Origin of the sequence: Nocardioides imazamoxiresistens, from assembly GCF_032378595.1 — a bacterium.
GTDB classification, from domain to species: Bacteria; Actinomycetota; Actinomycetes; order Propionibacteriales; family Nocardioidaceae; genus Nocardioides; species Nocardioides imazamoxiresistens.
In genome coordinates, this window is sequence record NZ_JAVYII010000007.1 from 1 (window position 1) to 57671 (window position 57671).

Genomic DNA, 57671 nt, shown 5'->3' on the forward strand with positions numbered 1-57671 from the left:
TCCAGCTCACCGGACACGGGCACGGTTCCGCCGACCTGGCCGTGCACGCCGAGGGCTTCGCGGGCACGGAAGTCGATGGAGAAGAACCGCCCCGCGTCCGCATCCGCCCGGTCCGCCTCGGTGGTCTCGGGGTCGAACCGCGCCGACGCCTCCGCGACGAGTCGGTCGATCCCCGCCCCCGAGATCGAGTGAGCCACGCGGGCGAGGTTGCGGTCCACGAACCCCGCACCCTCGAACGTGAGGGTCCGAGTGGCGCGGGCGATCCGACGGGCCCGCCACACCTGCACCCCACCCGCAGCGACTCGGCCGGCAATCAGGGGAAGCCGGTGTCGGACCTCGATGGCATCGCCCACGAGCGCGCGACCGGCGTCCTGCGACAGACCCATCGCAGTCACCAGTTCCAGGACCGCGAACTCCGACACCAGCGGCGCGCCGGGACCTCCGTACGCCAGCCACCGGTCCCCACCCGGCGCCGCAGCCAGGGACTCCTCGTCGTCGACCCACATGCCCAACGGGCCGATCGGGTCACCCACCACCGCGTTGCTGGGCGAGCCGCCGCGCAGCACGTCGAGGTGGGCATCGGCGTAGTCGGCAGCCGCGAAGAACGCGGCCGCCTCGGCAGCGCGTTGGGCCCGCATCGCCTCGCCGGCGGCGTCCAGCAGCGCAGCCCGCGACGGGCTGTTGGTGTGCTGCTGGGGCCCCCGATCCATACTCCGAATTCTACTCGAACGTGCGTTCGATAACCAGGGTCGCTGGCCGATCTGTGGAGAGCGTTTCCGCAGGTCAACCCACCTGTCAGTCTTCCCGTGCGTACCCCCACCCGCACCGCCGGCAGAACTTGCAACTCGACGCCCCGAACCGCGGCACAACACGCAACTCGACGCCTCGATCCGTGCCAGATCCGGCACCTCGGGGCACCGGGCGTACCGCCGCCCGTGCCGGAGCCCGCGAGCCCGCCGCGGCCGCGACGTCGGGGGTCGTGCCGCTCGTGCCAGCTCGGCGCAACGGCTCGCCGCATCCGCGGCAGACTCCGCAACTCGACGCCCCGAACCGCGGCACACCCCGCAACTCGACGCCGCCCCGACGCCGCGCCGCGACGCCGCGCCCCGACGCCGGGGCTAGAGCGCGGCGAGCTCGTCCGTCAGGTCGTCGAGGCCGAGGGCGCCGAGGCTCAGCGCAGCCATGTGCCAGGCCTTGAGGTCGAAGGCCTCGCCGTGACGGGCGCGGGCGCGCTCGCGGCCCTCGAGCCAGGCGCGCTCGCCGAGCTTGTAGCTGATCGCCTGGCCCGGCCAGCCGAGGTAGCGCACGACCTCGGAGGTGACGAAGTCCGCCGGCGAGCCCGTGTGGGCGCCGAGGAAGCGCTCCGCCAGCTCGCGGGTCCACACCTCGCCCGGGGCGATCGGCGAGTCGTCGGGCACGCGCAGGCCCAGGTGCATGCCGATGTCGACCACGACCCGCACCGCCCGCAGCAGCTGCGCGTCGAGGTAGCCGATGCGCGCCTCGTCGTCGAGGTAGCCGAGCTCGTCGACGAGCCGCTCGGCGTAGAGCGCCCACCCCTCCGTGGTGCCGCTCGAGGATCCGACCGAGGTCTGGAAGGTCGAGAGCGACGGCGCGACGTGCACCCACTGCGCGAGCTGGAGGTGGTGGCCGGGGACGCCCTCGTGGTACCAGGTGCTGATCAGGTCGTAGACCGGGAAGCGGGTGCGTCCCAGCGTCGGCAGCCACGTGCGGCCCGGGCGGACGAAGCCCAGGGACGGTCGGGTGTAGTACGGCGCGGCGGCGCTGCCGGGCGGCGCGATCATCGCCTCGACGTTGCGGATCGGCTCCGCGATGTCGAAGTGGGTGCCGTCGAGGTCGGTGATGGCGCGGTCCATCATCTGCTGCAGCCACACGCGCACCTCCTCGACGCCCTCGACGACGGTGCCGTGCTCGTCGAGGTGCCGCATGGCCGCGAGGGGGGTGGCGCCGGGCAGGATCCGGTCGGCGAGGTCGACCATCTCGGCCTGGATGCGCCGGTACTCCTCCCAGCCCCACGCGTAGGTCGCCGCGGGGTCGATCGTCGCGCCGGCCACCCGGCGGGCGCTGAAGACGTAGCGGTCCTCGCCGACGGCGTCGGGGGTGCCCGCCGCGGCCGGCAGGTAGGAGCCGGCGAGGTGGGCGCGCAGGTCGGCCACACCGGCCGCCGCGGCGTCCGCGGCCGCGTCGAGCTCGGCGCGCTGCGCCTCGGGGCCGTCGGCGACCAGGTCGTGGAACCACGAGCGGCCGGACCCGAGCCACGCGTCGAGCTGGCCCACGACGGTCTCGACCTGCAGGGGAGCGGCGGTCAGGCCCTGCGCGACCCCGGCGTCCAGCGCGCGCGACCACGAGGCGTACGACGCCGGGAGCGCGTGCAGCCGCCGCCCGATCGCGGCCCAGTCGTCGTCCGTGGCCGTCGGCATCAGGGAGAAGGCGCCGCGCACGGCCTGGGGCGGTCCGAAGATGTTGCGGACGGTACGCAGGTGCTCGCCGCGCTCGTAGGCCTCCACCTCGACGCCGAGGCGGTCGCGCAGCAGCCGCGCGCACCGGGCCTCGACCGGGTCGGTGAGCGCCGGGCCGCCCGCTGCGTCGCGCTCCAGGGCGTCGAGCGCCGCCAGGGTGCGCGCCGCGAGGTCGCGCCGGGCCCGCGCGCCGTCGGGGGAGTGGTCCGGCAGCCGGTCCTCGTGCTCGCGCAGCCCCAGCCCGCTGCTGACCAGCGGGTCGAGGTCGGCCAGGGCGGAGACGTAGTCGTCGGCGAGCGTGCGCGGTGTCGTGGGTCCCGAGGTCATGGACCCCATCCTGCCCCCGGCGTGCGCGGGTGTTGACCGAGGCCGTTGACTGGGGCCATGGCCCTGCTGCTCGTGCGACACGGAGAGACGGAGTGGAGCCGGTCCGGCCGGCACACCTCCGTCACGGACCTGCCCCTCACGTCCGTCGGGGAGGACCAGGCGCGGGCGCTGGCGTCCCGCCTGGCCGACTACGACCCCGTGCTGACCCTGGTCAGCCCGCGCCACCGGGCCCGCCGCACCGCCGAGCTCGCCGGCGCGCGCGACGCCCGGGTCGACGAGCGGCTGGTGGAGTGGGCGTACGGCGACGCGGAGGGCCGCACCACCCTCGAGGTCCGCGAGGACGTGCCCGGCTGGACCGTCTGGAACGGCCCGGTGCCCGGCGGCGAGGAGGCCGCCGACGTCGGGCGGCGCTGCGACGACCTGCTCGCGAGCGTCACGGAGCTGGTGGACGTCGCCGAGCACGACGTCCTGCTGATCGCCCACGCGCACGTCCTGCGCGTCCTCGCCGCCCGGTGGCTCGGCCTGCCGGCCGTCGACGGCCGGCTCCTGCGCCTCGACACGGCGCGCCTCAGCGTGCTCGGCCACGAGCGCGACCAGCCGGTGCTGCTGCGCTGGAACGCGTGAGCCGGCCCGCTTGACGACCCGCGCGCGGGACAGCACGGTTAGGCCCATGCTCGTCGCCGGTTGTCCCCGCTGCCGGTCGGTCGTGACGGAGTGGCAGGGCACGTGGGCGTGCGACGACCACGGCCCGACCGATCCGCTGTGGCGACCCTCCGAACCCACCTACGACTCGTTCGCGGAGCACCTGCGGCGCACGCCGGTCTTCCCGACGTACCTGCCCTGGCCGCTGGGGCCGGGCTGGCAGCTCAGCGACTTCGCCCTCGTCGGGTCCCAGCCCGACTCCAGCACCGCCACGCTGACCTGTGCGACCGGCGTCAGCGCGCTCGACGGGCCGGTCGAGGTGATCGTCGTCGCCGAGGAGCCCGGCGTGGGACTGGGGGCCCGCTGCGCCGGGACCGGGGGCGCCGACCCCGGCGACGAGGTCGGTCGCGGCACCTCCGACGTGCGGGTGCGCCTCGGCCACCAGTCGGTGCCGATGTGGACGGTCTCGACCAGCGGCGCCGACGGTCGCTTCGACCGCTCGGTCGTGGTGGGGGAGGCGTTCGGCCGCTGGCTGTGGATCGTGCTGCGTCCCGCCTCGGCCATCCTGCTGCTGCGCGACGACTGGATCCTCAAGGACGTCTCCGGGCTCGGGCCGCCGCTCGTCGAGCTGCCCTTCGGCGGCGAGCGGCCGACCTGGTGAGCCCCCTGATCGACCTGCACACCCACTCCAGCCGCAGCGACGGCACGCAGACCCCGGCGGAGCTGATGCGCTCCGCCGCCGCTGCCGGGCTCGACGTCGTCGCGCTCACCGACCACGACACCAGCGCGGGGTGGGACGAGGCGGCTGCGGCCGCCGCCGAGGCCGGGGTCGCGCTCGTGCGCGGCATGGAGATCAGCACCGTCTTCCGCGGACGGGGGGTGCACCTGCTCGCGTACCTGCCCGACCCCACCCACCCGGACCTGCGCCGCGAGCTCGACGCGGTGCTGGCCGGTCGCGACGCCCGCGTGCCCGGGATGGTCGAGCGGCTGCGTGGCCTGGGCCTGGACGTGAGCGTCGAGCAGGTACGCCGGCTGGCCGGCCCCACCGCGGCCGTCGGGCGACCGCACGTCGCCGACGCGCTGGTCGCGGGCGGCTACGTCGCGAGCCGGAAGGAGGCGTTCGACCGCTACCTGTCCCCGGGGCGTCCCGCCTACCGCAACCGCGCCGCCGCCGACCTGGAGACGATGCTCGACGTGGTCGCCGCGGCCGGCGGCGTCAGCGTCGTCGCGCACCCGTGGGGACGGCACGACCCCGGCGTCCTCGACGCGGAGGGCCTCGCCCACCTGCAGCAGCGGGGGCTGCTCGGCGTCGAGGTCGACCACCAGGACCACGGCCCCGCGGAGCGCGAGGGCCTGCGCCGCATCGCCGCCGAGCTCGACCTCCTCGTCACCGGCTCCAGCGACCACCACGGCGAGGGCAAGGTCGACCACGACCTCGGCTGCAACACCACGACTCCCGACCAGCTCGAGCGCCTCCTCGACGCCGCCGCGGCGGCGGCCGCCACGTCCGGACGCACGACCCCCCAGCTGCTGCAGCCGTAGCCCGGCGGCGGCTCAGCGGCGGCCGAGCCGCTGGAAGCGCTGCAGCAGGCCCGCGGGCAGGATCCGAGCACCCCTCACCAGCACGCGGTAGCGGCGGGTCGGCACGACCAGGGCGCGTCCCGCCTCGACGGCCGCCAGCGTCTCGGCGACGACGTCGGCGGCCTCGAGCCACAGCACCTTCGGGGCGGAGCCCTGCTCCACGCCCATCCGGCCGTGGAACTCGGTGCGCACGAAGCCCGGGCACACGGTGGTGACCCGCAGGCCCGCCGGGGCGTACTCCGCCGCCGCCCACAGCCCGAAGCGGTTGACCCACGCCTTCGCCGCGCCGTAGGTGCCGCGCGGCAGGAACGCGGCGACGCTCGAGACGTGCACCACCGTGCCGTGACCGCGCGCGGCCATGGCCCCCATCGCCGCGTGGGACAGACGCAGGACCGCGCCGACGAGCACGTCCAGCATGGCCTGCTCGGCCTCCACGGGGTTGTCGAGGAACCGGTCCTTGAGGCCGAAGCCCGCGTTGTTGACGAGCCACTCGACCGGCCGGTCGGGGTCCGCGAGCCGGGCCGCGACCCGGTCCACGTCGGAGCGCTCGGCCAGGTCCGCCACGAGCACCTCGACGTCCACGCCGTGCTGGGCCCGCAGCTCGGCGGCCACCAGGTCCAGCCGGTCGGCGTCGCGGGCGACGAGCAGGACGTCGTGCCCGCGGGCGGCGAGCTGCTCGGCGAACTCGCGGCCGATGCCCGCGGTGCCGCCGGTGACGGCGGCCCGGCCGTGCCGGCCGGGCCGGTCCCGCTGGTCGGGCCGGCCGGGCTGGTCGGGGGAGGAGGTGGGTCGTCCGGTGCTCATGCCCGCCATCATGCCCACGGCGCACGGGCCTCCGGCATGATGGCCGCCATGGGCACCGTTCTCGCGATCGCGAACCAGAAGGGCGGGGTCGCGAAGACGACGTCCGTGGCGTCCCTCGGCGCGGCGCTGGCCGAGACCGGCCGGCGGGTGCTGGTCGTCGACCTCGACCCCCAGGGCTCGCTGACGTTCTCGCTCGGGGTCGACCCCGAGGACCTCGAGCTCTCGGTGCACCAGGTGCTCACGGGCGGGCTGCCCGCGCAGGAGGCGATCCTCGCCACCGAGGACGGCGTGGACCTGCTGCCCGCGACCATCGAGCTGGCCCGCGCCGAGGCCGAGCTGCTGACGCGTACCGGTCGCGAGCAGGTCCTGCGCAGCGTCCTCGAGCAGCTGGCCGACGACGAGATCGTCTACGACTGGGTCCTGCTCGACTGCCCGCCCTCGCTGGGCGTGCTCACCGTCGCCGCCCTGACGGCGGCCGACGGCGTCGTGATCCCGCTGCAGTGCGAGACCCTCTCGCACCGCGGGGTCTCGCAGCTGCTCGACACCGTCCACGACGTGCGGCGCTTCACCAACCGCTCGCTGGAGGTGTGGGGCGTCCTGCCGACCCTCTTCGACGGCCGCTCCAGCCACTCGCGCGCCGTGCTCGAGTCGATCCCCGGCACGTTCGACCTCCCCGTGCTGGAGCCGGCGATCCCGAAGACCATCCGGTTCGCCGAGGCGCCCGCCAAGGGCCGGTCCATCCTCGCCACGGCGCGCACGACCAAGGGTGCCGAGGCCTACCGAGCCGTGGCCCGGAAGCTGCAGGACCGCGCCGGGGCCTGAGCCCCGACGCGGTCCGCGTGGTCCTGCCTGGTCCGGCCCCGGTCAGGCCCGGTCTCAGGCCTCGGCGGTCGCGGCCGGAGCCGCAGCGCCGTCCGAGCCCTGGCCGGCGCCGGTCTCCGACCCGCCGCCCTGACCGGAGCGGCCGCTGCCACCCCGACGACGGCGACGGCGGCGCGGCTTGCTCGTGCCCTCGCCGGAGGCGTCGTCGGCGCCCGGCGTGCCGGCAGCGCCCTCGGAGCCCGCGGTGGCGGTCGCGGCGACGGTGGCGTCGCCGGTCTCGCCCTCCACCGGAGCACCGTTGCGCGTGCGACGGCGGTTGCGGTTGCGGCTGCTGCCCGAGCGCTCGGAGCGCTCCGAGCGCTCGCCCGACCGGTCGGGGCGGTCGGGACGCTCGCGGCGCGGCTGCGGCGCGGCCTCGACGATGCGGCCCTTCGTGCCCTCGGCGATGCCCATGTCGGTGTAGAGGTGCGGGGAGGTCGAGTACGTCTCCACCGGCTCGTCGAACGGCAGGTCGAGCGTCTTGTTGATGACCTTCCAGCGGGTCACGTCGGCCCAGTCGACGAACGTCACGGCGACGCCCGTCGCGCCCGCGCGGCCGGTGCGGCCGATGCGGTGGACGTAGGTCTTGTCGTCCTCGGGGCACGTGTGGTTGATGACGTGGCTGACGCCGGCGACGTCGATGCCACGGGCGGCGACGTCGGTGGCGACCAGGACGCGGAGCTTGTTCTCGCGGAACTTGGTGAGCGCCTTCTCGCGCGCCACCTGCGCCATGTCGCCGTGCAGCGGGCTCGTCGCGAAGCCGCGCTCGGCGAGGTCGTCGGCGACCCGCTGCGCCTGACGCTTCGTGCGGGTGAAGACGATGATCTTGTCGGCGCCCTCGGCCTGCAGGATGCGGCCGATGATCTCCGGCTTGTCGAGGTCGTGCGCCTGGTAGACGAACTGGGCGGTCGCGGGGACCGTCGCGTTCTCGTAGGACGACTCGGCGCGGATGTTCATGGGGGTGCGCATGTGCATGCGCGCCAGGGCGACGATCGCCGACGGCATCGTGGCCGAGAACAGCATCGTCTGGCGGTCCGCCGGCGTCTTCGCGAGCAGGCGCTCCACGTCGGGCAGGAAGCCGAGGTCGAGCATCTCGTCGGCCTCGTCGAGCACGAGCGAGCGCACGTGCGAGAGGTCGAGGGCCCGGCGGTTGGCCAGGTCGAGGAGACGGCCCGGGGTGCCGACGACGACGTCGACGCCGGACTCGAGGGCCTCGAGCTGCGGCTCGTAGCCCACGCCGCCGTAGACGGTGAGGACGCGCACGCCCCGGTCCGAGCCGGCCAGCTTGAGGTCGTTCGAGACCTGCAGCGCGAGCTCGCGGGTCGGGGCGACCACGAGGGCCTGCGGCTTCCCGGCGGGCAGCGCCGCGTACCCCTCGTCGCCGGGGGCGACGGTGCGCTGCACCACGGGGATGCCGAACGCGAGGGTCTTGCCGGTGCCCGTGCGGGCCTGGCCGATGAGGTCGGTGCCGGCCAGGGCGACCGACAGGGTCATCTCCTGGATGGCGAAGGGGGTGGTGATGCCGGCCCGGTCGAGGGCGTCGCAGATCTGGGGGTGCACGCCGAGCGTGCGGAACGTGGTGGTCAGTGTCCTGGTCGCTTCCGTGAGCTTGCTGGTGACGGTGTCGATCGTGTGGCCGACCCGTCGAAGCGCCGCTCCGGGCGGCGGGAAGGAGGTCAACCACGCACATGCCGGCGGGTCTGTCCGCCGAGTGGTCCGGGCGCTCCTCCGCAGGTGCGTCCGGTCGTGGACGCGGCGCGGGGTGCGCTCGGCGGTGGACAGTGTATCCCCTAGGCTGCGCCGCATGACGGATTCCCCCGTGGGTGACCCTGCTGCCACGTCTCCGGCGAGCCCGTCGCAGCCCCCCGTGGACCCGTCGGAGGACCCCTTCGCGGACCCGGCGTACCGGGACGCCGTCGTGGACCTGCTCGGCGCGATCGCCTACGGCGAGATCAGCGCCTTCGAGCGGTTGGCGGAGGACTCGAAGCTGGCGCCCACGCTCGAGGACAAGGTCGCGCTGGCCTCCATGGCCGCCGGCCAGCTGGAGCAGGTCGCCGGCATCCGGCGCCGTCTGGAGGAGCTGGGTGTCGACGCGTTCGAGGCGATGGCGCCGTTCCGCCGCCCGATCGACGACTTCCACCGCCACACCGCGCCGGCGGACTGGTACGAGGGCCTGGTCAAGGCGTACGTCGGCGACGGCCTGGCCCACGACTTCTACCGCGAGATCGCGGCCTTCCTCGACGACGACACCCGCGACCTGGTGATCGCGACCCTCGGCGACGCCGGCGAGGCCGACTTCGTGGTGGGCCGGGTGCGGGCCGCGTTCGAGGTCGAGCCGCGGCTGGCGGGTCGGCTCGCGCTGTGGGGCCGCCGGCTGATGGGGGAGGCGCTCACCCAGGCCCAGCGCGTCGCCGCCGAGCGGGACGCGCTCGCGGGCCTGCTGGCGGGCGGGCGTCCGGGCCTCGACCTCGTGGCGGTCGGCCAGATGCTCTCGCGGATGACGGAACGCCACGCGGCCCGGATGAACCAGCTGGGGCTCGCGCACTAGGACCGGTGTCCGGGCGCTGCCCCGGCCGGCCCGTCCGGGCCGCGCGGGGTGGAACGGGGTGTGTCAGCTGCGGAAGCCGACGGCCCCGATGCTGGGCGAGCCGATCTCGACGTACGCCAGCTTCTCGGTCTTGACGAGGACCTTGCGGCCCTTGGTGTCGGTGAGCTCGAGGACGTCGCCGGCGCCGGTGACGAGCGCGGTCACCGCGTCGCTGTCGAGGTCGGTCTCGACGACGAGCTCGCGCGGCGCGTGCTGGATGCCGATCTTGATCTCCATGGGGGTCCTCCTGGGACGTCGTGGTGCGGCGGGTCGGTACGGGTGGCTCGGGGTGCTGCGGGTGGTGCGGGGTGCTGCGGTGCGGGGACCGTGCTCAGTCCGCCTCGGTCCCGTCGGCGGGCTCCTCGGTCTTGGGGTAGCCGCGGATGCCCCGCCACGCGAGGCCCGAGACGAGCTGGACGGCCTGGTCGAGCGTGATCCCCGAGGTCTCGGAGAGCCAGAACCGTGCGCTGACCTGCGCCATTCCCACGAGGGAGACGGCGAGGAGGCGGGCCGCCTCCGCCGGCAGCGCGGTGTCCTCCGCGATGACCTCCGCGACCAGCTCCGCGGTCTCGGTCGTGACCCGCTCCACCTGGGCCCGCACGGCGGGCTCGCTGGTCAGGTCCGACTCGAAGACGAGCCGGAACGCGCCGGTGTCGTGGGCGACGTAGTCGTAGAACGCCTTGATCGCGGCGGCCACGCGCAGCTTGTTGTCCTCCGTCGAGGCCAGCGCCTCGCGGCAGTTGCCGATCACCGTCGCGCAGGACTCGTCGAGCAGCGCGAGGTAGAGGTCCAGCTTGCCCGGGAAGTGCTGGTAGAGCACCGGCTTGGAGACGCCGGCTCGCTCGGCGATGTCGTCCATCGCGGCGGCGTGGTAGCCCGACGCGACGAACACCTCGAGCGCGGACTCCAGCAGCTGGGCGCGTCGCTCCCGCCGGGGGAGTCGGTTGCCACGCGGACGGGCGCTCCTGCCGCCGAGTGCGAAGTCCCCAATGCCCACGTTCGTTCTCCTTCTCATCGACCGGCGGACCCGGACGCCGGGCGGCGAGCCTACCGCCCGGTCACCTCGGGTCCGGATGGCGGACCCGGTGCGGCGTGGCGCCCGGGTCACGGGAACATGGACGTCGCGGTCGGTGTTGGGCCGTGCACCCGAACGTACGCCCCGGACGAGGAGAACCCGTGTCCTTCCCTGCACTCGTGGAGCCGGCGAGCGAGCTGACCGTCGACGAGGTCCGCCGCTACAGCCGCCACCTGATCATCCCCGACGTCGGCATGGCCGGGCAGAAGCGCCTCAAGAACGCCAAGGTGCTGGTCATCGGCGCCGGCGGCCTCGGCAGCCCCGCCCTGCTGTACCTGGCCGCGGCCGGCGTCGGCACGCTCGGCATCGTGGAGTTCGACGAGGTCGACGAGTCGAACCTGCAGCGCCAGGTCATCCACGGCCAGAGCGACGTCGGCCGCCCGAAGGCCGTCTCCGCCAAGGAGTCGGTGGCGGAGGTCAACCCGCTGGTCGACGTCGTCGTCTACGAGGAGCGCCTCGACAACGACAACGTGCTGGGCATCTTCGAGGGCTGGGACCTCATCGTCGACGGCACGGACAACTTCGCGACGCGCTACATGGTCAACGACGCGGCGTACTTCCTGAAGATCCCCTACGTCTGGGGCTCGATCTACCGCTTCGACGGCCAGGCGTCGGTCTTCTGGCCGCACGCGGTCGACGAGGACGGCCAGAAGGTCGAGGCGCCGTGCTACCGCTGCCTCTACCCCGAGCCGCCGCCGCCGGGCATGGTCCCCTCGTGCGCGGAGGGGGGCGTGCTGGGCGTGCTGTGCGCCTCGATCGGCTCGATCCAGGTCAACGAGGCCATCAAGGTCCTCACCGGGGCCGGCGAGCCCGCGGTCGGCAAGCTCGTCATCTACGACGCCCTCGAGCTGGAGTGGCGCAAGCTGAAGGTCCGCAAGGACCCGCGCTGCGCCCTGTGCGGCGAGAACCCGACGGTCACCGAGCTCATCGACTACGAGGCGTTCTGCGGCGCCGTGTCGGACGAGGCGGCGGAGGCCGCGGCCGGGTCGACCATCTCGGTCGTGCAGCTCGAGCAGATGCTCAAGGAGCGCGAGGAGGGCGGCAAGGACTTCGTCCTGGTCGACGTGCGCGAGCCCAACGAGTTCGAGATCAACCGGATCCCCGGCTCGGTGCTCATCCCCAAGGGCGAGTTCCTCAACGGCAACGCGCTCGGTGAGCTGCCCGCCGACAAGCCGATCGTGCTGCACTGCAAGTCGGGCGTCCGCTCCGCCGAGGCGCTGGCCGTGGTCAAGGGCGCCGGGTACGCCGACGCGGTGCACGTCGGCGGCGGCGTCGTGGCCTGGGTGAACCAGATCGACCCCAGCCAGCCGGCGTACTGACAGCACCTGCGGGGGCGTCGCGGACGGGCCAGGAGGCCCGGCCCGCGGCGCCCCCGCGGTGCGTCCGGGTCCTGCGGCAACCGCCCGGGAGCCGCTTGCTACTCACGCGTAACCCGGAGGTCGGTGTGTCGTTGCCCACATCATGACCACCTCCTCTCGGACCCCCCGTCTCCTCGCCGCCGGCAGCGCCGGCGTGCTGACCGCCGCGCTCGGGCTCGCTGCCGCGACCGCCCCCGCCCAGGCCGCGCCCCGCACCGCCTGGGCCGACGCCTCGACCGCCTCCATCCACCCCGGCGTGCAGATGTACACCGAGGGCGGGCCAGTGCACCGGCAACTTCGTCTTCACCGACGGGGCCGGCTCGACCTACGTCGGCTACGCCGCCCACTGCGCCGGCACGGGCGCCGCCACGGACACGGACGGCTGCCAGGCGGGCTCCCAGCCCCTCGGCACCCGCGTCGACTTCGTCGAGGGCGGCTCGCTGCTCGGCGAGGGCACCCGGGTCGGCGGCGGCACGCTCGTCTACTCCAGCTGGCTCGCGATGGCCGAGAACGGCGAGAGCGACGACGACACCTGCGCGTACAACGACTTCGCCCTCGTGCAGGTCGACGCCGCGGACACCGGCGACGTGAACCCGTCCGTGCCGTTCTTCGGCGGCCCCGTCGCCGTCGACACCGACGGCACCGCGGCCGGCTCGCGGGTCTACTCGTTCGGCAACTCGAGCCTGCGCGGCGGCATCGAGGTGCTCTCGCCCAAGGTCGGTCTGAGCCTGGGCCAGAGCGGCGGCGGCTGGACGCACTCGGTCTACACGCTGACCCCGGGAGTGCCCGGGGACTCCGGCTCCGGCTTCCTCGACGCCGACGGCAACGCGATCGGCACCCTCTCCACGCTCGCGCTGGCCCCGCTGCCCGCGAGCAACGGGGTGGGCGACCTGGCCTCCGAGCTCGCGTACGCCCAGGAGCACTCCGGCATCGACGGGCTGCAGCTCGCCGCCGGCACGGAGCCGTTCCGAGGCCTGTGAGCACCCTGCGGGCCCGCTGAGCGCGCGGGCCCGCCCTCGGCCTCCGTCCGTCTCGGGCATGCTGGGCGGATGGACGCCGAGGAGCACACCGAGCTCGTGCTGCGGGTGGTCGAGCAGGTCCCGCCCGGACGCGTCACCACCTACGGCGCCATCGCCGGTGTCGTCGGCGGTGGGCCGCGGCGCGTGGCAGCCGTGATGAGCCGCGACAGCGAGGGCCTGCCGTGGTGGCGGGTGGTCCGCTCCGACGGCACCCTGCCGCCCCACCTGTGGGAGCGCGCCGGTGCGGAGTACGCCGTGGAGCGCACGCCGCTGCGCGCCGCGGCCCGCGACGGCTCGCGGCCCGTCGACGTCAGCGCCGCCTTCTGGTCGCCGCCCGTCCCGGAGCCGCTGGTCCCGCCGCCCGGGTGAGGGTCGGGCGAGGGCCGGGTGAGGGCCGGGGTGGGGGTTTGTGCCCGGCCGCCCGCGGAGAGGGTGGCGGCGCGGCACGCGACGGGGTCGGACCAGGCGGGAGAGCGATGACGGAGCAGGGCACGATCCGGGTGATGGTGGTCGACGACCACCCCATGTGGCGCGACGCCGTCGAGCGCGACCTCGCGGCCGCCGGGCTCGACGTGGTCGCCGTCGCGGCCGACGGCACCGAGGCCGTCAACCGCTTCCGCGCGACGACGCCCGACGTGGTCGTCCTCGACCTGCAGATCCCCGAGCCCAGCGGCGTCGAGGTGACGGCCGCGGTCCTGGCCCACACGCCGTCGTCGCGGGTGCTCATCCTCTCCGCCTCGGGCGAGCAGGCGGACGTGCTGGCCGCGGTGAAGGCGGGTGCGACGGGCTACCTCGTGAAGTCGGCGTCGCGCGAGGAGCTGATCGCCGCGGTGCGCCGCGTCGCCGGCGGGGACACGGTGTTCACCCCCGGTCTCGCGGGCCTCGTGCTCGGCGAGTTCCGGCGCATGTCGTCCGGCGGAGCCGACGACGACGGCGCCCCGCAGCTGACCGAGCGCGAGACCGAGATCCTGCGCTTCGTGGCGAAGGGCATGTCGTACAAGCAGATCGCGGAGCGCCTCGTGCTCTCCCACCGCACGGTGCAGAACCACGTGCAGAACACCCTGCGCAAGCTGCAGCTGCACAACCGGGTCGAGCTCACCCGGTGGGCGATCGCCCGGGGCATCGACGACGGCGACGACCCGGCCGACGCCGACGGCCCGGTCGGCGACGCCGGCCTGAGGCGATGACCGACGACGACCCCGCGCCGCTGCTGGCCGAGGCCGACGAGCTGTACGGCCTCGCGCCCGGCGACTTCACGGCCGCCCGCGACGCGCGCTCCCGGGCGCTGAAGAAGGACGACCCCGGGCTCGCCGCGTCGGTCAAGGCGCTGCGCAAGCCGTCGACCGCCGCCTGGCTGGTCGACCAGCTGGTACGCCGCGACCCGGCCGCCGTGGACGACCTGCTGCGGGTGGGCGAGGCGCTGCGCGAGGCGCAGGCGACGCTGTCGGCCGACGACCTGCGCGCGTTCACGAAGCAGCGCCGCCAGCTCACCGCCTCGGTCACCACCCGGGCCCGCGCGCTGGGGCGCGAGCTGGGCACCCGGGTGACCGAGGCCGTCGCCGAGCAGGTGGAGGGCACGCTGACGGCGGCGATGCTCGACGAGGGAGCGGGGGCCGCCGTCCGCTCGGGGCTGCTGGTCGCCGCGCTGCGGCCCGCCGGCATGGACGCCGTGGAGGTGGAGGGCGCCCTGGCCCACCCCGCGGCGCTCGGGCACGAGGCGCCGGCGGCGCCCGAGGGGGGCGGGTCCGGGGGCGACGGTCCCGGCGGGGACCAGGGACCCGTGCTGCAGGTCGTGCCCGACCCGGACGCACAGGACCGCGCGGTCGAGGAGGCCCGCGAGCAGGTGGCGGCCGCGGAGGACGTGCTCGGCGAGGCGGAGGCCGAGCTGGCCGACCTCGACGAGGAGGTCGAGGACCTCGAGGCCCGCGGGATGCAGGCGCAGGCGCGGGTGGACGAGCTGCGCACCCGCCTCGCCGAGGCCACGGAGCGCCAGTCCCGCGTCGAGGACCAGCTCGCGGAGGCGGAGGAGGCCCAGGGCGAGCAGCGCGACGTAGTGGCCGCGGCGCGTGCCGAGCGCGACGAGGCGCTGGCGCGGCTGCGACGCCTGACGGGGGAGTGAACGTGCGGCGAGGGGGAAGGAAGCGCCCGGTGCGCGCGTCGGTGGACGCGGTGGGCCGTGGGGGGCACAGTGGGCGCGAGGCGCCCTCGGCGACGCCGGACGGAGGCTTGGGATGACGCAGGACACGGCCAGCACGACCAGGGACGGGACGGGTGAGGAGCCCGAGCTGAAGCGGGTGATGGGCCCGGGGCTCCTGCTCCTGTTCATCATCGGCGACATCGTCGGCGCGGGGATCTTCGCGATCACCGGCAGCGTCGCCGGCCAGGTGGGCGGGGTCGCGTGGCTGCCGTTCGTGGTCGCCTTCGCGATCGCGACGGTGACGGCGTGCTCGTACCTGGAGCTGGTGACGAAGTACCCCCAGGCCTCCGGCGCCGCGCTCTACGTCCACAAGGCCTTCGGGCTGCACTTCGTGACGTTCATCGTCGCGTTCACGGTGATGTGCTCCGGCATCACCAGCGCCTCGACCTCGTCCAGCCTGGTCGCGACGAACCTGCTGCAGGGGCTCGACGGGATCTTCGGGGGCGTGCCGACCGGCAAGTGGGCGACGCTGTTCACGGCGCTGGCGATCATCGTCGTGCTGGGCCTGATCAACCTGCGCGGCGTCGGCGAGAGCGTGAAGCTCAACGTCGTGATGACGGTCGTGACCATGGTCGCGCTCGGCATCGTGATCGCGATCGGCATGGTCGCGGCCGCGAGCGGCGAGGGCGACGTCGGCCGGATCGTCATCTTCGAGACCGAGGGCGACAAGGGGATGTTCGCCGCCGTGACGGTGGCCACCGCGATCGCGTTCTTCGCCATGGTCGGGTTCGAGGACTCCGTCAACATGGTCGAGGAGACGAAGGACCCGCAGCGGATCTTCCCGCGGATGATGCTCACGGGGCTGGGCGTCTGCGTGGTGCTCTACATCCTCGTGGCCATCACCGTCGTGCTGGTCATCCCGATCGACGACATCGCGAACCCCGAGAACCCCGACGCCGGCATCCTGCTCGACGTGGTGCGCATCGGTGCCCCGGACATCCCCGTCGACACCATCTTCCCGTTCCTCACGGTCTTCGCCGTCGTCAACACCGCGCTGATCAACATGCTGATGGCCAGCCGCCTCGTCTACGGCATGGCCAAGCAGGGCGTGCTGCCGCGCGCGCTCGGTCACGTGCTGCCGGGCCGTCGCACCCCGTGGTCGGCGATCGCGTTCACCACGCTGGTGGCCGTGGGCCTCATCACGTACGTGCGCCTGCAGGACGGCACCAGCGTCGTCGGAGCGCTGGGCGGCACGACGGCCCTGCTCCTGCTCGCCGTCTTCGCCGTCGTCAACGTCTGTGTGCTCGTGCTGCGCCGCGACCCGACCCCGGACGACGGCTTCCGCGTGCCCACCTTCCTGCCGGTCGTCGGCGCGCTGGCCTGCGCGTACCTCGTCGGCCCGTGGGCGCGGCTGCCCGAGCAGTACATCCAGTACCGCATCGGCGGCGTGCTGCTCCTGATCGGCGTCGCACTGTGGGCGGTCACCTGGTTCGCGAACCGGGCGCTGCGCTCGGAGCGCACCGGCTTCCGCGAGGTCGAGGACCTGGAGGGCTGAGCGGACCCGCCCCGGGAGCCCGCGGGGCCCGACCGGCGGCTGAAACGGGTTCGGAGGTCGGGGGCCCGGCGGCGTACGCTGGGCCGGTGAGCAGCATCCCCGATCTCGCCAGCCTGCACGCCCTCGGTGCCGCGCAGCAGCCGTCGTACCCCGACGCTGCCGCGGTCGAGGCCGCCGTGACCACCCTCCGCACCGCACCGCCGCTCGTCTTCGCGGGCGAGTGCGACGACCTGACGGAGAAGCTCGCCGCGGTCACCCGGGGCGAGGCGTTCCTGCTGCAGGGCGGCGACTGCGCGGAGACGTTCGCGGGCGTGACCGCCGACAACGTGCGCAACAAGCTGCGGGTCCTGCTGCAGATGGCCGTCGTGCTGACGTACGCGGCCAAGGTCCCGGTCGTGAAGATCGGGCGGCTCGCGGGCCAGTACGCGAAGCCCCGCTCCTCGGACGAGGAGACCCGCGACGGCGTCACCCTGCCGGCGTACCGCGGCGACGCCGTCAACGGCTACGACTTCACCCCCGAGTCCCGCATCCCCGACCCGCAGCGCCTCGTCGACGTCTACAACGCCTCGGCGGCCACGCTCAACCTCGTGCGCGCCTTCACCACGGGCGGCTACGCCGACCTGCGCCAGGTCAGCACCTGGAACACCGACTTCGTGCGCAGCTCGCCCATCGGCCAGCGCTACGAGGCGCTCGCCGGCGAGATCCAGAGCGCGCTCGACTTCATGGCCGCGATCGGCGCCGACCCCGACGAGTTCCACCGCGTCGACTTCCACTCCTCGCACGAGGCGCTGGTGCTGGAGTACGAGCACGCGCTCACCCGCATCGACTCGCGCACGAACCAGCCCTACGACGTGTCGGGCCACTTCGTGTGGATCGGCGAGCGCACGCGCCAGCTCGACGGCGCCCACGTCGAGCTGCTGAGCCACATCCGCAACCCCATCGGCGTCAAGCTCGGCCCGACGACCAGCGCCGACGACGCGATCGCGCTGGCCTCGAAGCTGAACCCGGAGAACACCCCCGGCCGGCTCACCTTCGTCACCCGCTTCGGCGCCAAGAAGATCCGCGACGGCCTGCCCGAGCTGGTCGAGAAGGTGACGGCCGCGGGCCTGCAGGTCGCGTGGGTCTGCGACCCGATGCACGGCAACACGTTCACGGCGAGCTCGGGCTACAAGACCCGCGCGTTCGAGGACGTCGCCGACGAGGTGCAGGGCTTCTTCGACGTGCACCGCCAGCTCGGCACGTGGCCCGGCGGCCTCCACGTCGAGCTCACCGGTGACGACGTCACCGAGTGCGTCGGCGGCGGCGAGGAGCTCGCCGAGATGGACCTCGGCAGCCGCTACGAGTCGGTGTGCGACCCGCGCCTGAACCGGGTGCAGTCGCTCGAGCTGGCCTTCCACGTCGCGGAGATGCTGCGGAGCACGGCGCACTCGTGACCGGGCAGGTCACCTCCGGTCCGCCGGTCGACCTCCGCTCCGACACCGTCACCGCCCCGACCCCGGCGATGCGCGAGGCGATGGCGCGCGCCGAGGTCGGCGACGACGTCTACGGCGAGGACCCGACCGTCCGGCGCCTCGAGGAGCGCGTCGCCGCGCTGTTCGGGCACGAGGCGGCGCTGTTCTGCCCGACGGGGTCGATGGCCAACGTCCTCGCGGTCCGCACGGTCGTGGGGGTCGGCGAGGAGCTGCTGTGCGAGGCGTCGGCCCACGTGGCCCGCGCGGAGCTGGGGGCGCACGCCGCGTACACCGGTCTCACCATGCGCACCTGGAGCGCCCCGGGCGGCCGGGTCGACCTGCCCGCGATCGACGCGCTGTTCGCGCCCGACCTGGGGCCGTACTTCGTGCCGACCCGCGCGATCGCGGTGGAGAACACCCACAACTTCGCCGGCGGTGCGGTCGTCGACCTGGCCGAGCTGCAGGCGCTGCGGGCGTACGCCGACGCTCGCGGCGTGCGCGTGCACCTCGACGGCGCGCGGATCTGGAACGCCCACGTGGCGACCGGGGTGCCGCTCGACGCGTACGGCGCCGTCGCCGACGTCGCCGCGGTCTGCCTGTCCAAGGGCCTCGGCGCGCCCGTCGGCTCCCTGGTCGTCGGCAGCGCCGACGCCGTCGCCGAGACGCGCGTGTGGCGCAAGCGGATGGGTGGCGGGATGCGTCAGGTCGGGGTGCTGGCGGCCGCGGGCCTGCACGCCCTGGACCACCACGTCGAGCGGCTCGCCGACGACCACGCCCACGCGCGGGTGCTGGCCGAGGCCTGGGGCACGGACCCGGGCGAGGTCGCGACGAACATCGTGGTCCGCGAGGTCCCGGACGCTCCGCGGTACGTGGCCCGCCTGCGCGCCGCGGGGGTGCTGGCGTCCGCCGTCGGCGCGCGCACCGTGCGCCTGGTGACGCACCTGGACGTCGACCGCGCCGCGGTCGACCGTGCCGCGGCGGTGCTGGCCGCGCTGCCGCTCGACCCGGACCCCCGGCCGGAGGCGGTGGAGGTCCGCCCGGAGGACGTCACTCCTGCGACGGAGTGACCTCGCTCGCCGGCGCGCCGACCACCTCGACCTCGCTGATCGGCGTGCGGTCCGCACCGCTGTGGCCCGATACGCCGACGATCTCCAGCTCGACCGACCGGGTCAGCGTCGCGGGGATGTCGAGCGTCTGCAGGGACCGGTCCCGGTCGAGGTCCTGCTCCAGCACCTCGCCGTCGTCGAAGGTCCACCGCACCTGGGTGACCACGCGGTTGCGCTCGTACCAGTCGACGGTCTCGCCGCCACCCGTGTCGACCTTGTCGTAGCCGTTGACGAGGCCGACGGAGGTCACCGCGACCTCCTCGTCGAAGGCGACGCTCAACGTCTGTCCCGTGCCGTCGCCCTCGACCCGCCACGCGGTGGCGGGGTCGCCGTCGAGGACGTTGGCCGCCTCGTAGGTGACCTCGTCCCCGGCCAGGCTGCGCCCGGCGGGACCGGTCGCCGACGCCGTGACGGTGGCGAGGTCGCGCAGCGGTCGCGGGTCGTCGACCTCGACCTCCGCCGGGCCCTCCCTCGGGTCCGGCGCCGGGGCGTCACTGCTCGCGGGGGCCTCGCTCGCGCCGTCCCGGGTCTCGTCGGTGCGAGGCTCGGAGTCGCGCAGCACCAGCAGCGAGGTGCCCACGACCGCGCCCACCAGCAGCAGCGCGAGCGCCACCACGAGCACCGGGAGCCGCCGCGACGGGCGACGTCGTGGCGCGGCGGCAGCGGCGCCGGGCACCGGCGGCAGGCCGGGCGGACCGCCGGCCGGGGTCGAGGCGTACGCGCCCGTGGGCGCCACCTCGTCGGCGAAGAGCGGGTAGCGAGGTCCGGAGCCGTACGCCGGCAGCGGGACGAGGTCGTCGAGCGTGCTCGTTCCCGGGTTCGTCGCGGGCTCCGCGCCGGCGTGCCCGACGGCCACCCCGTCGGCCTCCGCGTCGAGGGGAGGCACGGTGACCCGTGGGAGGCGCACGTTCGTGTCCCCGGCGCCCGTGGCCGTTCGGGCACCGGCTGCGCCCGCTGGCGTCGGCACCGGACGGCCGCAGCCCGCGCAGAACCTGCTGCCCTCGAGGAGACGTGTGGTGCAGCCCTCGCAGTGCCGATCGGGGGCCGTCACGCGGCGGCTCCGGCGGCCTCGCGGAGCTTCTTCAGCAGCGCGATGTCGGGGTCGTCGGCGTCGCGGGAGCCCGGGGTCTCCAGCACGAACGGGACGCCGTCGGTCGCCGGGTGGGCGAAGAGCTCCTCGAAGGCGGTCAGCCCGATGTGGCCCTGCCCGATCTTCTCGTGACGGTCGCGCAGCGAGCCCCGGACGTCGAGCGAGTCGTTCGCGTGGACCAGCCGCAGTCGACCGGGCCCCGCCAGCTCCACCAGACGGTCCAGCGTCGCGGCGGCACCGCCCGCCTCGTCCAGCGGGGCGCCCGCCGCGAAGACGTGGCAGGTGTCGAGGCAGATCCCGACCTTGGGGTGGCGCTCGAGCGCGTCGAGGTAGGCGGGCAGGTCGTCGACGCCGGCGCACAGGGAGCGGCCCTGGCCGGCCGTCGGCTCCAGCAGGAGGTCCGGTGCGTCGTCGGCGAGCCGGTCGAGCAGGGGCATCAGGCCGTCGCGCACCCGCCGCAGGGCCGCCGCGTACCGCTCGCCGGCCTGCTCGTCGTCGGCCTCGACGAAGGAGCCGGTGTGCACGACGACACCCTCGGCGCCGATCCGCGCGGCCCGCTCCAGGTTGTGGCCGACGACGGCGACCGAGCGCTGGTAGGTGGTCTCGGTGGGGGAGCCGAGGTTCACGAGGTAGGGGGTGTGCACGAAGGACCGCAGGCCGGCGTCGCGGCAACCGGCGGCGAACGCCGCATCGATGCGGGGGTCGCCCTCGCTGAGGGCCCAGCCGCGGGGGTTGCCGACGAAGACCTGGACGGCCTCGCAGCCGAGCGCCTTCGCCGTCGCGAGGGCGCCGTCTCTGAGGTTCCTGCCCACGGGGACGTGGGTGCCGACGGGGTTGCGCATGGGTCGGCACCTTAGCGCGAGCGGCTCAGAGCACCGTCAACGTCACGGTGCTGCCCCGGCGCACCTGCTCGCCTCCGCCGGGGTCGACCGCGGTGACGTAGCCCAGCCGCCGGTCGGCGCCGAGCAGGCCCTCCTCCTCGACCACGAGCCCGAGCCCCTCGAGGGCGGCGCGTGCCTCGTCGACGCGGTCGCCCACGAGGCCGTCCGGGACGGTGACGAGCTCGGGGCCCTTCGAGACGACCAGCTCCACCGTGTCGCCGAGGTAGAGCGTGCCGTCCGACGGCGACTGGCTGATCACGTCGCCCTCGGCCACGTCGTCGGAGAACTCCTCGGTGACCTCGACGTCCAGCTCGTCGCCCTCGACGTCCGGGTCGCCGCCGCTGAGGGCGGCCTCGGCCTCCCCGGCGTCCTGACCGGTCCAGTCGGTCACCGGGATCGGGCGTCGGCCGAGGCTGAGGACCACCGTGACCCGGGCGTCGCGGCGCACCGTCGTGCCCGGCGCCGGGTCCGTGGACACGACGTGCCCCTCGGGGACCTCCTCGGAGTACTCGGCCTCCCCGTCAACCCAGCTGAGGTTGGTGTCCTCGATCGCGGCGCGCGCCTCGTCCTCGCTGCGGCCCTGCAGGGCCGGGACGTTGTAGACCTCCGGCCCCTGCGAGACGGTGAGCGTGATGGTGCCGCCCCGCACGGCGTCGGCGCCGCCCTCCGGGTCGGTGGCCACGACGCGGCCGGCCTCCACGGTCTCGGAGTAGGCCGGCGCGCCCACCTCGACCGAGAAGCCGGCCTCGCGGGCCCGCTCGGTGGCCTCGGCCTGGGTGAGGTCGAGCAGCCGGGGCGCGGGCACGGTGCGCCAGGCGTCCCAGCCGTACAGCACCGCCGCCAGCAGCGCCACGACCACGAGGAGCCCGAGGAGCAGGGGGCCGCGGCGACGGCGTCCGTCGTCGTCCTCGTCGTCCTCGTCGTCCTCGTCGGGCTCGTCGCCGTCGGACGGGGTCCAGGTGCCGTGCCCGTCGTCGTCGTACGCGCTGTACGCGTCGTCCTCGCCGTCCTGCGCCCACGCGTCGTCGTGGTCCTGCCCGTCCGCGCGGGGTGGCCGGTCACGGGCCGTCGCGCCCACGGCGGCGCCGCCGACGGGTGCGACCGGCAGCACGGTGGTCGCCTCGCCCTCCGGCGGCGAGGGGCGGGAGGCCTGCGCCAGCGCCGGGTAGAGCTCGGCGTCGGCGAACCCGTCGCCGCGCAGCTGGTCCAGCTCGGCCGGGTCGAACGCGTCGGGGGAGGTGTCCTCCGTTCCGCCCTCGAAGGGGCGGGGCAGCAGGTCCGCGGTCAGGTCCGGATCGTCGGCGACACCCTCGCGCAGCGCGTGGGCCACCCGCCGCACGTGGTGCAGCAGCACACCGGCGTCGGCCGGCCGCTGGCTGCGGTCGCGGCTGGTCGCGCGGGCGACGAGCGCGTCGACGTAGGGCGGGACGCCGGGCACCTCGCGCGAGGGCGGCGGGACGTCGGAGTGGACGTGCTTGTAGGCGACCTGGATCGGCGTCTCGCCCTGGTGCGGCTTCACGCCCGTCAGCAGCTCGAAGAGCACCACGCCCAGGGCGTACACGTCGGCGCGCGCGTCGGCCGTGCCGTCGACGACGAGCTCGGGCGCCAGGTAGGAGACCGTGCCGATCAGCACGCCGCCCGTCGTGCTGTGGTGCGAGTCGGAGTCGATGGCCCGGGCGAGGCCGAAGTCGGCGACCTTGATCCGGCCGTCGTCGGCGATGAGCACGTTCTCCGGCTTGACGTCGCGGTGGACGATCCCGGCGCGGTGCGCGGCGGCGACGGCCGCGACGACCGGCTCCAGCAGGGCGAGGGCCTGCGTGGGCCCCATCGGGCTGCGGCGCCGCACGACGTCGCGCAACGTGGTGCCCCGCACCAGCTCCATGACCAGGTAGGTCAGGCCGCCGTCGCTGCCCTGGTCGTGCACGGCGACGACGTTCGGGTGCGAGAGCCGGGCGGCCGCCCGCGCCTCGCGCACGAACCGGTCGGCGAACGAGTCGTCGCCGGTGATCGGGTCCACGAGCCCCGGATGCATGACCTTGACCGCGACCACGCGGTCCAGGCGTACGTCCACGGCCTCGTGCACCGTGGCCATCCCGCCGCGCGCCACCTCGTCCCCGAGCCGGTAGCGACCGTCGAGGAGACGTCCCGAGAGCGCGCCGTCGCGACCGACGCCGGCGGCGCCGGACGTGGGGGGTCGCTCCTCGGGCAGCACGCGGTCAGGATACGGACCGCGCGGGCCACCGGGCGGCGCGACGCACCCGGCCGCGACGTACAGTGCCGCCCATGAGCAGCGCCCCCACCTCGCCCGACCCCGCAGACCTCGGCACCCTCGTCGAGGAGTGGATCGACTGGGCCGAGGCGGGTCGCCGGCTCGGCGTGAGCGTCTCGCGGGTGCGGGTGCTGATCAAGGAGAACCAGCTGGCCGCCGCCGTGCCCTCCCCGGGCGCGGGCCAGCAGATCCCGGCCGCGTTCGTCGAGGACGGCCAGCTGCTGAAAGGCCTCTCCGGCCTCGTGGTGATGCTGACCGACCACGGCTTCGACCACCGCGAGATCATCGAGTGGCTCTACACCGACGCCGACCTGCCGGGCCGCCCGGTCGACGCGCTGGTCGAGAACCGCGGCTCCGAGGTCAAGCGGCGCGCGCAGGCCATGCACTGATCCTCAGCTGGTGCGCCGGGTCGCCGCGGCCGCCAGGTCGCGCAGCGCGTCGTGCGCCGCGGGCGGCAGGGCCGCCGCGTCCAGGGCCGCGCCGGCCGTCGCGGTGAGCTCCTCGATCAGCCGCTCGACGCGGTCGGAGGCCCCCGACGCCTCGATCACCGCGCGCAGGCGCGTCACGTCGGCGGGGGACAGCGGCGTGCCCAGCGACGCGTCGAGGTCGGCGGCGTCGCCGGGGGCGGAGGTCGACAGGGCCTCGAGCGCGAGTGCGACCAGCACCGTGCGCTTGCCCTCCACGAGGTCGTCGCCCGCGGGCTTCCCGGTCGCGGCCGGCTCCCCGAAGACACCGAGCTGGTCGTCACGCAGCTGGAACGCCTCGCCGACCGGCAGCCCGAACGCGCTGAGCGCCTCGAGCTGCTCGTGGCGGGCCCCGGCGAGCGCGGCCCCCACGTGCAGCGGGCGCTCGACGGAGTACTTCGCCGACTTGTAGCGCAGCACCCGCATGGCCTCCTCGACGTCGGCCCGTCCGCGGGCCTGGACGGACACGTCGAGGAACTGCCCGGCGACCACCTCGCTGCGGCACAGGTCGAGCACGTCGAGCGCGGCGGCGACCTCGTCGGGCGCCAGCCCGCAGCGGCGGACCAGCTCGTCGGCCCAGGTCAGCATGAGGTCGCCGAGCAGGATGGCCGCGGCCGCCCCGTACTGCTCGGGGTCGCCGGCCCAGGCCGCGGAGCGGTGCCGGCCCTCGAAGGCGCGGTGCACCGCGGGGCGACCGCGGCGGGTGTCGGAGGCGTCCATGAGGTCGTCGTGCACCAGCGCGCTGGCGTGCAGCACCTCGAGTGCCGCGCACACGCGCACCAGCGCGGCGTCCTGCTCCGGGGTGGGGTCGGGACGCACCGCCAGGTAGCCGGCGTGGCAGAAGCGTGCGCGCAGGCGCTTGCCGCCCGCCAGGCTCTCGCGGGCGGCCACGAGGAGGGCGGCGGCGTCGGGGCCGAGAGGTGCGAGGCGGGTCTCCTGCGCGGTCAGGAAGGCGTCCAGCGCCGCGTCCACCCGGGCGCCGAGGTCGCCCGCCGGGCCCCCGTCGCGCTCGCCGGTCTGGTCCTCGGTGCCCGTCGCGTCGCCCGTCACGCCTGCGAGCCTAGCCACCGCACCACCCGGTGGACGCCCGCGGGGTCGCGGCGCCCACGCCCCTAGGATCGTCCTCATGACCAGCGCCCCCACCGGAGGTCGGACGGCCCCGCGGCCCACCATCGGCGAGCTCGTGCGGGCGGGGGAGCGGTCCTTCTCGTTCGAGTTCTTCCCGCCCAAGGACGCGGCCGGCGAGGAGCAGCTGTGGACCGCGGTCGGCGAGCTGCAGGCGTACGAGCCGACGTTCGTCTCCGTCACCTACGGCGCCGGCGGCTCGACCCGCGACCGCACCATCGCGATGACGGGTCGGATCGCCCGCGAGACCTCGCTGCGGGTGATGGGGCACCTGACCTGCGTGGGCCACACGCGCGCCGAGCTGCTCGAGGTGCTGCAGGCGTACGCCGACGCCGGCGTCCACGACGTCCTCGCGCTGCGGGGCGACCCGGCCGACGGGCCCTCCGCGCCCTGGACGCCGACCGAGGGCGGCTTCCACCACGCCGTCGAGCTGGTCGAGCTCGCCCGCTCCTTCGACGGCGGGTCGGGCCGCTTCGGCGTCGGGGTCGCCGCGTTCCCGGAGAAGCACCCGGGCTCGGCGACCGTGGACGACGACGCCCGCGTGCTGGCCGCCAAGGCCGCCGCCGGGGCCGAGTTCGCGGTCACCCAGCTCTTCTTCCGGCCCGAGGACTACTTCGGCCTCGTCGAGCGCACGGCCGCGGCCGGCGCGCCGGACCTGCCGATCCTGCCGGGGATCATGCCGATCACGAACCTCGGCTCGGTGCGTCGGATGGCCGAGCTGTCGGGGACGGAGGTGCCGCCCGAGGTGCTCGCGCGCTTCGACGGCCTGAGCGACCCGGCCGACGTGCGCCGCACGGGGATCGAGCTGGCCTCGCAGCTGTGCGCCGACCTGCTCGCGGCCGGCGCGCCGGGCCTGCACTTCTACACGCTCAACCGCTCGCGGGCGACGCGGGAGATCTTCGAGGCCCTGCGCATCGGCGTCTGAGCCCCTCGCTCCCGGGCTCAGGCGGGGCCGACGGCCTGCGCGACGAGGCCCGCCGACAGCGCGACGAACGGCAGCCCGGCGCCCGGGGCGGCGTGCGCCCCCGCGGCGAGCACGCCGGGCACCGGCGTCCTGGGGCCCAGGCGCGCGCGGACCGTGCCACGGCCCTGCCACAGCACGCCCCACGGCGACCCGTGCCAGTGCTCCACCTGGTCGCGCGCGGTGAGCGCGACACGGCGCACGACCTGGTCGGTGACGTCGACCCCGGCGCGGGCGAGCGCCGGCACGACGTCGTCGTGCAGCCGCCCGCGCGCCCGGACGGTCCACGCCGCGTGGCCGTCGGGCGCCGTGCCGCCGGTGGACAGCAGGAAGGTGGCGTCCGCGCCGTGCACGACCGTCTCCTCGGCGACGACGGGCAGGTCCTCGTCGCGCAGCGCGAGGTGCACGGTCGTCGCGGGCAGCGCCGGGACGGTCGTCGCCACGTGCCCGGCGAGCGCGGGCAGGCGCCGCGGGTCGATCGCGCAGACGACGACGTCGGCCGGCACCTCGCCCTGCGGGGTCGCCACGGCGACGGCGCGGCCGTCGCGGACGACCACGTCGTCGGCCGGGGTCGAGGTGTGCACGGTGACCCTGCGGGTGGCCAGCCGCCGTTCCAGGGCGTGGGCGAGAGCGGTCATGCCACCGTCGGCGGCGGGGACGGTCCAGACCCCGAAGCGCTGCTCGAGGTACGCCGTGACGCCCGCCCAGGCGGGCACCCGCCGCGGGTCGTGGCCCGCGACGACGGCCTCGTGGACGGCGACCAGCCGCAGGCGCGGGTCGCGCAGCGCCCGCCGCGCGCGGCGGTGCAGGGTCTCGCGGGGGAACAGGACGCGGTGGGTGGCGCGGTCGCCCAGCGAGGGGTCCCAGGGTCGCTCGAGGTACTCCCGGCGCAGCAGGTCCCAGGTCGGGGCGTACGCCTCGACGTGGCCGAGCCACTCGGCACCCAGCCCGGGCCCGAGCTCCTCCAGCGCGTCGTGCTGGGCCTCGCGGGAGCTCCCGGGCAGTCGCAGCACGGTGCCACCGGCGAAGCGGTGCTCGCGCACCAGGTCGCGGTGCTCGAGGACGAGCTCACGGTCCAGCGGGCGACCCGACTTGCGGAACAGGTCGCGCGCGGCGGCCGGCAGCAGGGTGCGGGTCGGCCCGCGCTCCCAGGAGAAGCCGTCGACCTCGAGGCGCTCCAGCGCGCCGCCCAGCCGGTCGGCGGCCTCCAGCAGCGTCACCTCGTGACCGAGCTTGGCGAGCCGGACGGCGGCGGCCATGCCGCCGTAGCCGCCGCCCACGACGACGATGCGGCTCATCGGGGACGGCTCGCGGCGCCTGCGGCGGGGGCGCCAGGTGTGACGGCGGGCTCGTCGGGGAACACAGTCGGTCACTGTAGGGGTCCGCGGCCTGTGGCCGACGCCACGTTCGCGGAAGTGGGCCTCGGATGACGGATCGGTAGCATCCTCGTTTCCGTGCGGTGACGAGGGGATGGACGGGGAGATCAGGTGAGTGCGATGACGACGGACCGCGAGGGCGAGGCCGTGGCGACGACCGGCACGACGAGCGCGGTGGCCGCGTCGGGGACCCCGGGCGCCACCCGCGTGCCCCCGATGGTGAGCCTGGCCCTGCGCGCCGCGAGCGCGCAGATGGTCGTCATGGCGGTGGCCACGGTCGCCACCTACCTCCTCCAGGACGCGCTGCGCGACGCGTGGCTGTTCGACCGTGCGGTCGCGACGAACCAGAGCGTCGACGCCGTGCGCGAGTCCCCGATGCAGGCCCCCGGGTTCTTCCCGGTCGCCCTGACGTTGTTCGTCACCTACGTGCTGCTCGCGCTGGTGCTCGTCGCCATGGTGCGGGTCGGCGCACGCTGGGCCCTCTACAGCCTGACCGCGCTGGTCGTGATGAGCGCGGTGCTGCAGCTGGTGCTGGGCACGACCGCCGGCGCGCCGGTCGTGATCATGCTCCTCGCCGCCGCCTCCGTGGCCCTGCACGGCCTGACCGTCCTGCTCCTGTGGCACCCCGCCAACGCCCGCTTCTTCCGCAACGCGCACAACGGGCACTGGGCCCGCGTCGTCGACGCCGACGAGCGCTGACCCGCCGGTCCCGGAACCGGTCACGGGCCGGTTGTCGGTGGCCCTCCCTAGTGTCGCGATCACATCGAACAGGTGATCGAACACGACGAGGAGTTGCCGTGAGCCCGACCGTTCCCAGTGCCGTTCCCAGCGCCCTTCCCGGCGCCGCGCCCACCGGCGCCACCGTCCTGCCCGCCGCCGCCCACGCGTACCTCGGTCGTGCTGCGACCTCCCTGCGTGACGCGACGGTGGCGACCGACGCGCCGACGCGGTACGCCTGCGCCCACGTCGCCGCGCTGCAGGCGGCCGCCGCTCTCCTCTCCGCCCGCACGACCCCGGTCGCCTCGCCGCGCCGCCGGTCGCGCAACGCCTGGGTGCTGCTGACGGAGACCGCGCCCGAGCTGGCGTCCTGGGCGGCGTTGTTCGCCGCGGGGTCGCAGACCTACCAGGCCGCCCGGGCCGGCTCGACGCGCGGCGTCGCCCTCGCCGACGCGGACGCCGTGCTCGGCCAGGCCGACCGGTTCCTCGCCGTCGTCGAGGGGGAGCTCGGGCTCCTGCCGCACCAGCTGTTCACCCACGAGCCCCTCCGTTCGGCCTAGGCTGCTCGCGGACCTCGGGGTCCCCCCGTGGTCCGTCGTGCCCGGGGCCCTCGCGGCCCCCTGACGAAACGGAGCAACGAACGATGCAGCACGCTCTCGGGAGGCGTCGCCGGCTGGCGGCGCTGGTGCTATCGCTCGGTCTCGGCATCACGCTGGGACCCGTCACACCCTCGGCGGTCGCCGACGACTCCGGCCCCTCGGCCGCGGTCTCCGGTTCGACCTCCGTCGCGGCCCTCGACGTGGCGGCCGCTCGCGCCACCCAGGACGGCTCGAACGCGACCGTCCGCGGCTACGTCGTCGGCCAGCCGACGTCGACCTCGACGGTGGTCACGTCCGACTTCCCCAACGACTACGCCCTCGCGCTCGCCGACGACCCGGGGGAGTCCGACCCGGCGGCCATGCTCTACGTGCAGGTCCCCGCCTCGTTCCGCGCGCAGTGGGGCCTGGCGTCGCAGCCCGGTCTGCTGGGGCAGCAGGTCGACGTCACGGGTGCGCTGCAGGCGTACTTCTCGGCGCCGGGGCTGAAGAGCCCCACCGCCTTCGCGCTCGCCGACGGCACGGCTCCGGAGCCCGAGCCAGAGCCCGAGCCCGAGCCGGGGCCCGGACCGGGTGACGTGCCGGCCGGCTACTACGACGGCACGGAGGGTCTGAGCGGGGCTCAGCTCGAGGCCGCGCTGCACGAGATCATCTCGACCGACGTCGAGGTGCTGACCTACAGCGAGGTCTGGGAGGCCCTCAAGGTCACGGACGAGGACCCGGCGGACAGCGACAACGTCGTCGCGCTCTACAGCGGCTTCTCGCTCCCGAAGTCCGACAACGGTGGCAACGCCGACCAGTGGAACCGCGAGCACGTCTGGCCGCAGTCGCACGGCGACTTCGGCACCGCGCCGGGTCCGGGCACCGACGTGCACCACCTGCGCCCCGAAGACGTGACGGTGAACTCGGCGCGCGGCAACCTCGACTTCGACGAGGGCGGCACGGAGAACTCCGAGGCGCCCGGCAACTTCCGCGACGGCGACTCCTGGGAGCCCCGCGACGAGGTCAAGGGCGACGTCGCGCGGATGATCCTCTACATGTCCGTGCGCTACGAGGGCGGCGACGGCTTCGCCGACCTCGAGGTCAACGACCGCGTCGGCAACGGGTCGGCGCCGAACGTCGGTCGGCTCTCGGTCCTGCTCGACTGGCACGCCCAGGACCCGCCGGACGCGTTCGAGCAGCGTCGCAACGACCTGATCCACAGCGACTTCCAGGGCAACCGCAACCCCTTCATCGACCACCCGGCGTGGGCGGAGGCCATCTGGGGTTGATCCCCGGCCGACCGGCGCTCTAACCTCCTCCTGGTCGAACACGTGTTCGACCAGGAGGAGGTGCTCGCGTGTCCCGACGGTCCGGCCCGGCGACGCCGGGGCTTCCTCTAGGGTGGGCGCCATGGCTGCTGACGGAGGACCCGACGCCCGGCCGCTGCCGGCCGAGCGACGTGCCGATCCCCGCACCGCGATCGTCTTCGACACCCTGGCCGGCGCGCTCGACCAGCCCGGCCGCACGGTGGTCGACATCGGCGGCGGCACGGGCGGCTCGGCCGTCCGGCTCGCCGCCAGCGGCCACCACGTCACCGTGGTCGACCCCAGCCCGGACGCCCTGGCCTCGCTCGACCGCCGCGTGCGGGAGGCGGGGGTCGGGTCCCGGCTCACCGCCCACCAGGGCGACGTCGCCGACCTGGTCTCGCTGGTGCCCGAGGCCGGGGCCGACCTCGTCCTGTGCCACGGCGTCCTCGAGGTCCTCGACGACCCGGCCGCCGCGCTCGACGCCATCGTCTCGCGCCTGCGACCCGGCGGTCGGCTCAGCCTGGTCGCCGGGCAGCGCAACGCGCTCGTCGTCGCCCGGGCGATGGCCGGGCAGTTCGTCGCCGCTCGCGAGCTCCTCGACGACTCCGCGGCCCACGGGCGGACGGGTCGGCGGTTCACCGAGGCGGAGCTGCTCGACCTCGTCGGCGCCGCCGGCCTGGAGGTCGAGTCCGTGCACGGCGTGCGGGTCTTCGCCGACCTCGTGCCCGGCTCCCTCGTCGATGCCGAGCCCGGTTCCGCCGCGGCCCTCGTCGAGCTCGAGCGCGCCGTGGCCGCGCGGGCGGAGTTCCGTCCGCTGGCCACCCAGCTGCACCTGCTCGCCCGCCGCTGACCGACCCCGACGGCACGGGGGCCGGCCGTGATCGGGCCGCCCGACGCGGACGACCCCGAGCTCGCGGCGTGCACCGTGCTGCACGTCGACATGGACGCGTTCTACGCCTCCGTGCTCCTGCGTGACCGTCCCGAGCTCCGTCCCCTGCCCGTCGTCGTGGCGGGCGGCCTGGAACGCGGTGTGGTCCTGTGCGCCACCTACCCGGCGCGACGTCGGGGGATCAGCTCGGGGATGCCGACGGCGCAGGCCGCGCGGCTGGCGCGCGACCTGGTCGTCGTGCGCCCCGACTTCGGTGCCTTCGCGGCCGCCTCCGACGCGGTCTTCGCCGTCTTCGGCACGATCACGCCGGAGGTCGAGCCGCTCTCGCAGGAGGAGGCGTTCCTGCACGTCGGCGGCGCCCGGAGGGTGGCCACGCCGCTGGAGCTCGCCCGCCGGGTGCGTCGCGCCATCTGGGCCGAGCAGCAGATCACGTGCTCGGTGGGAGTGGCGGCCACCCGGTCGGTCGCGAAGCTGGCCTCGCGACGCTGCAAGCCCGACGGGCTCCTCGTCGTCCCGCCCCGCCGGGTGCGGGAGCTGATGGACCCGATGGACGTGGGGGAGCTGTGGGGGGTGGGGCCGGCGACCCGCGAACGGATCGCACGCATCGGTGTGACCACGGTCGGAGAGGTCAGGGCGCTGCCGATCGAGGTGCTCCGCACCGCCCTGGGGTCGGCCGGGGCCCGCGAGGTCCACGCCCTCGTGCGCGGCGAGGAGGCGGGGCGGCTGCACACGGCCTTCCGGGCGCACGAGCGTGCGCGCTCCATCGGCTCGGACCGCACGCAGCCGCGCGACCTGGCCCGCCGCGACGAGGTGCTCGCCGAGGTGCTGCGACTCGTGGTGGAGGTGATGGCCAAGGTGCGCCGCGGCGACCTGCGGGCCCGCGTGGTGTCGCTGCGGATGCGCCACACGGACTTCACCACCCTCACCCGCTCGCACACCTTCACCGAACCGGTCACCACCACCCAGGAGGCGTACGCCGCGCTCGTGGCGCTCCACGACGCCGAGCGGCCCGGCGAGCGGGGTCGGCCGCTGCGCCTGGTGGGGGTGCGCGTCACCACGACAGCAGCCAGCGGTCGCCCCTCCGAGCAGCTGGAGCTGGGTGTCGAGCGTCCGCGCTGGCGCGAGGTCGACGCCGCGCTGGACCGCGTGCGCGGGCGCTTCGGGCGGGGCGCGGTCGAGCCCGCGACGCTCGTCGGAGGACGCCGCGACGGGGGCGGTGACGGGAAATCGGACGTCCGTCTACCGTCCTCACCACCGCCTGCCTAGAATCGTCCTCGGAACAGGCGCACCGTCCCTTCGGTGCGTCGATGCCGGGCAGGACGGCCACGGTCGTCGAGGCTCACCGCCACGGGAGGAACAGTGCCGCTCTCAGAGGAAGAGCTGCGGATGCTCGAGCAGATGGAGCGCGCCCTCCTGGCCGAGGATCCGAAGTTCGCATCCGCCCTGCGCGGCTCGCGCGTCCGCAGCAACGCGCGCAAGCGCATCGTGATCTCCGCCGCCGCGTTCGTCGGCGGCATCGCGCTGCTGATGGGCGGCGTGATGGCCCGCGTGGAGATCGTCGGCATCCTCGGCTTCGTCGTGATGCTGGGCGCCGCCGTCTTCGGTCTCACCGCCCTGCGGTCCCGCACCGCGGTCGGCGCCGATCCCGCCGAGCACGCGACCGAGGGCCTCACCGTCATCGAGGGCGGCCGCCGTCCTCGCCGCTCGGGTCGCTCCCGCAGCGGCGCCTCCTCCTCCGGCTCCTTCATGGAGCGCATGGAGGAGCGGTGGCGTCGGCGTCGGGACAACGGCGGCTACTGAACCACCCACGACGTCGGCGCCTCGGCGCCGACGTCGTCGTCGTGCCCGGGGTGTTCGCCGGGCCGTCCCCGGCGTCGCGCTGCTGACCGGCCGCCCTGCCTGACGGTCGGCGCGGCCCGCCCGTGGAGAACGGCGCCCGGGCCGCGCCCGCCTCCGCGTGACGCCCCCGCGTCACGCCTCCGCTGCACGTGCCTGCGCGTCACTCGTCCGCGTCGGGCTCGTCCGCGCGTCGGCGCCCGAGCAGCGAGGGGGGTGCGAGGCGCGCGATCCAGCGCCGCGACCGCGGCAGCGTCGTGGCCCGCGCCTCGAGGACGGCCAGCGCCCCGTCGACCTGGTCCGCCCCGGCCGCTGCGCCCGTGCGAGCCGCGTCGCCACGGGCGTACCGCTCCCGCTCGACGGCGACCACCATCGTCTCGAGGGTGCGGACCGCACCCGCGGGCGCGGCGTCCGCGTCCGGCCAGTCGTCGAGCACGGCGCGTGCGGTGGCCGCGGGCGAGCGGTCGTCCGGCCAGTCCAGCCGGTGGTCCACCCAGCCGTCGCGCAGCTCGGCCCAGGCCCCCTCCGCCCCCTGGCGCCGGCGAGCCCGGCGTCTGCGGGCGCGGGCGACCGCCGGCAGCAGCGCCAGGCCCAGCAGGAGGACCGCGCCGGCCAGGACGGCGAGCGAGACCACGATCCACCGGGGCACGCCGGCCACCCGGTCCGAGCGGTCGTCGCCGGGCTCGTCGGCGTCGGCCTCGTCCGGGCTGCCGGGGGTCGCGGTGGCGGACGGGGGAGTGCTGGTGGAGGGCGGCGCCGTCGTGGGGGTGCTCGGCTCGGCCGACGGGTCCTCGGCGGGAGCGCCGGTGGCGTAGGGCGGCACCCGCGCCGCCCGCTGGGCCGGGGTGGGCTCGAACCGCACCCAGCCGGCGCCGGGGAAGTACAGCTCCGGCCAGGCGTGCAGGTCGTGGGCGCTGTACTCCCACGTCCCGGCACCGTTCGGCTGCGGCTGGAGGAAGCCGACCACGACCCGGCTCGGGATGCCGATCTCGCGGGCCATCACGGCCATCGCCGACGCGAAGTGCTGGCAGAAGCCGGTGCGCGTGTCGAAGAGGAACTCGGTCAGCGCGTCGTCGCCCTCGGCGGAGACGTCCAGGTCGTAGGAGAACTGGCGGGGGTCGCGGAAGTACGTCTGCAGCGCGAGCGCCGCGTCGTACGCGTCGTCGGCGCCACCGGCGACCTCCTCGGCCAGCGCGGTCACCCGCTCGTCCACCTCGGGGTCGGCGACGTAGAGCCCGTCGACGTCCACGCCGGCGTCGGTGTCGACGAGCTGCTCGGTCGTGAGGCGTCGAGGCCGCTGCTCCAGCGACCACGAGCGACCCGCCACCGTGGTGTCGCTGCGCGGGAAGTCGCCCGCCTGCGGGCGGTAGCGCCAGCCCTCGTCGGCGCGGATGGCGGTGAGGTCGTCGAGCACGGGCAGCCACGTGGACCGGAACGCGTCGGTGGCCTCGAGCTCCCAGGAGACCTGGGGGTCGGTGGCGCTGACGCCCTCGGGTCGCACGATGCCCTCGCCCAGCGGACGCTCGTCGAGCTCGCCGGCCACCCACTGCTGCAGGTCCTCGTCGAACTCGGCGAGCACGCTGACCCGGAGGTAGGAGGGCGCCGGGGTCCGGGGGTCGCGGGTGCGCAGCTCGACCAGCGGCACGTCCTCGCCGCGCTGCAGGTTGCCCTGGAGGTTCGCCGTCGGGTCGTCGAGCACGACCGCGTCGCCGGAGGCCTGACCGGTGCGGGCCCGGTCGAGGATCCCGAGGTCGAGCACGGGAACGAGCAGCGGCACCAGCACGGCGAGCGCCACGGTGGCCGCCCCGACGACCGGTGCTGCGACCGGCAGGCGGGCGGGGGAGCGCCCCGCCCGGTGCGGACGGCCCCAGGCGGCGGTGTCGACCTGCTCCTGGGCGGCGAGCAGCGCCAGGTAGCCGACGGCGCCGACGACGCCCCAGACGACGACGGAGTCGTCCTGGAGGATGGTGACCGGGAGGCTGTAGGCCGCGAGCAGGGGCAGGCCGACGACCGGCGCGGCGCGCACCGTGCCGGCCAGCGTGTCGCACATCCACAGCAGCGCGAGGGTGGCCACCACCAGCAGCGGTCCGATGCCGCCGTCGACCGAGGGCACCGGGGGCGGGTACGCCCGAGCCGCGTCCGTCGCGTCCGCGAGCCGGTCGACGACCTCCCCGAACGCGCCGGGCCCCGGCCAGGCGCCCGCGACGATCGCGGTGCCCAGCAGCACCGCCACCGCCAGCTGCACGAGGGCGGTCACGACGGCCGGGAGCCGCGCGAGCCGGGCGAGCGCGCCGCTCAGCACGAGGGCGGCGCCGCCGACCACGGCGGGCACGACGAGCTGGGAGCGGTCCGTGGTGAACCCGTCCCAGGACTGCAGCACGACGATCGCGGTCGCCATCGCGAGCGCGGCGGTGGCCGTCGGTCGCAGCACCCGGCCGACGACCCCGCCGCTCATCGACGCCTCCGGCCCAGGGCGCCCCACACCCGGTCGGGCGGGTCGTGGGGCCCGACCGCCGTGCTGCGCCAGCCCTGGGACGCCAGCCAGCGGGGCGGTGCGGACGCGTCACCTGCCGGGCTCTCGAGCGCCCACCGCTCGACGTCGAGGACGGCGGCCAGCGTGGTGGTGCCGCGGCGGGCGACGCCGGCGAGCGTCGTCGGGTCGCCGGGGGCGGCGCGGCCGAGCACCGCGACCGTCACGTGCCGCTCGCCGCCGCGCGAGTGGTCGCCGAAGCGGGCGAGGTCGGTGCGGGTCGACAGCCCGACGACCGCCAGCAGGTCGAGGGCCGCCGCCGCGCCGCCCGTCCCGGGCCCGGCCAGGGCGCTGGTCCCGTTGGCGTCCACGAGGTGCACGGTGTAGCCCTCCCGGCACAGGTGGGCGCAGATCGACGCGGCCAGCTCGACGGCGTGCTCGAGGGAGGAACCGAGGCCCTGCCCGTCGTGGGCCGACGCGCGGTTGTCGAGCAGCACGGTGGCGTGCGCCTGCCAGGGGTCCTCCTCGCGGCGCACCATGAGGTCGCCGGTGCGGGCCGTGGTGCGCCAGTGCACGCGGCGCAGGTCGTCGCCGCGGCGGTACTCGCGCACGCTGGCGTCCTCGGCGCTGCCCACCGCGGCGGCGCGGGGGCGGTCCTCGCCGCTGGCGCCGGAACCGCCCTCGAGGCGGATCCGGGGCAGCGGGGTCGCCCGCGGCCGCACCGTCAGGGTGGAGGTCCGGCTGAAGCCGCGCACGGCCTCCACCATCCCGAAGGAGTCCCGGGCGCGGACACTGGCGGGGCCGACCTCGTAGCGGCCGCGCACCTCGGGGCGTACCTCGTAGGTGACGGTGTCGTGCCACGCGCCGTGCACGCCGCGCACCACGACCCGAGCGCGCTGGCCGAGGACGTACGGCACCCGGTCCTCGACCAGCAGCACGCCGCGGGGCGCCGCTCCCGCCGTGCCGATGGCCAACGAGACCTGCGCCGGCGCGCCGACGTCGACGTGGCCGGGCACCAGGGCACGGCGCACGTGGACGTCGAGCCGGCCCGACCGCGTGGTCAGGAGGCTGACGAGCGGGACGGCGCAGGCGAAGACGCCGGCCCCCACCAGGGCGGGCTGGCCGAGCACCACGGCGCACGCCACCGCGGTGAGACCGGCGGCGACGAAGGCCCGACCACGGACGCTGAGCTCGGTGCGCGGCCGGGCGCCGGGACTCACCGGCGCGGCACCGGGACGCTCGACGCGGCGCGGTGCACCACCTCGGCGGCCGCCCGGTGCCCGCCGCCCGCGTCGGCGTGGAGGGCGACCCGGTGGGCCAGCACCGGCACCGCGAGCGCGAGGACGTCGTCGGGCAGGACGAAGTCGCGGCCGCCGACCGCGGCGAGCGCCTGGGCGGCGCGCACGAGGTGGAGGGTGGCGCGCGGCGAGGCGCCGAGCGCGATCTCGGGGGTCGACCGGGTGGCCCGAGCGATCGCGACGGCGTAGCGCTGGACCGGCTCGGCGACGTAGGTCTGCGCGACGATGCCGACCAGCTTGCGGATCTCGGCGGCGTCCGTGACCGGCTCGAGGTCCGCCAACGGGTCGCGGCCCGTGTGGTGGGCGAGCATCGCCACCTCGGCCGCCTCGGGCGGGTAGCCGAGGGACACGCGCATCATGAAGCGGTCGCGCTGCGCCTCGGGCAGGGCGTACGTGCCCTCCATCTCGACGGGGTTCTGGGTCGCGACGACCATGAAGGGGGCCTCGAGCGCGTAGGTCGAGCCGTCGACGGTGACCTGGTGCTCCTCCATGCACTCCAGCAGCGCCGACTGCGTCTTGGGTGAGGCCCGGTTGATCTCGTCGCCGATGACGATGTTGGCGAACACGCCGCCGGGGCGGAACTCGAAGGCCCGCGTCTCCTGGTTGTAGACGGAGACACCGGTCACGTCCGACGGCAGCAGGTCGGGCGTGAACTGGATGCGCCGCACCGACGAGTCGATGCTGCGGGCCAACGCCTTGCTCAGCATCGTCTTGCCGACCCCGGGGACGTCCTCGAGCAGGAGGTGGCCCTGGGCGAGCAGCGTGACGACCGCCGAGCCGACGACGTCGCCCTTGCCCTCGATCACCTTCTCGACGTTGCGCCGGATCCGTGCCGCCGTGCGTGCCACGGTCTGCGCGTCGGAGTGCTGCCCACTGCTCATCGGTCCCTCGTCTCTCGTCGCGCCCGGTGCGCCACCACCGTAGGGCCGGAGGGCAACGCCGCGCCGGTGGTGCGCCGGATCGGGACCGGAATCGGCCCCGGCCCTCCCCGGCGCTCCACCGCCGGCTGCGTGTCCCCACCAGCCCTCCACCTCGCCCCACCCCGGGCGAGAGCCGCCCGGCCGGCGTCCCCTCAGTGCCCCGACGGGCGGGCGAACGCACCCCCACGCCCCACTTCGCCGTCCGAAGCGCGACGGCTCCAGCCAGCCGAGGGAGAGCGAAAAGGGGCGAAAGGGGGCGCGGTGGAGCGCTGGTGGTTGCGTAGGGAGGAAAGTGGAGTAAAGTGGAGCGCACGGGAGCAGTGGGGAGTCATCGCTCGTCGAGTGGAGGTGGCCGGTGTTCGTCGGCACTTTCACGCCCAAGATCGACGACAAAGGGCGGCTCTTCCTGCCCGCCAAGTTCAGAGAGGCGATGGCCGAGGGGCTCGTGGTCACGCGTGGGCAGGAGAACTCTCTGTCCGTGTGGTCGCTCGCGGGCTTCGAGCGGTTGACGGCGCGTCTGCAGGAGGCGTCGATCACCGACAAGGGCACGCGCGACTACATGCGCATGCTCTTCGCCGCCGCTTCGAACGAGGCACCCGACAAGCAGGGCCGCATCGGCATCCCTCCGGTGCTCCGGCAGTACGCGGGGCTCGAGAAGGACGTCGTCGTGGTGGGAGTCATGAACCACCTGGAGATCTGGAACCCCGACTCGTGGGCGGCGTACAGCGCCGAGCAGGAGCCGAGGTTCTCGGCCCTCAGCGAAGAGGTCTTCCCCGGCGTCTGAGCCGGGGCGGCAGCAGGACGGGCACGACAGCAGGAACAGCAGCAACAGAACAGTGACGTACGGCGAGGTCTCGGGCCCGCCTCCTCCCGGTCTGGGGCACCTTCCCCGGTTCCAGACCGCGACCGGAGGCGGGCAGGGACCTGGCCGTACGTCATTTCCGTATCGGGTCGAGGGTCGAGGCGTGAGGGGTCGGGCGATGACGGTCGACGTGCTCGTGGTGCTCCCGCAGGGGGGACCGCGGTGAGCGACGTCCCCGAGGACGACGCGCCCGCGCACGCCCACGTACCCGTCCTGCTCGACCGGGTGGTCGAGCTGCTCGCCCCGGCCCTCGCGACCCCGGGGGCGGTGCTCGTCGACTGCACGCTCGGCATGGGCGGTCACTCGGAGGCGGTGCTCGAGCGGCTGCCCGACGCCGTGGTGATCGGGATCGACCGCGACCCCGAGGCGCTCGCCCGCGCCGGCCGTCGGCTCGAGCGCTTCGGTCGTCGCTTCGACGCCGCGCACGCCACCTACGACGAGATCCCCGACGTGCTGGCCGAGCGCGGTCTCGACCCGGTGGGCGGCGCGGGCGCCGTCCTGTTCGACCTGGGGGTCTCGTCGCTCCAGCTCGACGAGCTCGACCGTGGCTTCGCGTACCGCGCCGACGCCCCCCTCGACATGCGGATGGACCCCACGCGCGGCCCGACGGCCGCCGACGTCCTCAACACCTACGAGGCCCCCGAGCTGACCCGGGTGCTGCGCGACTTCGGCGAGGAGAAGTTCGCCCGCCGGATCGCCGACGCCGTCGTGCGGACACGGGCGGACGAGCCGTTCACGACCTCGGCACGGCTGGTGGAGCTGCTGTACGCGGCCATCCCGGCGCCGGCGCGCCGCACCGGCGGCCACCCGGCCAAGCGCACGTTCCAGGCGCTGCGGATGGAGGTCAACGACGAGCTCGGCGTGCTGCGCCGCGCCCTGCCGGCCGCCCTCGACGCGGTGGGGATCGGCGGTCGCGTGGTCGTGGAGTCGTACCACTCGCTGGAGGACCGGCTGGTGAAGCGGGCCTTCGCCGCGGGTGCGCGCACCGAGGCGCCCGACGACCTCCCGTTCGTGCCCGAGGAGGCGCAGCCGGAGCTGCGGCTCGTCACGCGCGGCGCGGAGAAGGCCGACGAGGCGGAGATCGCGGCGAACGCGCGGGCGGCGTCGGTGCGGCTGCGCGCCGCCGAGCGGGTCCGTCGTCGAGACCCCGGTGGGAGCGCCGGCAGGAGCGGCGGCACATCTGGCAGGACGGGCAGGGACGGGCAGGGACAGGACCGGACGGGAGGACGCCGACGATGAGCACGTCACCGCAGCGCTGGAAGGTGGTCCCTCGGTTCGCCGAGGAGGCGGTCGAGCGCGCCCGCCTGGAGGTGGTCCCGCGGGTGCGGGCCCGGGCTCCGCGCGTGCCCTTCGTCATCCTCGTCTCCGCCGTGCTGCTCGCCGGCACGGTCGGGCTGCTGCTGTTCAACACCTCGATGCAGCAGGCCGCGTTCACGGGCGCGGCGCTCGAGGAGCGCGCGGAGGTGCTCACGGCCCGGCAGCAGACGCTCAAGGGCGAGGTGGAGCAGCTGCGCGACCCGCAGCGGCTCGCCGAGGCGGCCGTCGCGCAGGGGATGGTGCCGGCGGTGACGCCGGCGATCCTCGACCTGCGCGAGGGGGCCGTGGTGGTGCAGGGCGAGCCTGCCTCGGCCGACGACGCCCTCGACGTCAGCACGCCGGAGCCCGCCAAGCCCTCGGTCCTCACGCCGGCGCCGATCGTCCGCGAGGTGCCCGCCGAGACGGTGGCCCCGGAGCAGCCCGCGACGCCCGAGCAGGGTGCCGCGCAGGGAGCCGAGCAGGGTGCCGCGCAGGACGGGGCCCCGACGGCGCAGCAGCAGGAGCAGCAGGGCGTCGAGGCGCCCCAGCAGCAGGGCCAGCAGCAGGGCCAGCAGCAGGCCCCCTGACGACACGCGTCGCCTCCGCCGACTCGGCGTGCGGAGGGAGTATCAAGAGCAGCACAGGTCACACCAGCCTCATCAGCCCCATCAGCAGCAACCGTCACTTCAGGCCCTCCGGCACCATGAGGTGACCGGTCAGCCCGACCGACGTCCACGACCCGAGGAGCGACGAGCCCGTGCCCCCACGCCCCGCCCCCCGGCGTACGCGCCGCTGGTCCGGCCGCCGCGGCTCCGCGCACGTGCGGATGCGGATCGGTCTGGTGATGATCGCGATGGTCGTCTCGCTCTTCGCCGCCCGGCTCGTGCAGCTGCAGGGCATCGACCCGGGGGAGTACGCGGCCATGGCGGCCGCGCGGGGCACGCGCGAGGTGGTCCTGCCCGCGGCCCGCGGCGACATCCTCGACCGCAACGGCGACCCGCTGGCCGCCTCGGTGGAGGGCCTGATGGTCATCGCCGACCCGTCGCAGACCTCCGACGACGCCCCCGAGATCGCGCGGATGCTCGCGGACGGGCTGGGCGCCGACTACTTCTCCACGCTCGAGAGCCTGCGCACCGACGGCAGCCGCTACGAGTACATCGCCCGGCGGGTGCCGTCGACGACGGCGCTGCAGGTCGTGCGCGACATCTCCGACGCGGGGTTCCGCGGCGTCTACACGGAGGCCGACCCGGTCCGGGACTACCCGGCCGACGAGGTCGCCGCGAACCTCCTGGGCTTCATCGGCACCGACGAGCCGCTGGCCGGCCTGGAGCTGACGTTCGACGAGCAGCTCGCCGGCACCGACGGCGCGGCGCAGTACCGCGTGGGCGGCGGCAACCGGATCCCGCTGGGCGAGAACTCGGAGACCGAGCCGGTCGACGGGACGGACCTGACGATCACGATCGACCGCGACGTGCAGTGGTACACGCAGCAGGTGCTGCGCCAGACGGTCGACGAGTGGGGCGGCGAGTCCGGCACGATCGTCGCGCAGGACGTGCAGACCGGGGAGATCCTGGCCCTGGCGGACTACCCGACCTACGACGCCAACAACCCGCTGCTGGCCGACGAGAGCGACCTCGGCTCGCGGGCCCTCAACGACGTCTACGAGCCGGGCTCGGTGCAGAAGGCGCTCACCATGGCGGCGCTCATCGACGCCGGCAAGGTGACGGCCTCGACCCGGGTCACGGTGCCGCCCTACCTGGAGCGCCAGGGGCAGCGCATCGGTGACTACTGGGACCACGACACGCTGCGCCTGACGCTGGCCGGCGTGCTGGCCAAGTCCTCCAACATCGGCACGGTGCTGGCCAACGACGCCTTCACCTCCGAGGAGCTGTACGGCTACCTGCAGGACTTCGGCCTGGGCCAGGCCACCGACGTCGGTATCCGCGGCGAGGCGGCCGGCACGCTGCCCGCGCCGGAGGCGTGGACCCAGATGGAGCACGACCGCATCGCGTTCGGGCAGTCGCTGTCGGTCAACGCCCTGCAGATGGCCAGCGCCATCAACACCATCGCCAACGACGGCCTGTACGTCTCCCCGTGCCTCGTCGAGGGCAGCGCGACGACCGCGGACGGCACGCAGGTGGGCACCGACCAGCGCACGACCCGGCAGGTCGTCAGCGCCGAGGCCGCCCGGATGACGGCCGAGATGATGGAGCGCGTCGTCGACCCCGAGGCCGGTGTCGCCCCGGGCGCGCAGATCCCCGGCTACCGGGTGGCGGGCAAGACCGGCACGGCGCAGCGCGCGGTCGACGGCGGGTACGACGGCACGACCGTCAGCTTCGCCGGCTTCGCGCCCGCCGACGACCCGCAGTTCACCGTCTACGTCGTCGTCCAGGACCCCGACAGCGGGGGCGGCGGCACGGTCGCGGCGCCCGCCTTCGCGCAGGTGATGTCCCACCTGCTGCGCAAGTACGCGGTCGCGCCCACGGGCGCCGCGCCCTCCGACATGCCCGTCGAGTGGTGACCGGCCGCCGGACTAGGCTGCCCCGGGTGATGTCGACGCCTCCGAGCCCCCCGACCGACGACGCCCTCGCCGCGGCGCGCCCGCGCTCCGCCCCGAGCGTCGCGCTCGGCGACGTCGCACGGTGGGTCGGCGCGCAGGGCCCGGCCGGTGCCGACGGTGCCGACGGCGTCGCGGTGCGCGGTGTCACCCTCAGCACGCGCCGGGTGGCCCCCGGCGACCTCTACGCGGCCCTGCCCGGCGCCCGGGCGCACGGCGCCGACTTCGCGGCCGACGCCCTGGCCGCCGGCGCGGTGGCCGTGCTCACCGACCCCGACGGCGCCGCCCGGCTCGTGGCGGCCGGGGGAGCGGGCGTACCCGTGCTCACCGTCCCCGACCCGCGGGCGGTGCTCGGGTCGCTGGCCGCGCGCCTGCACGGGCGCCCGGCGGAGCGGATGGCGACGGTCGCCGTCACCGGCACCCAGGGCAAGACCACGACCACGCGGCTGGCGGAGGCGGCCCTGACCGCTGCGGGCACGCCGGCCGCGGTGGTCGGCACGGTCGGTACGCGGGTGCGCGGGGTCGACGTCCCCACCTCGCTGACCACCCCCGAGGCGCCCGACCTGCACGGCCTGTTCGCGCGGATGGTGGAGGACGGCGTCGAGGTCTGCGCCATGGAGGTCTCCAGCCACGCGCTGGTGCTCGGACGCGTCGACGGCGTCGTGTTCGACGTCGCCGTCTTCACCAACCTGGGGCGCGACCACCTGGACTTCCACGCGGACGTGGAGGAGTACTTCGCGGCGAAGGCGTCGCTGTTCACCCCGCAGCGTGCGCGCCGGGCGCTCGTCAACGTCGACGACGAGCACGGCCGACGCCTCGTCGGCCTGGCCGCCGAGGCGGGCCTGGAGGTGCGCACCTTCTCGCTGCGGCCCGGCGCCGCCGACTGGTGGGTCGACGACGTCGTCGCGGAGCCCGAGGGCTCGCGCTTCACCGTGCACGGCCCGGGCGGGGCGGTGGAGACCACGACGGTGCCGCTGCCCGGCGACTTCAACGTGGCCAACGCGCTGGCGGCGCTGGCGGCCCTGGTCGAGGCCGGGCAGGACCTGGCGGCCGTCGCCGACGGTCTCGCCCGCTCCGGCGGCGTCCCGGGCCGGCTCGAGCGCGTCGACGTCGGGCAGGACTTCACCCTGGTCGTGGACTACGCCCACAAGCCCGACGCCGTGGCGGCGGCCCTGTCGACGCTGCGGCCGCTGACGAGCGGGCGGGTGCTCCTCGTGCTCGGCGCCGGCGGCGACCGCGACCCGGGCAAGCGGCCGCTGATGGGTCGCATCGGTGCGGAGCTGGCCGACGTCCTCGTGGTCACCGACGACAACCCCCGCACGGAGGACCCCGCCGCCGTGCGCGCCGCCGTGCTGGCCGGCGCCGCGGAGGTGCCCGAGGACACCCGCGCCCAGGTCGTGGAGATCGGCGACCGGCGCGCCGCGGTGCGCCACGCCGTGACGGCCGCGCGTCCGGGCGACATCGTCGTGGTGGCCGGCAAGGGTCACGAGACCGGCCAGGAGGTCGCCGGGGTCGTGCACCCCTTCGACGACCGCGTGGTCGCCGCCGAGGAGGCCCGAGCCGTGCAGGAGCGCCGATGATCCCCCTCACCCTCGCCGAGATCGCCGCCGCGGTCGGCGGCACCGTCGACGGCACGGCCGGTGACGGCGACGGGTCCGGCGGCGACGTCGTCGTCGACGGCGTCGCCACCCTGGACAGCCGCGACGTGGCCCCCGGCGGCCTCTTCGTCGCCGTGCCGGGCGAGCACGTCGACGGCCACGACTACGCGCAGCGCGCCGTCGCGACCGGCGCCGCCGCGGTGCTCGCCCAGCGACCCGTCGGTGTCCCCGCCGTGCTGGTCCCGGACACCACGGTCGCCCTCGGACGCCTCGCCCGCGCGGTGCTGGAGCGCGTCGACGCCGGCGTCGTCGCGCTGACCGGCAGCCAGGGCAAGACGGGGGTCAAGGACTACCTGGCCCAGGTGCTGGCCGCCGACGCCCCGACGGTCGCCACCCTCGCCAACCACAACAACGAGCTGGGCGTCCCCCTCACGGTGCTGCAGGCCGACGCGGACACCCGCCACCTCGTGGTCGAGATGGGGGCGCGCGGCGTCGGCCACATCGCGTACCTCTGCGACATCGCCCCGCCCCGCGTCGCCGCCGTGCTCAACGTCGGCACCGCGCACGTGGGCGAGTTCGGCTCGGTCGACAACATCGCGCGCGCCAAGGGCGAGATCGTCGAGGCGCTGCCCGCGGACGGGCACGCGGTGCTCAACGCGGACGACCCCCGGGTGGCGGCCATGCGCCCGCGCACCGCGGCCCCGGTGCTGACCTTCGGCGAGGCCGGGGACGTGAGCTGGCGCGGCCTGGAGCTCGACGCGCTCGGGCGCCCCAGCGTGGAGCTGGGGTACGCCGGCGCCTGGGCGCCGCTGCGCCTCGCGGCCTCCGGCGCCCACCAGGTGCCCAACGCGGCCGCGGCCGCCGCCCTCGCCCTGTGCCGCGGCCTGGACTTCGAGACCGTCGTCGAGGCCCTGTCCGCGGCCCGGCCCGCCTCGCGCTGGCGCATGGAGGTCACCGAGCGGGCCGACGGGCTCGTGGTGGTCAACGACGCGTACAACGCCAACCCCGCCTCGATGCGCGCCGCGATCGACGCGCTGGTCGCCATGGCCGCGGGACGGCCGGGACGCGCCGTCGCGGTGCTGGGGGAGATGCGCGAGCTCGGCGCCGGCGCGGACGAGGAGCACGAGCGCCTCGGCCGCGCGGTGGCGCAGGCCGGCGTCGACGTGCTGGTCGCCGTCGGGGGAGCCGAGGGTGCCGGGGCGGCCGGACGGATCGCCGCCGGGGCCCGGGCCGCCGGCGACGTGGAGACCGTCGTCACACCCACCCGGGACGAGGCGCTCGCCTGGCTGGGTGACAATGTCTCGGCTCACGACGTGGTGCTGGTCAAGGCGTCGCGCGGGGTCGCCCTCGAGGTCGTCGCCGACGGTCTGCTGGGCGCGGCCGCGGGAGCCGCAGCGACCGGGGCGACCGGAGAGGCCGGAAGGGCCGGAGAGGGAGGACCGACGACGTGAGAGCGATCCTGCTCGGGGGTGGACTCGCGCTGGTGCTGTCCCTGCTCGGCACACGCGTGGCGATCAGCGTGCTGTCGGCCAAGGGCTACGGCCAGGAGATCCGCGACGACGGTCCGACGTCGCACCACACCAAGCGCGGCACGCCCACGATGGGCGGCATCGTCATCATCTTCGCGTCGGTGCTGGGCTACCTCGTCGCGAAGCTGGTGACGTGGACGCCTCCGTCGGCCTCGGCGTGGCTGCTGCTGTTCCTGTTCGTCGGCCTCGGCATGGTCGGCTTCCTCGACGACTTCATCAAGATCTACAAGCAGCGCAGCCTGGGTCTGCGCAGCAAGGCGAAGATGGTCGGCCAGACCCTCATCGCGCTCACCTTCGGCGTCCTGGCGCTCTCGCCCTGGCTGGAGTCGCCGACGAACGGACGCACCCCGGCCTCGACGAACGTGTCGTTCCTGCGCGACATCGAGTGGCTGGCCCTGCCCGCGATCCTGGCGGTGCTGCTGATCTGGCTGATCATCGCGGGCACCAGCAACGGCGTGAACCTCACCGACGGGCTCGACGGCCTGGCCGCGGGCGCGGCGACGATGGTCTTCGGGGCGTACACGCTGGTCAACATCTGGCAGTTCAACCAGATCTGCCCGCCGGGCTCGTCGGTCGGCTACTGCTACGAGGTCCGCGACCCGCTCGACCTCGCGATCGTGGCGGCGGCGATCACCGGTGCCTGCTTCGGCTTCCTGTGGTGGAACGCCTCGCCCGCGCGGATCTTCATGGGCGACACCGGCTCGCTGGCGCTCGGCGGGGCGCTCGCCGGCCTCGCCATCCTGACCCGCACCGAGCTGCTGCTCGTGGTGCTCGGCGGACTGTTCCTGCTCGAGACGCTCTCGGTGATGCTGCAGGTCGGCTTCTTCAAGGTCAGCGGCGGCAAGCGGATCTTCCGGATGGCCCCCCTGCACCACCACTTCGAGATGCTCGGCTGGGAGCAGGTCACCGTCGTGATCCGCTTCTGGATCATCACGGGCATCTTCGTGGCGGCCGGCATGGGCATCTTCTACGCGGAATGGGTGGCCAACCTGTGACCTCGCCGGACCTCGACACCCTGGGCCAGCGCGACCCCTGGGACGGCGTGCGCGCGGTGGTCGCCGGCTTCGGCGTCTCCGGCTTCGCCGCCGCCGACAACCTGACCCACCTCGGCGCGCAGGTGACGGCGCTCGACGAGTCGAGCGCCGGCGACCGGCCGGAGAAGGCCGAGCTGCTGGAGGTCCTCGGGGCCACGGTCCGGCTCGGCGAGGGCGCGACCGCGGTCCTGCCGGAGGACGTCGACGTGCTCGTGACGTCGCCGGGCTGGCGTCCGGACGCCCCGCTGCTCGCGCAGGCCGCGGCCCGCGGGGTGCCCGTGTGGGGCGAGGTCGAGCTGGCCTGGCGCCTGCGCGACCCCGAGCGTCCCGCGCCGTGGCTGGCGGTGACCGGCACGAACGGCAAGACCACGACGGTGCAGATGCTGCACGCGATCCTCGAGGCAGCCGGGCTGCGCAGCGCCGCCGTCGGCAACGTCGGCCGCCCGGTCGTGGAGGCCGTGATGGACCCGGCGGGCTACGACGTCCTCGCGGTCGAGCTCTCGAGCTTCCAGCTGCACTACACCGACTCGATGGCGGCGGAGTCCGCGGCGGTGCTCAACCTCGCCGAGGACCACCTGGACTGGTACGCCGACCTCGCCGCCTACGGGGCCGACAAGGCCCGCGTCTACGAGCGCGTCCGCCGCGCCTGCGTCTACAACGTCGCCGACCCCGCCACCGAGGACATGGTGCGGGAGGCCGACGTCACCGAGGGCGCGCGCGCCATCGGGTTCACCCTCGGCACGCCGGGCCCCAGCATGCTGGGCGTCGTCGACGACATCCTGGTCGACCGGGCGTTCATCGAGGAGCGGCACACGAGCGCGGCCGAGCTGTGCACGATCGGCGACCTGGCCTCTCCCGCGCCGCACTTCGTCGCCAACGCCCTCGCCGCCGCGGCGCTGGCCCGCGCCCACGGCGTCTCCCAGCAGGCGGTGCGTGACGGCCTGCGCTCGTTCCGTCCCGACGGCCACCGCATCGCCGACGTCGGCGAGGTCGACGGGGTGCGCTACGTCGACGACTCCAAGGCGACGAACCCGCACGCCGCGCAGTCGTCGCTGCAGGCGTACGACCCCGTGGTCTGGGTGGCCGGGGGCCTGGCGAAGGGCGCGCGCTTCGACGACCTGGTCCGTGCCGTCGCGGACCGGCTGCGCGGCGCCGTGGTCTACGGCCGCGACCGGGACGTGATCGCGGACGCGTTGTCGCGACACGCCCCGCAGGTCCCGCTCATCGTGCTCGGTGAGGACGACACTTCTGCCGACGGCGATCCCATGGCGCGCGTCGTCGGGGCCGCAGCGGGCCTCGCCCGCGAGGGCGACACCGTGCTGCTGGCCCCGGGGTGCGCGTCCATGGACATGTTCGCCAACTACGGCGCTCGCGGGGACGCGTTCGCCGCGGCCGTCCGACGGAGGGCCGCGCAGGACTGACGGGGCCCTCCGGGGCCGGACCGAGGGAGGGAGCTGCCGGGTGACCACGCTCGACGACCCGCCGGTCCGACCTCCTCGGCCCTGGTCCGGTCGCCGCGGACGTCGTGCGCCGTGGGCCGACGCGCTCCAGCGCACCCTGCAGCGCCCCCTGACGCCGTACTACCTGCTCCTCGCCGCGTCGTCGCTGCTGATGGTGATCGGCCTGGTCATGGTGCTGAGCGCCTCGAGCGTGTACGCCTACCGCGTCACCGGCGACTCCTACACGGTCGTGCGCCGCCAGCTCATGTGGGCGGCCATCGCGGTCGTGGGCGTGCTGGTGGTCAGCCGGATCCCGATGCGGGTCGTGCGGATGCTGACCTGGCTGGCGCTCCCGGTGGTCGCGGTGCTGCTCGGCCTGACCCAGACCGGCCTCGGTCGCGAGGTCGGCGGCAACACGAACTGGCTCGCGCTCGGGCCGGTGCAGATCCAGCCCTCCGAGCTGGCGAAGCTGACGATCGTGCTGTGGGCGGCCGACGTGTACGCCCGCAAGGAGAAGATGCTGGGCAACGTGCGGCACATGCTGGTGCCGGTCGTGTTCCCGGTCGTGGCCGGCATGATCGGACTGGTGCTGTGGCAGCGCGACCTCGGCACCGCGCTGGTGTTCTTCGCGATCGCGTTCGCACTGCTGTGGGTGGTCGGCTTCCCGGTGCGCTTCTTCGCCGTCGCGCTGTCGGTGGTGGGTGTCGCCCTGCTCGTGCTGACCTGGACCAGTGCCGAGCGGATGCGCCGGATCACGAACTTCGCGAACCCCTTCGAGGACTTCCACGACGCCGGCTGGCAGCCGGCGCACGGCCTGTTCGCGCTCTCCTCCGGCGGCGTCCTGGGCCAGGGGATCGGCGCGAGCCAGCAGAAGTGGGGCGACCTGCCCGAGGCGCACACGGACTTCATCTTCGCCGTGCTCGGCGAGGAGCTCGGCCTGGTCGGCACCGTGCTGGTGCTCGGACTGTTCCTCACGATCGCGGTCGCGGGCGTGAGGCTCGCGACGTCGACCGAGGACCCGTTCGTGCGCTACGCCAGCTTCGGCATCGTGGTGTGGCTGCTGGGCCAGGCCATGATCAACGTCGGTATGGTCCTCACGCTGCTGCCCGTCATCGGCATCCCGCTCCCGCTCGTCTCCTACGGTGGGTCGGCGCTGGTGCCGTCGCTGGTCGCGCTCGGTCTGCTGATCCTCTTCGCCCGACGGGAGCCGGCGGCCGCGGCCGCGCTGGCGGCCCGGCGGCGCGTGCCGCGCTGAGCCACCGGCTCGACCGGCCGGAGCAGGACAGCCCACGACCAGAGAAGAGAAGGAAGGCCCGACACGTGCGAGTGCTGCTCGCCGGCGGTGGGACCGCCGGCCACACCTCCCCGCTGCTGGCGACCGCCGACGCACTGACGCGGCGCGACCCGGCCACCGAGATCCTCTGCGTCGGCACGGCGCGGGGCCTCGAGACGCGGGTGGTGCCCGCGGCGGGCCACGAGCTGGCGCTGATCCCCCCGGTGCCGCTGCCGCGGCGACCCAACGCCGACCTCGCCATGGTGCCGAAGCGCCTGCGCGCGGCGGTCAAGGAGGCCGGGGCGGTCATCGACCGGTTCGGGCCCGACGTGGTGGTCGGCTACGGCGGCTACGTCTCCATGCCCGTCTACCTGGCCGCGCGACGACGCCGGCTCCCGCTCGTGGTCCACGAGCAGAACGCGCTGCCGGGCATCGCGAACAAGGTCGGCGCCCGCGTCGCGCAGCGCGTGGCGGTCAGCTTCCCGGACACGCCGCTGCCGCGCGCCACCTACGTCGGCCTGCCCATCCGGCAGATGATCTCCACCCTCGACCGCGGCGCGCTGCGGGCCGAGGCGCGCGCCCGGTTCGGTCTCGACCCCGACCTGCCGACGCTGCTCGTCACCGGCGGGTCGCAGGGCGCGCGACGCCTCAACCAGGCGGTCGCGGCCTCCGCGGGCGCACTCGGCGCGGCCCGGGTGCAGGTGCTGCACGTCGTGGGCCCGAAGGGCGAGGCCGCGCCGGAGCGCGTGGCCGACGTGCCCTACGTGGTCGAGCACTTCGTGGAGCGGATGGACCTGGCGTACGCCGCCGCCGACCTGGTGCTCTGCCGCTCCGGGGCCTCGAGCGTCACCGAGGCCGCGGCCGTCGGCCTGCCGGCCGTCTTCGTGCCCCTGCCGATCGGCAACGGCGAGCAGGAGCTCAACGCCCGCCCCGTGGTCGACGCCGGCGGCGGCCTGCTCGTCGCCGACGACGCCCTGAGCCCGGAGTGGATCGGGGCCACCGTCCCCGGTCTCGCGAACGACCCCGCGCGACTGGCCGCGATGGGGGCCGCCGCGTCGGCGCTGATCCCGCGGGACGCCGACGAGCGGCTGGCCGAGATCGTCGTCGAGGCGGCCGGCGCCGGCGGGGGTGCCCGATGAGGGTGCCCGTCCCCGACGAGATCCTGCCCGCCGACCGGCTGGGGGCCGTGCACTTCGTCGGCATCGGAGGTGCCGGCCTCTCGGCCATCGCGCGGATCATGCTCGCGCGCGGCATCCGGGTCTCCGGCAGCGACGGCGCCGCGTCCAGCACGTTGGACGCGCTGGCCGCCGCGGGGGCGACGACCTACGTGGGCCACGCGGCCGCACAGGTCGGCGACGCCGACACGCTGGTGGTCTCCACCGCCGTGCGCGAGGACAACCCCGAGGTCGTCGAGGCGTACGCCCGCGGACTGCGCGTGCTGCCCCGCTCCGCGGGCCTCGCGGCCGTGATGGCGGACCGCGACGTCGTCGCGGTCGCCGGCACCCACGGCAAGACCACCACGACCTCGCTGCTCACCACGGCCCTGGTCGCCGCGGGGGCGGACCCCTCGTACGCGGTCGGCGGCGAGCTGGCGCAGACCGGCACCAACGCCCACGACGGCGCGGGTGCGCTCTTCGTGGCGGAGGCCGACGAGAGCGACGGCGCCTTCCTCGTCTACCGCCCCCGCGTCGCGGTGGTCACGAACGTGGAGGCGGACCACCTCGACGTCTGGGGCACCGAGGAGGCCTACCGCGGGGCGTTCGAGGAGTTCCTCGGGCGGATCGAGCCCGGCGGCCTGCTCGTCGCCTGCGTCGACGACCCGGGCGCGGCCGACCTCGTGGCGACGGCCCGCGCGCGCGGGATCCGGGCGCTCGGGGTGGGGGAGAGCGACGAGGCGGACTGGCGGGTCGTCGACGTGTCCTTCGCCGGCACCACCTCGACCTTCTCGCTGGCGTCGACCGGGGGCGTCGAGGTCGGTCCCGTGCGGCTGCAGATCCCCGGGCGCCACTACGTGCTCGACGCGGCCGCGGCGCTGGTCGCGGGCATCGAGCTCGGCCTCGACGCGGAGGCGCTCAGCGCCGGTCTCGCCTCGTTCGCCGGCACGCGCCGGCGGATGGAGTCGAAGGGCGAGGTCGCGGGCGTGCGGGTCTACGACAGCTACGCCCACCACCCCCAGGAGATCCTCGGCGACCTGCAGGCGGCCCGTTCGGTGGCCGGCGACGGCCGTCTCGTCGTGGCCTTCCAGCCCCACCTCGTCTCGCGCACGCGGATCTTCGGCGAGGCGATGGGGCGGGCGCTCGGCGGCGCGGACGAGGTCGTGGTGGCGGACGTGTACCTGGCCCGCGAGGCGGCGGACCCCGACGTCACGGGCGCCCTCGTCGCCGGCGCCGTGCCGCTCGCCGAGGAGCACGTGGCCTTCGTGCCGGAGCTCGCCGACGTCGCGGCCGAGCTGGTGCGCCGGGCCCGCCCCGGCGACCTCGTGCTCACGCTGGGCGCCGGCAGCATCACCGACGTCGGCCCGGCCGTGCTCGCGCTGCTGGAGGGCGGCCGGGCGGGGTGACCGACGACACCCGCGTCCTCTTCGAGCAGCGCCGTCGGCGCGGCCGGTGGTCGCGCTGGCGCTGGGCGCTGATCTCCGTGCTGGTCGTGGCCCTCGCCGGGGGCCTCGGCTGGCTCGTCTACTTCTCGTCGGTGCTGGCGGTGGCCGACGTCGAGGTGCAGGGCACGTCCGTGCTCGCGGTGGACGAGGTGCGCGCGGTGGCCGGGGTGCCCGAGGGGCGCCCGCTGGCCCGCGTCGACCTCGACGCCATCGAGCGTCGGGTCGAGTCGATGTCGGCCGTGCGGGACGCCGAGGTGAGCCGTGCCTGGCCCGACGGCATCAGGATCGAGGTCGACGAGCGCGTCGCGATCGCGGTGGTCTCCACCGACGACCGGTTCCGTGCCCTCGACGCGGAGGGCGTGACCTTCCGCGACCTCGACGCGCCGCCGGACGACCTCCCGCTCGTCGAGCTCGGCGAGGAGGCGGGCTCCGAGGCGGTGCTGGAGGCCTCCCGCGTGGTCGCTGCCATGCCGCAGCGCACCGCGGCCCGCGTGGCCTCGATCAGCGTCGCCTCCGTCGACGAGATCACGCTCGAGCTGCGCGACGGCGCGACGGTGCTGTGGGGGAGCGCGAGCGACTCCGACGACAAGGCCGAGGTGCTCGACGTGCTGCTCGCCCAGGGCCTCGAGGTCAGCGAGTACGACGTCAGCGTGCCGGGTCGCCCGACGACGCGCTGAGCCCGCCGAGCACGAAGGCCACCACGACGTCGGCCGGCACCGTGCGCGGCCCCAGCACGGCGTGGACGAGCGGCACCGCCGACTCCGCGTCCGCGACGAAGTCCCCGGTCGACACGCCGTCGGCGAGGATGCGGCGCAGCACCGTCTCGACGGCCTGCACGTGCTCGCGGATCTCGCGCAGCGAGGCGTCGGAGAGCAGCCCGTAGACCTGCGGGCCCAGCCCGAGGTGGAACTGCTCGCCCTCGGCCAGGTGGTGGTGCAGGTAGCGGCGCAGCCGCTCCGGCGGCGTCGTCGCGTCGGCGAGCACCGCGGTCAGGTCGGCCAGGTAGCGGTTGGTCTCGTGGGTGGCGAACGCGACGACGACGGCGTCCTTGTCGCGGAAGTGGTGGTAGATCGTCGTGCGGCCCACCCCCGCCCGCTCGGCCAGCTGCGCCATCGTGATCGCGTCGAAGCTGCGCTCGGCGACGAGGTCGACGAACGCCGCGAAGACGCGCTCGCGGATCTGCTCCCGGTGGGAGCTCAGCGAGTCGCCGGTGATCTTGGGCACGGGTGGGGGCTGCGCTCAGACCTGCGGCACGACGGCCCCGAGGAGCGCGCCCATCCGCGTCGCGGCCGCCCGGCCGGCCTCCAGCACCTCGCTGTGGTCCAGCGGCTCGCCGCTGATGCCGGCCGCGAGGTTGGTGACGAGCGAGAGGCCCAGCACCTCGAGGCCGGCCTGGCGGGCGGCGATCGCCTCGAGGGTGGTGCTCATCCCGACCAGGTGGCCGCCGATGGCGCGCACCATGGCGATCTCGGCGGGGGTCTCGTAGTGCGGGCCGGGGAACTGGACGTAGACGCCCTCGTCGAGCTCCGGCTCCACCGTGCGGCACAGGTCGCGCAGGCGCGGGGAGTACAGGTCGGTGAGGTCGACGAACTCGGCGCCCTCGATCGGGGAGGTCGCGGTCAGGTTGATGTGGTCCTTGATCAGCACCGGGGTGCCGGGCGTCCACGTCTCCTTGAGACCGCCGCACCCGTTGGTCAGCACGATCGCGCGGCAGCCGGCCGCGGCAGCGGTGCGTACGCCGTGCACCACCGCGCGCACGCCCTTGCCCTCGTAGAAGTGCGTGCGGCTCAGGAACACCAGCACGCGACGGTCCCCGGCGCGCACCGAGCGGATCTTGCCGGAGTGGCCGACGACGGCGGCCGCGCTGAAGCCCGGCAGGTCGGTGGTCGCGATCTCCGCGACGGTCTCGCCGAGCATGTCGACCGCGGGCAGCCACCCGGAGCCGAGGACGACGGCGACGTCGTGCTGCTCGACGCCGGTGAGCTCGGCCAGTCGCTCCGCGGCGGCGCGGGCGCTCTCGGCCGGCGTCGCGGTGGTGGCGGGGACGGGGCTGGGCGCAGTCGGCTCGGTGTTCGTCACGGCGCCGACTCTAGGCCAGGAGGCGTGGATCACGCCCGTCCGCGCTACCCGATCTGGGGGATTCGCCCGGCACGCCCGCGCCGACGCGCGACCGTGCGCCCGACGCTGCGCCCGTGACCACCCGACCGCGCCCCGTGCCCACCGTCGTGCTGCTCGTCCTGGCGCTGGGCGCCGCGCTGCTGGGGGTCACCACGACCACCTCCGGCGGGGCCGCCGCCGCGGTCGACCCCTGCGCCACGGGCAGCGTGATCGCCTGCGAGAACTCCAAGCCCGGCACGCCGGTCGAGGAGTGGGACGTCGACCGCGCCGGCGACGAGTCCATCCAGGGCTTCGCCACCGACATCAGCGTCGACCTCGGCGACCGGATCGACTTCAAGGTCGACACCGACGCCCGGGCGTACACGGTGACGATCTACCGCACCGGCTGGTACGGCGGCGACGGCGCGCGCCGGATCGCTTCGGTCCAGCCCTCGGCCCGGCTGCCGCAGGTCCAGCCCGAGTGCATCACCGACACGGTCACCGAGCTCTACGACTGCGGCAACTGGGGGGTCTCCGCCTCGTGGACGGTGCCGACCACCGCCGTCTCCGGCGTCTACGTCGCCCGCCTCGAGCGCACCGACACCGGCGGGGCGAGCCACATCACCTTCGTGGTGCGCGACGACGCCAGCACCTCGGACGTCGTCTTCCAGACCTCCGACACCACGTGGCAGGCCTACAACGACTACGGCGGGTCCGACCTCTACCGGGGCGCCGCCAACGGGCGGGCGTACAAGGTCAGCTACAACCGTCCCGTGCTGACCCGCGGCGGCATCGGCGGACGCGACTTCTACTTCGCGAACGAGTACCCGATGGTGCGCTTCCTGGAGCGCAACGGCTACGACGTGACCTACCAGGCGGGCGTCGACACCGACCGGCGCGGCGACCTGCTGACGAACCACGACGTGTTCCTGTCCGTCGGTCACGACGAGTACTGGAGCGGGGCGCAGCGCGCCCACGTCGAGGCCGCCCGCGACGCGGGCGTGCACCTGATGTTCCTCAGCGGCAACGAGGCCTACTGGCGTACGCGCTGGGAGCCGTCCGCGGACCCCTCGCGCACGGCGTACCGGACGCTCGTCTCCTACAAGGAGACGTGGGCCAACGACAAGATCGACCCGTCGGCGGAGTGGACCGGCACCTGGCGCGACCCGCGGCAGGCCCCGCCCTCGGCGGGCGCGGGCCGGCCCGAGAACGCACTGGTGGGCACGGCCTACATGGTCAACTACAGCGACCTCGCGCTGCGGGTCAGCGCCACGGAGGGCCGGCTGCGGCTGTGGCGGGGCACCTCGCTGGCGTCCCTGGCGAGCGGGACGACCGCGACGCTGGCGCCGCACACGATCGGCTACGAGTCCAACGAGGACCTCGACAACGGGCACCGGCCACCGGGGCTCGTGCGGCTCTCGACCACGGTCGGGGCCGTGCCGGAGTACCTGCAGGACTACGGCAACACGGTGGCGCCGGGCACCACGCGCCACCACCTCACCCTCTACCGCGCCGCCAGCGGGGCGCTGGTGTTCAGCGCCGGCAGCGTGCAGTGGAGCTGGGGTCTCGACGCCGAGCACGACTCGCCGTTCGCGCCGGCGCCGGCGGACGTGCGGATGCAGCAGGCCCAGGTCAACCTGTTCGCAGACATGGGCGTCCAGCCCGCCACCCTCGCGCCGGGACTCGTGCGCGCGACGGCGTCGACGGACACGACCGGGCCGACCGTGAGCGTCGCGGCGCCGACCGCCGGGGCCGCCGTGCGCAACGGCGCGGTGGTCCGCTACTCGGGCACGGCCACCGACACCGGAGGCGGCCGGGTCGCGGGCGTCGAGGTCTCGACCGACGCGGGCGCCACCTGGCGGCCCGCCACGGGCACCACCTCGTGGACCTTCGACCTCGTCCAGCCCGGCGTCGGCAGCGTCGGGCTGCTGGTGCGCGCCGTCGACGACAGCGCCAACATCGGCCCCACGGCGACGCGGTCCGTGCAGGTCAGCTGCCCCTGCTCGCTGTTCGGCGCCACCGTGCCGGCGGTGCCGGCGGCCGCCGACACCGGCGCGGTCGAGCTCGGCCTGCGCTTCGCGCCGACCCGCGACGCGTTCGTCGCGGGCGTGCGCTTCTACAAGGGCAGCGGCAACACCGGCACGCACACCGGCACGCTGTGGTCGGCCACCGGCTCCCGCCTGGCCACCGCGACGTTCACCTCGGAGACCGCTACGGGCTGGCAGACGGTCCGGTTCACCTCACCGGTGCCCGTGGTGGCCGGCCAGACCTACGTGGTGTCGTACTCGGCGCCGGCGGGCCGCTACGCCATCGACGACGACGCGTTCAACGCGGCCGGCAGGCGCGCCGACCCGCTGTCGGTCGCCGGCGGCTACGGCGCCCCGCCGGCCGGCGTGTTCGCCGCCGTCGGCGAGTTCCCCGACCGCAGCTTCGGCAGCAGCAACTACTTCGTCGACCCGCTCGTGACGATGACCGACGACTCGCCGCTGACGCTCGACCAGCAGTCCCCGCTGCCCGGCTCGTCCTCGGTCGCGGCCGACGCCGTGGTCTCGGCGCGCTTCTCCCGCTCGGTCGTGGCCACCAGCGTGACGGTGCGGGTCGTCGACGCCGTCGGCGCGCAGGTGCCCGGGGCGACGGCGTACGACGCCGCCACCCGCACCGTCACCTTCCGTCCCTCCGCGCCCCTGGCCGGGGCCGTGCGGCACACCGTGACCGTCACCGGCCGCGACGCGGCCGGCATCTCGCTCACCGCGACGCCCTGGACCTTCACCACGGCCCGTCCCGCCTCGCCCGTCGGGGTCTGCCCGTGCTCGCTGTTCGACGACGGCACCACCCCCACGGTGCTCGAGGACGTCGACACGGCGCCGGTGACGCTCGGGGTGCGGTTCCGCCCGAGCGTGGACGGCACCGTCACGGCGATCCGCTTCTACAAGGGCCCGCGCAACACGGGCACCCACACCGGCACGCTGTGGCGCGCGGACGGCACGTCGCTGGCGACGGGCACGTTCACCGGCGAGTCCACCGGCGGCTGGCAGACGCTCGTGCTCGCCACGCCGGTGGCGGTCACGGCCGGCACGGAGTACGTCGCGTCCTACCGCGCTCCGGGGGGCCGCTACTCGGCGAGCCCCAACGCGTTCGCCGCCTCCGACCTGTCCCGCGGACCGCTGCAGGTCACCAGCACGGCCGGCGCGTACACGTACGGCACGGGCTTCCCCGGCTCGTCGTCGGCGACCAGCTACCTCGTCGACGTCGTGGTGGAGCGCCGCGAGCCCCCGCTGACCGTCGTCTCGAGCGACCCGGCCGCCGGGGCCGTCGGGGTCTCGCCGACCACCGCGGTCGGCGTCACGTTCAGCGCCCCGCTCGGCTCCGGCCACCAGGTCGCACTGACCCGGGTCGACACCGGCGCCGCCGTCGCCGGCACCACGACCCGCAGCGCCGACGGGACGAGCCTGCGGTTCGTGCCGACCCAGGCGCTGCCGCTCGACACGGAGGTGCGGGTGACGCTCACCGGGCTGCGCAGCACCTCGGGCGCGACCCTGGCCGACCAGACCTGGACCTTCCGCACCCGGGAGGCGGGCGCGCTGGCCGAGCAGACGCTCCTCGGCTCCGCCGTGCCCGAGGTCGCCGCGGTCGACGAGAGCGCGCCGGTGGAGGTCGGGGTCGCCTTCCGGGTCCTGCGGCCCGGGCGGATCACCCAGCTGCGGTTCTTCAAGGGGCCGGGCAACGACGGCCTGCACGTCGCGTCCCTGTGGGACGCCTCCGGGCGTCGGCTCGCGCGGGTCGACGTGGCGGGGGAGACCGCGTCGGGGTGGCAGACCGCCTCGCTGTCGACCCCGGTCTCCGTGGCTCCCGGCCAGGACTACGTCGTGTCCTACCTCGCGCCGCGTGGCCACTACTCCGCGACCCGCGACTTCTTCGCGCAGCCGCACACCTCCGGCGACCTGGTCACCTCGAGCGGCGCCAACGGCCGCTACCTGTACGGAGCGGCCGGCGGGATGCCGCTCTACAGCTGGGGCGCCACCAACTACTTCGTCGACGTCGCGTTCGTGCCGGACGCCCGGCCGGTGACGCTGGAGGAGTCGAGCCCCGCCGCCGGTGCGAGCGGCGTGCCCCTCGACGCCCTCGTGCGCGCCCGGCTCTCGGTGCCCGTCTCCGCCGGCTCGCTCTCCCTGCGGGCAGGGACGACGAGCGTGGCCGGCACGGCGTCGATCTCCGCGGACGGGCGC

50 protein-coding genes (1 of these 50 running past the window's edge) are annotated in these 57671 nt (G+C 75.1%); 34 read left to right on the plus strand and 16 right to left on the minus strand.

Annotated elements, in window-relative coordinates:
- On the minus strand, nt 1–710 hold a 710-nt coding region (locus RDV89_RS15380; protein ID WP_315734271.1), incomplete at its 3' end, for a DUF222 domain-containing protein.
- A gap of 408 nt (nt 711–1118) precedes the next feature.
- Nucleotides 1119–2804, minus strand: a complete 1686-nt coding sequence (locus RDV89_RS15385; RefSeq protein ID WP_315734273.1) for a DUF885 domain-containing protein — start codon at nt 2802–2804, stop codon at nt 1119–1121.
- Between the two features lie 57 nt (nt 2805–2861).
- Between RDV89_RS15385 and RDV89_RS15390 the strand changes: the two genes are divergently transcribed.
- The 3 genes from RDV89_RS15390 to RDV89_RS15400 are packed head-to-tail and all read left to right on the plus strand — an operon-like array spanning nt 2862 to nt 4988.
- Nucleotides 2862–3428: a histidine phosphatase family protein gene (locus tag RDV89_RS15390; protein ID WP_315734275.1), complete on the plus strand. Its 567-nt coding sequence runs from the start codon at nt 2862–2864 to the stop codon at nt 3426–3428.
- A gap of 46 nt (nt 3429–3474) precedes the next feature.
- Complete coding sequence (locus tag RDV89_RS15395) at nt 3475–4107, plus strand: DUF6758 family protein (protein WP_315734277.1); 633 nt, start codon at nt 3475–3477, stop codon at nt 4105–4107.
- Entirely contained in the window at nt 4104–4988 is an 885-nt protein-coding gene (locus tag RDV89_RS15400) for a PHP domain-containing protein (RefSeq protein WP_315734279.1), read from the plus strand. Before RDV89_RS15395 ends, RDV89_RS15400 begins: the two co-directional genes overlap by 4 nt.
- A 12-nt stretch (nt 4989–5000) precedes the next feature.
- On the opposite strand, the gene RDV89_RS15405 is transcribed toward RDV89_RS15400, so the two are convergent.
- The gene (locus RDV89_RS15405) at nt 5001–5831 is read right to left on the minus strand and encodes an SDR family NAD(P)-dependent oxidoreductase (RefSeq protein ID WP_315734281.1); all 831 of its coding nucleotides are present in this window, start codon (nt 5829–5831) and stop codon (nt 5001–5003) included.
- Nucleotides 5832–5879: 48 nt separating this feature from the next.
- On the opposite strand from RDV89_RS15405, the gene RDV89_RS15410 reads away from it, so the two are divergent.
- The gene (locus RDV89_RS15410) at nt 5880–6653 is read left to right on the plus strand and encodes a ParA family protein (protein ID WP_315734283.1); all 774 of its coding nucleotides are present in this window, start codon (nt 5880–5882) and stop codon (nt 6651–6653) included.
- Between the two features lie 54 nt (nt 6654–6707).
- Here the strand turns inward: RDV89_RS15410 and RDV89_RS15415 are convergent, their stop codons facing one another.
- On the minus strand, nt 6708–8186 hold the full coding sequence (locus RDV89_RS15415) for a DEAD/DEAH box helicase (protein WP_438823291.1): 1479 nt from the start codon (nt 8184–8186) through the stop codon (nt 6708–6710).
- A gap of 310 nt (nt 8187–8496) precedes the next feature.
- On the opposite strand from RDV89_RS15415, the gene RDV89_RS15420 reads away from it, so the two are divergent.
- Complete coding sequence (locus tag RDV89_RS15420; RefSeq protein WP_315734285.1) at nt 8497–9240, plus strand: ferritin-like fold-containing protein; 744 nt, start codon at nt 8497–8499, stop codon at nt 9238–9240.
- Nucleotides 9241–9303: 63 nt separating this feature from the next.
- Here the strand turns inward: RDV89_RS15420 and RDV89_RS15425 are convergent, their stop codons facing one another.
- Nucleotides 9304–9516 carry a DUF3107 domain-containing protein gene (locus tag RDV89_RS15425; protein ID WP_315734287.1) on the minus strand — a complete coding sequence of 71 codons (213 nt, stop codon included), beginning with the start codon at nt 9514–9516 and terminating at the stop codon, nt 9304–9306.
- 94 nt (nt 9517–9610) lie between these two features.
- Nucleotides 9611–10276 (minus strand): TetR/AcrR family transcriptional regulator, encoded by a 666-nt coding sequence (locus RDV89_RS15430; protein WP_315734289.1) that lies wholly within the window; start codon nt 10274–10276, stop codon nt 9611–9613.
- A 179-nt stretch (nt 10277–10455) separates the two neighbouring features.
- Between RDV89_RS15430 and moeZ the strand changes: the two genes are divergently transcribed.
- The 8 genes from moeZ (at nt 10456) to RDV89_RS15470 (ending at nt 18941) form a co-directional block, all read left to right on the plus strand.
- Nucleotides 10456–11673, plus strand: a complete 1218-nt coding sequence (gene moeZ, locus RDV89_RS15435) for an adenylyltransferase/sulfurtransferase MoeZ (RefSeq protein WP_315734291.1) — start codon at nt 10456–10458, stop codon at nt 11671–11673.
- 539 nt (nt 11674–12212) lie between these two features.
- The gene (locus RDV89_RS15440) at nt 12213–12692 is read left to right on the plus strand and encodes a S1 family serine peptidase (RefSeq protein ID WP_315734293.1); all 480 of its coding nucleotides are present in this window, start codon (nt 12213–12215) and stop codon (nt 12690–12692) included.
- Nucleotides 12693–12761: 69 nt separating this feature from the next.
- Nucleotides 12762–13100 carry an MGMT family protein gene (locus tag RDV89_RS15445; protein ID WP_315734295.1) on the plus strand — a complete coding sequence of 113 codons (339 nt, stop codon included), beginning with the start codon at nt 12762–12764 and terminating at the stop codon, nt 13098–13100.
- Between the two features lie 107 nt (nt 13101–13207).
- On the plus strand, nt 13208–13918 hold the full coding sequence (locus RDV89_RS15450) for a response regulator (RefSeq protein WP_315734297.1): 711 nt from the start codon (nt 13208–13210) through the stop codon (nt 13916–13918).
- On the plus strand, nt 13915–14850 hold the full coding sequence (locus RDV89_RS15455; RefSeq protein WP_315734299.1) for a coiled-coil domain-containing protein: 936 nt from the start codon (nt 13915–13917) through the stop codon (nt 14848–14850). Before RDV89_RS15450 ends, RDV89_RS15455 begins: the two co-directional genes overlap by 4 nt.
- A 112-nt stretch (nt 14851–14962) precedes the next feature.
- Entirely contained in the window at nt 14963–16423 is a 1461-nt protein-coding gene (locus tag RDV89_RS15460; protein WP_315734300.1) for an APC family permease, read from the plus strand.
- An 86-nt stretch (nt 16424–16509) separates the two neighbouring features.
- Nucleotides 16510–17856, plus strand: a complete 1347-nt coding sequence (locus RDV89_RS15465) for a class II 3-deoxy-7-phosphoheptulonate synthase (protein WP_315734302.1) — start codon at nt 16510–16512, stop codon at nt 17854–17856.
- Complete coding sequence (locus tag RDV89_RS15470; RefSeq protein ID WP_315734304.1) at nt 17853–18941, plus strand: threonine aldolase family protein; 1089 nt, start codon at nt 17853–17855, stop codon at nt 18939–18941. The genes RDV89_RS15465 and RDV89_RS15470 overlap by 4 nt, the downstream gene beginning before the upstream one ends.
- Here the strand turns inward: RDV89_RS15470 and RDV89_RS15475 are convergent.
- The 3 genes from RDV89_RS15475 to RDV89_RS15485 form a co-directional block, all read right to left on the minus strand.
- Nucleotides 18922–19866, minus strand: coding sequence for a discoidin domain-containing protein (locus RDV89_RS15475; protein WP_315734306.1), 945 nt, complete (start codon nt 19864–19866; stop codon nt 18922–18924). The genes RDV89_RS15470 and RDV89_RS15475 overlap by 20 nt on opposite strands.
- A 161-nt stretch (nt 19867–20027) precedes the next feature.
- Entirely contained in the window at nt 20028–20912 is an 885-nt protein-coding gene (locus RDV89_RS15480; RefSeq protein ID WP_315734308.1) for a deoxyribonuclease IV, read from the minus strand.
- Nucleotides 20913–20937: 25 nt separating this feature from the next.
- The gene (locus RDV89_RS15485) at nt 20938–23163 is read right to left on the minus strand and encodes a Stk1 family PASTA domain-containing Ser/Thr kinase (RefSeq protein WP_315734310.1); all 2226 of its coding nucleotides are present in this window, start codon (nt 23161–23163) and stop codon (nt 20938–20940) included.
- A gap of 71 nt (nt 23164–23234) precedes the next feature.
- On the opposite strand from RDV89_RS15485, the gene RDV89_RS15490 reads away from it, so the two are divergent.
- The gene (locus RDV89_RS15490; RefSeq protein ID WP_315734312.1) at nt 23235–23609 is read left to right on the plus strand and encodes an Rv2175c family DNA-binding protein; all 375 of its coding nucleotides are present in this window, start codon (nt 23235–23237) and stop codon (nt 23607–23609) included.
- Between the two features lie 3 nt (nt 23610–23612).
- On the opposite strand, the gene RDV89_RS15495 is transcribed toward RDV89_RS15490, so the two are convergent.
- On the minus strand, nt 23613–24734 hold the full coding sequence (locus RDV89_RS15495) for a polyprenyl synthetase family protein (protein ID WP_315734313.1): 1122 nt from the start codon (nt 24732–24734) through the stop codon (nt 23613–23615).
- Nucleotides 24735–24810: 76 nt separating this feature from the next.
- On the opposite strand from RDV89_RS15495, the gene metF reads away from it, so the two are divergent.
- A complete protein-coding gene (metF, locus tag RDV89_RS15500; protein WP_315734315.1) occupies nt 24811–25734 on the plus strand; it encodes a methylenetetrahydrofolate reductase [NAD(P)H] in 924 nt (307 codons plus the stop codon).
- Between the two features lie 17 nt (nt 25735–25751).
- On the opposite strand, the gene RDV89_RS15505 is transcribed toward metF, so the two are convergent.
- Nucleotides 25752–27068, minus strand: coding sequence for a phytoene desaturase family protein (locus RDV89_RS15505; RefSeq protein ID WP_315734317.1), 1317 nt, complete (start codon nt 27066–27068; stop codon nt 25752–25754).
- A 198-nt stretch (nt 27069–27266) separates the two neighbouring features.
- Here RDV89_RS15505 and RDV89_RS15510 point away from each other — a divergent pair, with 198 nt between their 5' ends.
- The 6 genes from RDV89_RS15510 (at nt 27267) to RDV89_RS15535 (ending at nt 32437) form a co-directional block, all read left to right on the plus strand.
- Nucleotides 27267–27845, plus strand: coding sequence for a hypothetical protein (locus RDV89_RS15510; RefSeq protein WP_315734319.1), 579 nt, complete (start codon nt 27267–27269; stop codon nt 27843–27845).
- Between the two features lie 98 nt (nt 27846–27943).
- Nucleotides 27944–28423, plus strand: coding sequence for an SAV_6107 family HEPN domain-containing protein (locus RDV89_RS15515; RefSeq protein WP_315734321.1), 480 nt, complete (start codon nt 27944–27946; stop codon nt 28421–28423).
- A gap of 83 nt (nt 28424–28506) precedes the next feature.
- Nucleotides 28507–29730, plus strand: a complete 1224-nt coding sequence (locus RDV89_RS15520; protein ID WP_315734323.1) for an endonuclease — start codon at nt 28507–28509, stop codon at nt 29728–29730.
- A gap of 121 nt (nt 29731–29851) precedes the next feature.
- Nucleotides 29852–30598, plus strand: a complete 747-nt coding sequence (locus RDV89_RS15525) for a class I SAM-dependent methyltransferase (RefSeq protein WP_315734325.1) — start codon at nt 29852–29854, stop codon at nt 30596–30598.
- Between the two features lie 27 nt (nt 30599–30625).
- A complete protein-coding gene (gene dinB / locus RDV89_RS15530) occupies nt 30626–31903 on the plus strand; it encodes a DNA polymerase IV (protein WP_315734327.1) in 1278 nt (425 codons plus the stop codon).
- Between the two features lie 93 nt (nt 31904–31996).
- Nucleotides 31997–32437, plus strand: a complete 441-nt coding sequence (locus RDV89_RS15535; RefSeq protein WP_315734329.1) for an SCO2097 family morphological protein — start codon at nt 31997–31999, stop codon at nt 32435–32437.
- A gap of 199 nt (nt 32438–32636) precedes the next feature.
- Here the strand turns inward: RDV89_RS15535 and RDV89_RS15540 are convergent, their stop codons facing one another.
- The 3 genes from RDV89_RS15540 to RDV89_RS15550 are packed head-to-tail and all read right to left on the minus strand — an operon-like array spanning nt 32637 to nt 37122.
- Nucleotides 32637–34928: a transglutaminase TgpA family protein gene (locus RDV89_RS15540; protein ID WP_315734331.1), complete on the minus strand. Its 2292-nt coding sequence runs from the start codon at nt 34926–34928 to the stop codon at nt 32637–32639.
- Complete coding sequence (locus tag RDV89_RS15545; RefSeq protein ID WP_315734332.1) at nt 34925–36163, minus strand: DUF58 domain-containing protein; 1239 nt, start codon at nt 36161–36163, stop codon at nt 34925–34927. Before RDV89_RS15545 ends, RDV89_RS15540 begins: the two co-directional genes overlap by 4 nt.
- On the minus strand, nt 36160–37122 hold the full coding sequence (locus RDV89_RS15550; protein ID WP_315734334.1) for an AAA family ATPase: 963 nt from the start codon (nt 37120–37122) through the stop codon (nt 36160–36162). The genes RDV89_RS15545 and RDV89_RS15550 overlap by 4 nt, the downstream gene beginning before the upstream one ends.
- A gap of 394 nt (nt 37123–37516) precedes the next feature.
- On the opposite strand from RDV89_RS15550, the gene mraZ reads away from it, so the two are divergent.
- From mraZ to RDV89_RS15610, 12 genes are all read left to right on the plus strand, one after another.
- Entirely contained in the window at nt 37517–37945 is a 429-nt protein-coding gene (mraZ, locus tag RDV89_RS15555; RefSeq protein WP_315734335.1) for a division/cell wall cluster transcriptional repressor MraZ, read from the plus strand.
- Nucleotides 37946–38185: 240 nt separating this feature from the next.
- Entirely contained in the window at nt 38186–39262 is a 1077-nt protein-coding gene (rsmH, locus tag RDV89_RS15560; protein ID WP_315734337.1) for a 16S rRNA (cytosine(1402)-N(4))-methyltransferase RsmH, read from the plus strand.
- The gene (ftsL, locus tag RDV89_RS15565; protein WP_315734339.1) at nt 39259–39906 is read left to right on the plus strand and encodes a cell division protein FtsL; all 648 of its coding nucleotides are present in this window, start codon (nt 39259–39261) and stop codon (nt 39904–39906) included. Before rsmH ends, ftsL begins: the two co-directional genes overlap by 4 nt.
- A gap of 170 nt (nt 39907–40076) precedes the next feature.
- Complete coding sequence (locus tag RDV89_RS15570; RefSeq protein WP_315734341.1) at nt 40077–41840, plus strand: peptidoglycan D,D-transpeptidase FtsI family protein; 1764 nt, start codon at nt 40077–40079, stop codon at nt 41838–41840.
- Between the two features lie 29 nt (nt 41841–41869).
- Complete coding sequence (locus tag RDV89_RS15575; protein WP_315734676.1) at nt 41870–43456, plus strand: UDP-N-acetylmuramoyl-L-alanyl-D-glutamate--2,6-diaminopimelate ligase; 1587 nt, start codon at nt 41870–41872, stop codon at nt 43454–43456.
- Nucleotides 43453–44925 carry a UDP-N-acetylmuramoyl-tripeptide--D-alanyl-D-alanine ligase gene (locus RDV89_RS15580; RefSeq protein ID WP_315734343.1) on the plus strand — a complete coding sequence of 491 codons (1473 nt, stop codon included), beginning with the start codon at nt 43453–43455 and terminating at the stop codon, nt 44923–44925. The genes RDV89_RS15575 and RDV89_RS15580 overlap by 4 nt, the downstream gene beginning before the upstream one ends.
- Nucleotides 44922–45998: a phospho-N-acetylmuramoyl-pentapeptide-transferase gene (gene mraY / locus RDV89_RS15585; RefSeq protein WP_315734345.1), complete on the plus strand. Its 1077-nt coding sequence runs from the start codon at nt 44922–44924 to the stop codon at nt 45996–45998. Before RDV89_RS15580 ends, mraY begins: the two co-directional genes overlap by 4 nt.
- Complete coding sequence (gene murD / locus RDV89_RS15590; protein ID WP_315734346.1) at nt 45980–47458, plus strand: UDP-N-acetylmuramoyl-L-alanine--D-glutamate ligase; 1479 nt, start codon at nt 45980–45982, stop codon at nt 47456–47458. Before mraY ends, murD begins: the two co-directional genes overlap by 19 nt.
- A gap of 40 nt (nt 47459–47498) precedes the next feature.
- Nucleotides 47499–48731 carry a putative lipid II flippase FtsW gene (gene ftsW / locus RDV89_RS15595; RefSeq protein WP_315734348.1) on the plus strand — a complete coding sequence of 411 codons (1233 nt, stop codon included), beginning with the start codon at nt 47499–47501 and terminating at the stop codon, nt 48729–48731.
- A gap of 65 nt (nt 48732–48796) precedes the next feature.
- Nucleotides 48797–49888 carry an undecaprenyldiphospho-muramoylpentapeptide beta-N-acetylglucosaminyltransferase gene (murG, locus tag RDV89_RS15600; protein ID WP_315734350.1) on the plus strand — a complete coding sequence of 364 codons (1092 nt, stop codon included), beginning with the start codon at nt 48797–48799 and terminating at the stop codon, nt 49886–49888.
- Nucleotides 49885–51309 carry a UDP-N-acetylmuramate--L-alanine ligase gene (gene murC / locus RDV89_RS15605; RefSeq protein ID WP_315734352.1) on the plus strand — a complete coding sequence of 475 codons (1425 nt, stop codon included), beginning with the start codon at nt 49885–49887 and terminating at the stop codon, nt 51307–51309. The genes murG and murC overlap by 4 nt, the downstream gene beginning before the upstream one ends.
- Complete coding sequence (locus tag RDV89_RS15610) at nt 51306–52025, plus strand: cell division protein FtsQ/DivIB (RefSeq protein ID WP_315734354.1); 720 nt, start codon at nt 51306–51308, stop codon at nt 52023–52025. Before murC ends, RDV89_RS15610 begins: the two co-directional genes overlap by 4 nt.
- On the opposite strand, the gene RDV89_RS15615 is transcribed toward RDV89_RS15610, so the two are convergent.
- The gene (locus RDV89_RS15615; protein WP_315734356.1) at nt 51994–52572 is read right to left on the minus strand and encodes a TetR/AcrR family transcriptional regulator; all 579 of its coding nucleotides are present in this window, start codon (nt 52570–52572) and stop codon (nt 51994–51996) included. The genes RDV89_RS15610 and RDV89_RS15615 overlap by 32 nt on opposite strands.
- Nucleotides 52573–52587: 15 nt before the next feature.
- The gene (locus tag RDV89_RS15620; protein WP_315734358.1) at nt 52588–53427 is read right to left on the minus strand and encodes a purine-nucleoside phosphorylase; all 840 of its coding nucleotides are present in this window, start codon (nt 53425–53427) and stop codon (nt 52588–52590) included.
- Nucleotides 53428–53540: 113 nt separating this feature from the next.
- On the opposite strand from RDV89_RS15620, the gene RDV89_RS15625 reads away from it, so the two are divergent.
- On the plus strand, nt 53541–57671 hold the 5' portion of the coding sequence (locus tag RDV89_RS15625; RefSeq protein ID WP_315734360.1) for a DUF4082 domain-containing protein. It continues 618 nt past the right edge of the window; the window shows 4131 of its 4749 coding nt (coding positions 1–4131); it begins with the start codon at nt 53541–53543; its stop codon lies beyond the right edge, outside the window.

Bases quoted from the DNA above. Each gene is read 5' to 3' on its own strand.
- RDV89_RS15385 (WP_315734273.1), bottom strand. From the start codon at position 2,804: ATGACCTCGGGACCCACGACACCGCGCACGCTCGCCGACGACTACGTC.
- RDV89_RS15390 (WP_315734275.1), top strand. From the start codon at position 2,862: ATGGCCCTGCTGCTCGTGCGACACGGAGAGACGGAGTGGAGCCGGTCC.
- RDV89_RS15395 (WP_315734277.1), top strand. From the start codon at position 3,475: ATGCTCGTCGCCGGTTGTCCCCGCTGCCGGTCGGTCGTGACGGAGTGG.
- RDV89_RS15405 (WP_315734281.1), bottom strand. From the start codon at position 5,831: ATGAGCACCGGACGACCCACCTCCTCCCCCGACCAGCCCGGCCGGCCC.
- RDV89_RS15410 (WP_315734283.1), top strand. From the start codon at position 5,880: ATGGGCACCGTTCTCGCGATCGCGAACCAGAAGGGCGGGGTCGCGAAG.
- RDV89_RS15415 (WP_438823291.1), bottom strand. From the start codon at position 8,186: ATGACCCTGTCGGTCGCCCTGGCCGGCACCGACCTCATCGGCCAGGCC.
- RDV89_RS15420 (WP_315734285.1), top strand. From the start codon at position 8,497: ATGACGGATTCCCCCGTGGGTGACCCTGCTGCCACGTCTCCGGCGAGC.
- RDV89_RS15425 (WP_315734287.1), bottom strand. From the start codon at position 9,516: ATGGAGATCAAGATCGGCATCCAGCACGCGCCGCGCGAGCTCGTCGTC.
- RDV89_RS15440 (WP_315734293.1), top strand. From the start codon at position 12,213: ATGGCCGAGAACGGCGAGAGCGACGACGACACCTGCGCGTACAACGAC.
- RDV89_RS15445 (WP_315734295.1), top strand. From the start codon at position 12,762: ATGGACGCCGAGGAGCACACCGAGCTCGTGCTGCGGGTGGTCGAGCAG.
- RDV89_RS15450 (WP_315734297.1), top strand. From the start codon at position 13,208: ATGACGGAGCAGGGCACGATCCGGGTGATGGTGGTCGACGACCACCCC.
- RDV89_RS15455 (WP_315734299.1), top strand. From the start codon at position 13,915: ATGACCGACGACGACCCCGCGCCGCTGCTGGCCGAGGCCGACGAGCTG.
- RDV89_RS15460 (WP_315734300.1), top strand. From the start codon at position 14,963: ATGACGCAGGACACGGCCAGCACGACCAGGGACGGGACGGGTGAGGAG.
- RDV89_RS15480 (WP_315734308.1), bottom strand. From the start codon at position 20,912: ATGCGCAACCCCGTCGGCACCCACGTCCCCGTGGGCAGGAACCTCAGA.
- RDV89_RS15490 (WP_315734312.1), top strand. From the start codon at position 23,235: ATGAGCAGCGCCCCCACCTCGCCCGACCCCGCAGACCTCGGCACCCTC.
- metF (WP_315734315.1), top strand. From the start codon at position 24,811: ATGACCAGCGCCCCCACCGGAGGTCGGACGGCCCCGCGGCCCACCATC.
- RDV89_RS15505 (WP_315734317.1), bottom strand. From the start codon at position 27,068: ATGAGCCGCATCGTCGTCGTGGGCGGCGGCTACGGCGGCATGGCCGCC.
- RDV89_RS15510 (WP_315734319.1), top strand. From the start codon at position 27,267: ATGACGACGGACCGCGAGGGCGAGGCCGTGGCGACGACCGGCACGACG.
- RDV89_RS15520 (WP_315734323.1), top strand. From the start codon at position 28,507: ATGCAGCACGCTCTCGGGAGGCGTCGCCGGCTGGCGGCGCTGGTGCTA.
- RDV89_RS15525 (WP_315734325.1), top strand. From the start codon at position 29,852: ATGGCTGCTGACGGAGGACCCGACGCCCGGCCGCTGCCGGCCGAGCGA.
- RDV89_RS15540 (WP_315734331.1), bottom strand. From the start codon at position 34,928: ATGAGCGGCGGGGTCGTCGGCCGGGTGCTGCGACCGACGGCCACCGCC.
- RDV89_RS15550 (WP_315734334.1), bottom strand. From the start codon at position 37,122: ATGAGCAGTGGGCAGCACTCCGACGCGCAGACCGTGGCACGCACGGCG.
- ftsL (WP_315734339.1), top strand. From the start codon at position 39,259: ATGAGCACGTCACCGCAGCGCTGGAAGGTGGTCCCTCGGTTCGCCGAG.
- RDV89_RS15575 (WP_315734676.1), top strand. From the start codon at position 41,870: ATGTCGACGCCTCCGAGCCCCCCGACCGACGACGCCCTCGCCGCGGCG.
- RDV89_RS15580 (WP_315734343.1), top strand. From the start codon at position 43,453: ATGATCCCCCTCACCCTCGCCGAGATCGCCGCCGCGGTCGGCGGCACC.
- murD (WP_315734346.1), top strand. From the start codon at position 45,980: ATGGGTGGCCAACCTGTGACCTCGCCGGACCTCGACACCCTGGGCCAG.
- murC (WP_315734352.1), top strand. From the start codon at position 49,885: ATGAGGGTGCCCGTCCCCGACGAGATCCTGCCCGCCGACCGGCTGGGG.